General features: G+C 73.5%; 46 protein-coding genes and 1 pseudogene (2 of these 47 running past the window's edge). 27 read left to right on the plus strand and 20 right to left on the minus strand.

Annotation, left to right across the window (positions count from 1 at the left end):
- Window positions 1-216 carry the 5' portion of a helix-turn-helix domain-containing protein gene (locus tag ACIQGZ_RS11460; protein WP_402601005.1) on the minus strand. 894 nt of this gene lie to the left of the window's left edge, so 216 of the gene's 1,110 nt are visible here — the first part of the coding sequence; its start codon is at window positions 214-216; the stop codon falls past the left edge of the window.
- Window positions 217-484: 268 nt separating this feature from the next.
- On the opposite strand from ACIQGZ_RS11460, the gene ACIQGZ_RS11465 reads away from it, so the two are divergent.
- Window positions 485-952 carry an NUDIX domain-containing protein gene (locus tag ACIQGZ_RS11465; RefSeq protein ID WP_402601006.1) on the plus strand — a complete coding sequence of 156 codons (468 nt, stop codon included), beginning with the start codon at window positions 485-487 and terminating at the stop codon, window positions 950-952.
- Window positions 949-1,917 carry a hydroxymethylbilane synthase gene (hemC, locus tag ACIQGZ_RS11470; RefSeq protein WP_402601008.1) on the plus strand — a complete coding sequence of 323 codons (969 nt, stop codon included), beginning with the start codon at window positions 949-951 and terminating at the stop codon, window positions 1,915-1,917. Before ACIQGZ_RS11465 ends, hemC begins: the two co-directional genes overlap by 4 nt.
- 317 nt (window positions 1,918-2,234) lie before the next feature.
- Here hemC and ACIQGZ_RS11475 read toward each other — a convergent pair whose 3' ends face one another.
- The 4 genes from ACIQGZ_RS11475 to ACIQGZ_RS11490 form a co-directional block, all read right to left on the minus strand.
- Entirely contained in the window at window positions 2,235-4,709 is a 2,475-nt protein-coding gene (locus ACIQGZ_RS11475) for a glycoside hydrolase family 3 C-terminal domain-containing protein (RefSeq protein WP_402601010.1), read from the minus strand.
- Window positions 4,710-4,711: 2 nt separating this feature from the next.
- Window positions 4,712-5,593 (minus strand): carbohydrate ABC transporter permease, encoded by an 882-nt coding sequence (locus ACIQGZ_RS11480; RefSeq protein WP_402601011.1) that lies wholly within the window; start codon window positions 5,591-5,593, stop codon window positions 4,712-4,714.
- Window positions 5,590-6,585: a carbohydrate ABC transporter permease gene (locus ACIQGZ_RS11485; RefSeq protein WP_402601013.1), complete on the minus strand. Its 996-nt coding sequence runs from the start codon at window positions 6,583-6,585 to the stop codon at window positions 5,590-5,592. The genes ACIQGZ_RS11480 and ACIQGZ_RS11485 overlap by 4 nt, the downstream gene beginning before the upstream one ends.
- A gap of 91 nt (window positions 6,586-6,676) precedes the next feature.
- Window positions 6,677-7,975 carry an ABC transporter substrate-binding protein gene (locus tag ACIQGZ_RS11490; RefSeq protein WP_402601014.1) on the minus strand — a complete coding sequence of 433 codons (1,299 nt, stop codon included), beginning with the start codon at window positions 7,973-7,975 and terminating at the stop codon, window positions 6,677-6,679.
- Between the two features lie 502 nt (window positions 7,976-8,477).
- Between ACIQGZ_RS11490 and ACIQGZ_RS11495 the strand changes: the two are divergent.
- The 3 genes and pseudogenes from ACIQGZ_RS11495 to ACIQGZ_RS11505 form a co-directional block, all read left to right on the plus strand.
- A pseudogene (locus ACIQGZ_RS11495) lies at window positions 8,478-8,858 on the plus strand (discoidin domain-containing protein); the annotation flags it as partial.
- A 912-nt stretch (window positions 8,859-9,770) separates the two neighbouring features.
- Entirely contained in the window at window positions 9,771-11,468 is a 1,698-nt protein-coding gene (locus ACIQGZ_RS11500; RefSeq protein WP_402601448.1) for a discoidin domain-containing protein, read from the plus strand.
- A 115-nt stretch (window positions 11,469-11,583) separates the two neighbouring features.
- Window positions 11,584-12,636, plus strand: coding sequence for a LacI family DNA-binding transcriptional regulator (locus ACIQGZ_RS11505; RefSeq protein WP_402601016.1), 1,053 nt, complete (start codon window positions 11,584-11,586; stop codon window positions 12,634-12,636).
- A 173-nt stretch (window positions 12,637-12,809) separates the two neighbouring features.
- Here ACIQGZ_RS11505 and ACIQGZ_RS11510 read toward each other — a convergent pair whose 3' ends face one another.
- From ACIQGZ_RS11510 to ACIQGZ_RS11555, 10 genes are all read right to left on the minus strand, one after another.
- Complete coding sequence (locus ACIQGZ_RS11510) at window positions 12,810-13,751, minus strand: urease accessory protein UreD (protein ID WP_402601018.1); 942 nt, start codon at window positions 13,749-13,751, stop codon at window positions 12,810-12,812.
- 1 nt (window position 13,752) lies between these two features.
- A complete protein-coding gene (gene ureG, locus ACIQGZ_RS11515; protein WP_402601020.1) occupies window positions 13,753-14,379 on the minus strand; it encodes an urease accessory protein UreG in 627 nt (208 codons plus the stop codon).
- 42 nt (window positions 14,380-14,421) lie between these two features.
- Window positions 14,422-15,168 carry an urease accessory protein UreF gene (locus ACIQGZ_RS11520; protein ID WP_402601022.1) on the minus strand — a complete coding sequence of 249 codons (747 nt, stop codon included), beginning with the start codon at window positions 15,166-15,168 and terminating at the stop codon, window positions 14,422-14,424.
- Window positions 15,169-15,173: 5 nt separating this feature from the next.
- Window positions 15,174-16,898, minus strand: coding sequence for an urease subunit alpha (ureC, locus tag ACIQGZ_RS11525; RefSeq protein WP_402601023.1), 1,725 nt, complete (start codon window positions 16,896-16,898; stop codon window positions 15,174-15,176).
- 1 nt (window position 16,899) lies between these two features.
- Entirely contained in the window at window positions 16,900-17,340 is a 441-nt protein-coding gene (locus ACIQGZ_RS11530; RefSeq protein WP_402601024.1) for an urease subunit beta, read from the minus strand.
- On the minus strand, window positions 17,337-18,215 hold the full coding sequence (locus ACIQGZ_RS11535; RefSeq protein ID WP_402601025.1) for a cobalamin biosynthesis protein CbiX: 879 nt from the start codon (window positions 18,213-18,215) through the stop codon (window positions 17,337-17,339). Before ACIQGZ_RS11535 ends, ACIQGZ_RS11530 begins: the two co-directional genes overlap by 4 nt.
- Before the next feature lie 19 nt (window positions 18,216-18,234).
- Window positions 18,235-18,540 carry an urease subunit gamma gene (locus ACIQGZ_RS11540; protein ID WP_402601026.1) on the minus strand — a complete coding sequence of 102 codons (306 nt, stop codon included), beginning with the start codon at window positions 18,538-18,540 and terminating at the stop codon, window positions 18,235-18,237.
- 73 nt (window positions 18,541-18,613) lie between these two features.
- The gene (locus ACIQGZ_RS11545; RefSeq protein WP_402601027.1) at window positions 18,614-19,588 is read right to left on the minus strand and encodes an urea transporter; all 975 of its coding nucleotides are present in this window, start codon (window positions 19,586-19,588) and stop codon (window positions 18,614-18,616) included.
- A gap of 327 nt (window positions 19,589-19,915) precedes the next feature.
- On the minus strand, window positions 19,916-21,415 hold the full coding sequence (locus tag ACIQGZ_RS11550; RefSeq protein WP_402601028.1) for a phytoene desaturase family protein: 1,500 nt from the start codon (window positions 21,413-21,415) through the stop codon (window positions 19,916-19,918).
- Between the two features lie 76 nt (window positions 21,416-21,491).
- Window positions 21,492-22,124 (minus strand): DUF4126 domain-containing protein, encoded by a 633-nt coding sequence (locus ACIQGZ_RS11555; protein WP_402601030.1) that lies wholly within the window; start codon window positions 22,122-22,124, stop codon window positions 21,492-21,494.
- Between the two features lie 871 nt (window positions 22,125-22,995).
- Here ACIQGZ_RS11555 and ACIQGZ_RS11560 point away from each other — a divergent pair.
- The 6 genes from ACIQGZ_RS11560 (at window position 22,996) to ACIQGZ_RS11585 (ending at window position 30,748) form a co-directional block, all read left to right on the plus strand.
- Window positions 22,996-23,337, plus strand: a complete 342-nt coding sequence (locus tag ACIQGZ_RS11560) for a DUF6504 family protein (protein WP_402601031.1) — start codon at window positions 22,996-22,998, stop codon at window positions 23,335-23,337.
- A 15-nt stretch (window positions 23,338-23,352) separates the two neighbouring features.
- Window positions 23,353-24,015, plus strand: coding sequence for an SAV_6107 family HEPN domain-containing protein (locus tag ACIQGZ_RS11565; protein ID WP_402601033.1), 663 nt, complete (start codon window positions 23,353-23,355; stop codon window positions 24,013-24,015).
- A gap of 33 nt (window positions 24,016-24,048) precedes the next feature.
- Window positions 24,049-27,717 carry a DNA polymerase III subunit alpha gene (locus ACIQGZ_RS11570; protein WP_402601036.1) on the plus strand — a complete coding sequence of 1,223 codons (3,669 nt, stop codon included), beginning with the start codon at window positions 24,049-24,051 and terminating at the stop codon, window positions 27,715-27,717.
- A gap of 253 nt (window positions 27,718-27,970) precedes the next feature.
- Window positions 27,971-28,723, plus strand: a complete 753-nt coding sequence (locus tag ACIQGZ_RS11575; RefSeq protein WP_402601038.1) for a methyltransferase domain-containing protein — start codon at window positions 27,971-27,973, stop codon at window positions 28,721-28,723.
- Between the two features lie 102 nt (window positions 28,724-28,825).
- Window positions 28,826-30,139 carry a DNA polymerase IV gene (gene dinB, locus ACIQGZ_RS11580; RefSeq protein WP_402601040.1) on the plus strand — a complete coding sequence of 438 codons (1,314 nt, stop codon included), beginning with the start codon at window positions 28,826-28,828 and terminating at the stop codon, window positions 30,137-30,139.
- A 222-nt stretch (window positions 30,140-30,361) separates the two neighbouring features.
- Window positions 30,362-30,748, plus strand: coding sequence for a DUF3040 domain-containing protein (locus ACIQGZ_RS11585; protein WP_402601042.1), 387 nt, complete (start codon window positions 30,362-30,364; stop codon window positions 30,746-30,748).
- A 175-nt stretch (window positions 30,749-30,923) separates the two neighbouring features.
- On the opposite strand, the gene ACIQGZ_RS11590 is transcribed toward ACIQGZ_RS11585, so the two are convergent.
- The 4 genes from ACIQGZ_RS11590 to ACIQGZ_RS11605 form a co-directional block, all read right to left on the minus strand.
- Window positions 30,924-33,317, minus strand: a complete 2,394-nt coding sequence (locus ACIQGZ_RS11590) for a transglutaminaseTgpA domain-containing protein (protein WP_402601044.1) — start codon at window positions 33,315-33,317, stop codon at window positions 30,924-30,926.
- The gene (locus ACIQGZ_RS11595) at window positions 33,314-34,732 is read right to left on the minus strand and encodes a DUF58 domain-containing protein (protein WP_402601045.1); all 1,419 of its coding nucleotides are present in this window, start codon (window positions 34,730-34,732) and stop codon (window positions 33,314-33,316) included. Before ACIQGZ_RS11595 ends, ACIQGZ_RS11590 begins: the two co-directional genes overlap by 4 nt.
- Window position 34,733: 1 nt before the next feature.
- The gene (locus tag ACIQGZ_RS11600) at window positions 34,734-35,687 is read right to left on the minus strand and encodes an AAA family ATPase (RefSeq protein ID WP_402601450.1); all 954 of its coding nucleotides are present in this window, start codon (window positions 35,685-35,687) and stop codon (window positions 34,734-34,736) included.
- A 401-nt stretch (window positions 35,688-36,088) separates the two neighbouring features.
- Window positions 36,089-36,583, minus strand: a complete 495-nt coding sequence (locus ACIQGZ_RS11605) for a CAP domain-containing protein (protein WP_402601046.1) — start codon at window positions 36,581-36,583, stop codon at window positions 36,089-36,091.
- Window positions 36,584-37,898: 1,315 nt separating this feature from the next.
- On the opposite strand from ACIQGZ_RS11605, the gene rsmH reads away from it, so the two are divergent.
- The 16 genes from rsmH (at window position 37,899) to ACIQGZ_RS11685 (ending at window position 56,103) form a co-directional block, all read left to right on the plus strand.
- On the plus strand, window positions 37,899-38,867 hold the full coding sequence (gene rsmH, locus ACIQGZ_RS11610) for a 16S rRNA (cytosine(1402)-N(4))-methyltransferase RsmH (RefSeq protein WP_402601047.1): 969 nt from the start codon (window positions 37,899-37,901) through the stop codon (window positions 38,865-38,867).
- Window positions 38,868-38,923: 56 nt separating this feature from the next.
- Complete coding sequence (locus ACIQGZ_RS11615; RefSeq protein WP_402601451.1) at window positions 38,924-39,445, plus strand: cell division protein FtsL; 522 nt, start codon at window positions 38,924-38,926, stop codon at window positions 39,443-39,445.
- Window positions 39,442-41,475, plus strand: a complete 2,034-nt coding sequence (locus ACIQGZ_RS11620; protein WP_402601049.1) for a penicillin-binding transpeptidase domain-containing protein — start codon at window positions 39,442-39,444, stop codon at window positions 41,473-41,475. Before ACIQGZ_RS11615 ends, ACIQGZ_RS11620 begins: the two co-directional genes overlap by 4 nt.
- 20 nt (window positions 41,476-41,495) lie before the next feature.
- On the plus strand, window positions 41,496-43,208 hold the full coding sequence (locus tag ACIQGZ_RS11625) for a UDP-N-acetylmuramoyl-L-alanyl-D-glutamate--2,6-diaminopimelate ligase (protein WP_402601051.1): 1,713 nt from the start codon (window positions 41,496-41,498) through the stop codon (window positions 43,206-43,208).
- A gap of 6 nt (window positions 43,209-43,214) precedes the next feature.
- The gene (murF, locus tag ACIQGZ_RS11630; RefSeq protein WP_402601053.1) at window positions 43,215-44,642 is read left to right on the plus strand and encodes a UDP-N-acetylmuramoyl-tripeptide--D-alanyl-D-alanine ligase; all 1,428 of its coding nucleotides are present in this window, start codon (window positions 43,215-43,217) and stop codon (window positions 44,640-44,642) included.
- Window positions 44,639-45,706 carry a phospho-N-acetylmuramoyl-pentapeptide-transferase gene (gene mraY, locus ACIQGZ_RS11635; protein ID WP_402601055.1) on the plus strand — a complete coding sequence of 356 codons (1,068 nt, stop codon included), beginning with the start codon at window positions 44,639-44,641 and terminating at the stop codon, window positions 45,704-45,706. The genes murF and mraY overlap by 4 nt, the downstream gene beginning before the upstream one ends.
- Window positions 45,703-47,142 carry a UDP-N-acetylmuramoyl-L-alanine--D-glutamate ligase gene (gene murD, locus ACIQGZ_RS11640; RefSeq protein ID WP_402601057.1) on the plus strand — a complete coding sequence of 480 codons (1,440 nt, stop codon included), beginning with the start codon at window positions 45,703-45,705 and terminating at the stop codon, window positions 47,140-47,142. Before mraY ends, murD begins: the two co-directional genes overlap by 4 nt.
- A gap of 46 nt (window positions 47,143-47,188) precedes the next feature.
- Entirely contained in the window at window positions 47,189-48,559 is a 1,371-nt protein-coding gene (ftsW, locus tag ACIQGZ_RS11645) for a putative lipid II flippase FtsW (RefSeq protein ID WP_402601058.1), read from the plus strand.
- 6 nt (window positions 48,560-48,565) lie between these two features.
- Window positions 48,566-49,675, plus strand: coding sequence for an undecaprenyldiphospho-muramoylpentapeptide beta-N-acetylglucosaminyltransferase (murG, locus tag ACIQGZ_RS11650; protein WP_402601059.1), 1,110 nt, complete (start codon window positions 48,566-48,568; stop codon window positions 49,673-49,675).
- Window positions 49,668-50,441 carry a cell division protein FtsQ/DivIB gene (locus ACIQGZ_RS11655; RefSeq protein ID WP_402601061.1) on the plus strand — a complete coding sequence of 258 codons (774 nt, stop codon included), beginning with the start codon at window positions 49,668-49,670 and terminating at the stop codon, window positions 50,439-50,441. The genes murG and ACIQGZ_RS11655 overlap by 8 nt, the downstream gene beginning before the upstream one ends.
- A gap of 344 nt (window positions 50,442-50,785) precedes the next feature.
- Window positions 50,786-51,982: a cell division protein FtsZ gene (gene ftsZ / locus ACIQGZ_RS11660; protein ID WP_402601063.1), complete on the plus strand. Its 1,197-nt coding sequence runs from the start codon at window positions 50,786-50,788 to the stop codon at window positions 51,980-51,982.
- A gap of 88 nt (window positions 51,983-52,070) precedes the next feature.
- On the plus strand, window positions 52,071-52,844 hold the full coding sequence (gene pgeF, locus ACIQGZ_RS11665; RefSeq protein ID WP_402601065.1) for a peptidoglycan editing factor PgeF: 774 nt from the start codon (window positions 52,071-52,073) through the stop codon (window positions 52,842-52,844).
- Window positions 52,845-52,907: 63 nt separating this feature from the next.
- Complete coding sequence (locus ACIQGZ_RS11670) at window positions 52,908-53,642, plus strand: YggS family pyridoxal phosphate-dependent enzyme (protein ID WP_402601453.1); 735 nt, start codon at window positions 52,908-52,910, stop codon at window positions 53,640-53,642.
- 218 nt (window positions 53,643-53,860) lie between these two features.
- Window positions 53,861-54,451, plus strand: coding sequence for a cell division protein SepF (locus ACIQGZ_RS11675; protein WP_402601454.1), 591 nt, complete (start codon window positions 53,861-53,863; stop codon window positions 54,449-54,451).
- A gap of 92 nt (window positions 54,452-54,543) precedes the next feature.
- On the plus strand, window positions 54,544-54,834 hold the full coding sequence (locus ACIQGZ_RS11680) for a YggT family protein (RefSeq protein ID WP_402601067.1): 291 nt from the start codon (window positions 54,544-54,546) through the stop codon (window positions 54,832-54,834).
- Window positions 54,835-54,882: 48 nt separating this feature from the next.
- Window positions 54,883-56,103, plus strand: coding sequence for a DivIVA domain-containing protein (locus ACIQGZ_RS11685; protein WP_402601069.1), 1,221 nt, complete (start codon window positions 54,883-54,885; stop codon window positions 56,101-56,103).
- A 195-nt stretch (window positions 56,104-56,298) separates the two neighbouring features.
- Here ACIQGZ_RS11685 and ileS read toward each other — a convergent pair whose 3' ends face one another.
- Window positions 56,299-57,671: the 3' portion of an isoleucine--tRNA ligase gene (ileS, locus tag ACIQGZ_RS11690; protein ID WP_402601071.1), read on the minus strand. The gene runs 1,795 nt beyond the window's last position; the window shows 1,373 of its 3,168 coding nt (coding positions 1,796-3,168); its start codon lies off the right edge, out of view; the stop codon is at window positions 56,299-56,301.

The raw sequence follows: 57,671 nt of genomic DNA on the forward strand, positions 1-57,671 counted from the left end.
CACTTCGTTCTCCAGGAGCGCAAGGGGTACCTCCAGAACTGCGGCGAGATGCCGAAGCCAGAAAGGGCCTGGCTGGACCTTGTTGCATTCCCAGCGAGAAACGTACTCCCGCGTCATGGTGTACCCCGGGGCCGACTTCGACAGCTCGGCAGCCAGCCGAGACTGGGACCAACTGTGCGCCGTGCGAAGCTCCTTGACCAACCGCCCGAGAGTCATGACCCCATGATGCCCCTAGACATGCCACTGGTGAGGGGACTCACCCGCAAGTGATCCTCGGAGGGTCCACCCCCAACTGTGGAGGCCCCACCATGGCGACCACTGGCGTCCCCCACTTCGATGACTTGCATCAGAGCAAGGAGGTCAAGGACAACCAGGCGCAGGGAGCCGCCCTGACCGACGTCACCTCTCATCCCGTCCCGGGCTTTGGGCGAGGTCGTTCCGCCCGGGACGGGGCACCGAATCCGATCGGCCCGAGGGGGCACCTGTGGGCGCAGCACCAGGCCATCCCGTCACGACGTACGTCCTGTGCACCGACCCGGTTTTCCGGCTGCTGATCGTTCAAGCGGCGGGGCTTGGGACCTGGCACCTTCCGGGCGGGGTGGTCGAGGCCGGCGAGTCACCGCTGGCTGCGGCCCGCCGAGAGTTCCGCGAGGAACTGGGCCTCAGCGTGGACCTGCAAGGGGACGACCTGTTGTCGGTGGAGTGGGCCGGAGCGCGCCGCCCTGGTGCGCGTGACCGGCTTGTCCTTCTCTGGGCGGGACCGATGCTCAGCACCGCCGACACGGACCGGATCTCCCTGCAACGACGGGAACTGTCGTCGTGGCAGTGGGCGACCCGCGAAGAAGCCAGGACGATCCTGCACCCCGGCGTTGCCGCTCGGATCAGGGCGCCTTTCCAGCCCCCCGGGCGCGTTGTTTACCAAGAGACACGTCACGAAAGGACGGACACATGACTGCTGACTTCCCCGCGCGGGTGCTTCGAATCGGCACTCGTAGTTCTCCGCTCGCCCTTGCCCAGACGGACATGGTGATCGCCGCTCTGAAGGAGCACGAACCGGAGCTTCGGACGGAAGTGGCCCCGGTCACCACCGAGGCCGACCTGTGGCAGGGCGACCTTGCCCAGCTCGGCGGCAAGGGGCTTTACACGAAGCAGATCGACACCCTGCTCCAACGCGGTGACGTGGATATGGCCGTGCACTGCGTCAAGGACGTGCCCGGGGATGTGCCCCTGCCTCGCGGGTTGGTGTTCGCCTCCTACATGGAGCGGCCGGACGTACGGGATGTGCTGCTGTTCCCCGAGGGGTCCGAGCACACGTCGCTCGCTGACCTCCCTCCCGGCGCGGTTATCCTCTCGTCTGCGGTCCGCCGGAAAGCTCAGGTGCTCCGCGCCCGGCCCGATCTCAAGGTCGTCCGGGTGCGCGGGGCTGTCGGCAGCAGGCTGGAGAAGCTGGACGGTGCGAGGAAGATCGACGTGAAGGCGGACGGCATGATCCTTGCCGTGGCCGGTCTCGCCCGACTCGGGATCGAGCGCCCCGGGTACGTGCTCAGCATGGACGAGATGCTCCCTGCGGTGGGGGCGGGGGTGCTCGGCCTTGAGTGTCGGCAGGACGACCACGCGGTAGCCGCGCTGCTGGAGAAGGTGAACCATCCCCGGACCATGCGGGAGGTGACCGCCGAGCGCGTCATGTTGCACAGTCTGCGCGGGCACTGCAACAGCCCGATCGCCGGGCACTGCACGACGGAAGGCGACGGGCAACTGTGCCTTCGCGGCATGGTGTTCGACCGCGAAGGCTCGAAGTTCGCCAATGCGATGACGTGGGACGAGCATCAGGGAGACCCGGCAGTCCTGGGCGCCCGCGTCGCCGCCGAACTGCTCCGGCAGGATGCCCGGAAGATCATCGAAGGCATCCCGCACTAAGGTCCGTTCGGTAGCGTGCGGGCCGTCTGCCTACTCAGACGATCCATTGCCCGACCAGCGGCGCACCTGCTTGTCCGCACGGTGCCGTGCCGCGCCGAGGGCATCCGGCCTGTGCGCCCGTGCGTGGAGGCTTGGGAGCGGGCCCAAGAGCGGGAACGGCAGCGCGAGCGGCGCACCGCAGCGGCTCTTGCCGCTCTGGGCATTGACGGCCTGCCCCCGGGGGCTCGGGGTGTGCCGGAGGGCCGGGTCTGTACCGCCGTACTGACCCGGCCCTCGGCTGGGGCGCGGTCCCCATGTCACCGCGCCCCCCGCCGCCGTCAGCCCACCGCTGACGACGCCGACAACAGCAGCCGGCCGGCCGAGGAACCGGCGTGCAGCGTGTACCGGCCGGGCCGGTACACGAACGCGCCCGCCTGCGGCGACCACTGCTGGAAACTTCGCGGCCCCGGCCGGAGCACCGCCTCGGCCCGCTCCCCGGCCCCGGCCGTGACGGCGGCGTACCCGGCCAGCCGCAGCCCGTCCCCGGCGTCGAGGTAGAGCTGGACGACCTCGCGGCCTGGGCGGTCGCCGGTGTTGCGCAGCCGTACCCGGATCTCGGCCCCGGCCGCCGGGTCGATCTCCCCGGGGGCGGTCAGCTCCTCGTACTCCCAGCTGGTGTAGCCCAGGCCGTGGCCGAACCAGTAGGCGGGCTCGGCGCCGGACCGCAGCCAGGCGCGGTAGCCGAAGTCGGCGCCCTCGTCGTAGCGCAGCACGCCGTCGTCGGGGAGCACGCCGGGCAGCGGGGCGCCGTCGGCCGCGGCGGCCCAGGTGGTGGGGAGCCGGCCGCCCGGCTCGGCGTGCCCGAACAGCACGTCGGCCAGGCCGTGCCCGGCCTCCTGGCCGGGGAACCAGCCCAGCAGTACGGCCGGGACCTGCTCCCGCCAGGGGAGTTCCACCGGGCCGCCGGAGTTGACCAGCACCACGGTGCGCGGGTTGGCCGCGACCACGGCCCGGACCAGGTCGTCCTGGCGGCCGGGCAGTGCCAGCGAGCCCCGGTCGAAGCCCTCGCTCTCGATCTCGTCGTTGGTACCGACCACCACCACCGCCGCGTCGGCGCCGCGCGCCGCCTCGGCGGCCAGCGCGATGGCCTCGTCGGCGGCCGGTCGCGGCGGGTCGGCGGCCAGCGCCACCACCTGGCCGGTGCCGGGTTCGAACCGGCGCCGGGCGACCAGCCGCAGCGGCCGGCCCTCGGTCACCGCCAGCCGGACGCTGCTGAAGGAGGGCGACACATGCAGATAGGTGGGGTCGTCCGACCGGGGGGTGACATAGGTGTCCAGCAGGGTGTGGCCGTCGACCTCCAGGGAGACGGCGCCCAGGCCGACCACCGAGAGGTCCCAGTCGCCGCTGGAGTCGGGCCGCAGCAGGGCGCTGAGCTCGACGCCGGTGGCGGCCCCGAGCGCGGCCGGTCCTGCGGCGGGCTCCAGGACCCGGCCGCTGAGCCGGTGCTCGCGGTGCAGCTCGCGGCCGTCCGCGTCGAGGTAGCGGACCAGGACGCCGGGCTCGCCGGTCTCCGGGTTGCGGGCGTTGCCCGCGTGCAGCGGGGTGGGGCGTACCGAGAGCAGCGGCCCGGCGGCGTGCACCACCTCGGCGCGGCCGTCGAGGGCGGCCCGGATGCCGTCCAGCGGGGAGACCACGGTGGCGGGGAAGACGCCCGCGCTGCCGCCGCCCTGGATGCGGGCCTGGGCGGCGCCCTGGCCGAGCACCGCGACCCGCCGCAGCCGGCCGGGGTCCAGCGGCAGCAGGCCGCCCTCGTTGCGCAGCAGGACGCTGCCGGCCGCGACGGCCCGCCGCAGCAGGCCCGCCGGGTCGGCGGGCGCGGGCGGCGCGGCGGGGCCGGGGACGCTCTCCAGCGCGCCGACCCGGGCGGCCAGCAGCAGGATGCGCCGTACCTTCGCGTCGACCGCCGCCTCCGGCACCCGGCCCTCGCGGACGGCGGCCACCAGTGGTTCGCCCCACAGCGGGTGCGGGCCGGGCATGGCGAGGTCCTGCTCGGCGTTGGCGGCGGCGTCGGTGGAGCGCACCGCGCCCCAGTCGGAGACCACCACGCCGTCGAAGCCCCAGGAGCCCTTGAGGGGTTCGGCCAGCAGCGGGCTCTCCGACATGGTGGTGCCGTTGACCTGGTTGTAGGCGGACATCACCAGCCAGGCCCCGGCACGTACCGCCTCCTCGAAGGGGGCGAGGTAGACCTCGTGCAGGGTGCGCTCGTCGACCCGGGCGTCCAGGGTGAGCCGCTCGGTCTCGGACTCGTTGGCGACGTAGTGCTTGGCGGTGGCGGCGACACCGCCGGCCTGGACGCCCCGGATGTAGGCGGCGCCGGTGCGGGCGGTGAGCAGCGGGTCCTCGGAGAAGCACTCGAAGTGGCGGCCGGCGAACGGTGAGCGGTGCAGGTTGAGGGTGGGGGCGAGCAGGACGTCGATCTGCTTGCGGCGGGCCTCGGCGGCGAGCAGGCCGCCGAGTTCGGTCACCAGCTGCTCGTCCCAGGAGGCGGCCAGCGCGGTGGGGGAGGGCAGCGCCAGGGCGGTGTCGCGCTCGTCCCAGCGTTCGCCGCGCACTCCGGCGGGGCCGTCGGAGACGCTGATCGCCCGCAGGCCGACGGCCGGTTCGGCCGGGGTGCGGAAGGCGCCGGAGCCGGAGAGCAGCGCGACCTTGGCGGGCAGGTCGAGGCGGGCCAGCAGGTCGTCCAGGTGGGCGGTGAGGTCCGGCGCGGTGCTGACGGGCACTGCGGTGAGGGTGTCGGAGTCGCGGGTCGTCATGGTCATCCCTTCACGGCCCCGTTCATGATGCCGTCGAGGATCTGACGGCCCATCAGCAGGAAGACGATAATGATCGGCAGGCTGGAGACCAGGGCGCCGGTCAGCACCAGCGAGTAGTCCTGGATGTAGCCGCTGGCCAGCTCGGAGAGCGACAGCTGCACGGTGGGGTTCTGCTGGGTCATCACGACCTTGGGCCAGTAGAAGTCGTTCCAGCTGGCCATGAAGGTGAGCATCCCCAGGACCGCCATCGCGGGGCGGGCGGCGGGCAGGGCGACGTGCCAGTACAGGCCACGGGTGGTGCAGCCGTCCATCCGCCCGGCGTCCAGCAGTTCGTCGGGGACGGCGGTGACCAGGTACTGCCGCATGAAGAACACCCCGAAGGCGTTGGCGGCGGCCGGCACGATCAGCGCCTGGAGGTGGTCGGCCCAGTGCAGCCAGTTGGCCATCATGATGTAGAGCGGGATGACGCCGAGCTGGGTGGGCACCATCATGGTCGCCACCACCGAGCCGAGCAGCGGCCCCCGGCCGGGGAAGCGCAGCTTGGCGAAGGCGAAGCCGGCCAGGGTGGAGGTCAGCACCACCGAGACGGTGACGGTGGACGCCACGATCAGCGAGTTGAGCAGTGCGAGGCCCATGTCGGCCTGGCCGAAGGCGCGGCCGATGTTGCCGAGCAGCCGGGTGCCGGGCAGCAGCGCCGGCGGTACCTGGCTGAGCGCCGCCTGGTCGCGGGAGGCGGCCACCAGGGTCCAGTACAGCGGGAAGACGGAGGCGATCACCACCACGGCGAGGACGAGGTACACCCCCCAGCCGGCCGACAGCTGGCGGTCCCGCCGGGAGCGGACGGTGCGGCGCGCGGGGCGCTGGGCGAGGGTCGGGGCGCTCATGAGGCGTCGACTCCCTTCATCCGGCGGGCGAGCAGGAAGTTGAGCACCACGATCACCACGATGACCAGGAAGGTCGCCCAGGAGATCGCCGCCCCGTAGCCGTACTTGAACTTCCCCCAGAACTGGTCGTACGAGTACAGCGCCAGGGTCTGGAACTGGTGCTGGGAGCCGCCCGCCATCGGGGTCTGGCTGGCGCCGAACAGCAGCGGCTCGCCGAACATCTGGAGTGCCCCGATGGTCGAGGTGATGACGGTGAACAGGATGGTCGGGCGGAGCATCGGCACGGTGATCGACCAGAACTGCCGCACCCGGCCGGCCCCGTCGATGGCGGCGGCCTCGTACAGCTCGAACGGCACGGCCTGCATCGCCGCCAGGTACAGCAGTGCGTTGTAGCCGGTCCAGCGCCAGGCGACGATCACCGAGATGGCCGCCCAGGAGGACAGGGTGCCGGCCTGCCAGTCGGTGTGGTCCACGCCGAACAGCCCCAGCACCCAGTTGACCAGGCCGAAGTCCCGGCCGAAGAGCTGGACGAAGATGATGGTGACGGCGGCGACCGAGGTCACATTGGGCAGCAGCACGCCCATCCGGATCAGGGTGCGCCCGCGCAGCCGGTAGTTGAGCAGATGGGCCAGGGTCAGCGCGAGCAGCAGCTGCGGGACGGTGGCCAGCACCCCGATGCCGAGGGTGTTCTTCAGGGCGTTCCAGAAGAACTGGTCGTGCAGCAGGGTGCGGTAGTTGTCGAACCCGACGAAGGTGCCCTCGCTGCCGTCGGTGTCCGCCCGCCAGCCGGTCAGTGACACATAGGCGGTGTACAGCAGCGGGAAGAGCCCGAAGACTCCGAAGACCGCGAAGAACGGGGCGATGTAGAGGTAGGGGGACGCGCGGCGCTCGGCGCGCTGCCACCGCACGCTGCGGCGGGCGGGCGCCCTGGGCGGTGGGGCTCCGGGCACCGCGGGCCGGCTGACGGCGGGCGGGGTGTCGGTGGCGGCCATGGGGTGTGCTCCTGGAGGAGTGGCCGACGGGGTGCGGAGCGGGGATGGGACGCACCCCGCCGACACGATCTGGGCGGGTCCTGCGGCGGCGCTACTGGCTGATGTTGGCGATCTCGGCCAGGGAGTTGGCCCACGCCTTGTCACCGGTCGCCTTGCCCTGCTCGACGGAGAGCAGGCCGTTGGCGAAGACGTTGCCGATGTCGGCGCCGTGCGGGCCGATCGGCTGCGGGCTGAGGTTCTTCGCCGAGTCGGAGAAGGTCTTGCCGGTGGGGGCGTTGTTGAACAGCGGGTCCTTCAGGTCGGCGATGTCCGGCGAGGTCCACAGCGCCTGGTCGGACGGGAAGAAGCCCTTGTTCTTGAACAGCCACGCCTCCTGCTCGGGGGCGGTCAGCCACTTGGCGAGGTCCACCGCGGCCTGGATGTGCTTGCCCTGGGCGGGGACGGTCAGGTACGAGCCGCCCCAGTTGCCGCCGCCGCCGGGGATGGCGGCCATGTCCCAGGTGCCGCCGTCGGCCGGCGGGTTGGCCTTGAACTCGTAGCTCATCCAGGCGGGGCAGGTGACGGTGGCGAACTGGCTCTTGCGGAAGCCGGTGTCCCAGGCGGGCGTGAAGGCGGCGATGCCGGCGGACTCGCCGTCCTTGATCGCTCCGGCGACGGTGTCGAAGGTCTGCTTGACCGCCGGGTTGGAGGCGGCGACGACCTTGCCCTCGGCGTCGTAGAAGCCCTGCGGCGCCTGGGCGACCATCGCGGAGAAGACATTGCTGCCCGCGTCGAACCACTTGACCTTCTTGTCGGGGCTCTTGGCCAGGAACTGCTTGCCGGTGGCGAAGTAGGAGTCCCAGCTGGAGAGCAGCGAGGAGACCGCGGCCCGGTCGGTGGGCAGCCCGGCGGCCTTGAACAGGTCGCTGCGGTAGCAGAGCGCCAGGCCGCCCATGTCGGTGCCCAGGCCGAACAGCTTCCCGCCGTCGGGGCTGGAGGCGGGGGCCGTCTTGGAGGGCACCCACTGGTTCTTGTCGACGCCCTGGTCCAGGAAGTTGACGAACTTGCCCGCCTGGCCCTGGAAGCCGGCCACCTGCCCGATCTCGATCGCCTCGATGTCGGCGGTGCCGCTGCCGGCGATCAGGTGGGCGTGCAGGTTCTGGTGGTGGGCCCCCATGTCGGCCCGGTTCTCCTTGATGGTGACGTTGGGGTGCAGCTTCTGGTATTGGGCGTAGAGCTCCTTGTACCCGAAGTCGGAGTACAGGTTGACCGTCAGGGTGACCTTGGCGTCGGGGTCGGCGGCGGCGGCCGGACTGCTGTCGCTGCCGCAGCCGGTGAGGAGCAGTGCGCCGGCGACTGCGGCCCCGGTCCCGGCGAGCCACGATCTCCGTCTGGTTGCTGCGTCGCGCATGGGGGTTCCTCGGTGCCGGTCGAGTGGTGACTCGATGGGTGAATGTGCGCAGGGAGGTTCGCCCGGCGGAGAGCAGTCCTGTCCACTGGGCGGGGAAGGGGGGAACGCCGATTGGAACGCTAACTGGAGAGCGCTCTCCCGTGTCCGTACACTCACGTGCCTCGGCTGAACTGTCAAGACCTCCCGGGTGATCCGGGAAGAGTGGTCGGAGGGTATGCCCGCCGGTGTCCCTGGTTGTCAGACTTTGCGGGGGCGGGATCTCAGCGTGGCCCTGTCACATCCCTTGACACCCCGGAAATGCGCCAGCAACCATCAGGCCCGGGAGAGAGCGCTCTCCAAGCCTGCGCCTCCCCGCCCTCTCCGCCCTCCTTCCCCCCAACTCCCCACCCAGGAGCCGTCCATGAGTACCACCCCGCAACCGGTGCGCCCGCGCACCCTGGCGCCACCGGTCCGCAGTGCCGTCGCCCTGTTCATCACGGTGGGTCTGGCGCTGTACGCCCTGATGGTGCCGACCGTCCGCGCGCACGCCGCCGAGACGCTGCTCTCCCAGGGCAAGCCGGCCACCGCCTCCTCCACCGAGGGCGACGCCTGGCCGGCGAGCGCCGCCGTCGACGGCAACACCACCACCCGCTGGGCCAGCGCCTGGAGCGACCCGCAGTGGCTCCAGGTGGACCTGGGCGCCACCGCGACGCTCAGCAAAGCCGTACTGACCTGGGAGAACTACGCCACCGCGTATCGCATCCAGGTCTCGGACGACGCCTCCCACTGGACCGACGCCTACAGCACCACCGCCGGCGCGGGCGGCACCCAGACCGTCGCCCTGAACGGCAGCGGCCGCTATGTGCGGTTCTACGGCACCGCCCGCTCCAACGGCTACGGCTACTCGCTGTGGGAGTTCCAGGTCTACGGCACGCCGGGCACCGGCGGCGGCACCGGCGGCGGTGACGGCGGCACGGGCGGCGGGAACGGCGGCGGCACCGGTGGCGGCACGGGCGGCGGCGACGGCGGCACCGGCGGGACCCTGCCGGGCAACTGGAGCACCGTCTGGAGCGACGACTTCTCCGGCGCGGCCGGCGCCGCCCCCGACGGCGGCAGCTGGATCACCGACACCGGCACCTCCTACCCCGGCGCGGCCGACCACTGGGGCACCGGCGAGGTGGAGACCTCCACCGCCAACGCCGCCAATGTGAGCCTGGACGGCAGCGGTCACCTCAACCTCACCGCCGTCAAGAACGGCTCCGCCTGGACCTCGGGCCGGGTGGAGACCAAGCGCACCGACTTCGAGGCCCCGGCCGGCGGCCAGCTGCAGATCTCCGCGACGATCAAGCAGCCCAACCCCGCCAACGGCGCGGGCTACTGGCCGTCCTTCCGCGCGATGGGCGCCGCCTACCGGGGCAACACCTCGACCTGGCCGGGCGTCGGCGAGCTGGACGTCCTGGAGAACGTCAACGGCCGCAGCCAGCTGTCGTCCACCCTGCACTGCGGCACCGCCCCCGGCGGCAACTGCAATGAGTACAACGGCCTGACCAGCGGCCTGGCCAGCTGCACCGGCTGCCAGACCGGCTACCACACCTACGCCACCGTCATCGACCGCACCCGGTCCGACGAGCAGGTCCGCTGGTACCTGGACGGCAAGCAGGTCTGGCAGGTCAACGAGAGCCAGGTCGGCACCACCGCCTGGAACAACGCCATCCACCACGGCTTCTTCCTGGTGTTCAACCTGGGCATCGGCGGCTCCTACCCGGACGCGGTCTGCGGCTGCACCACGCCGTCCGCCGACACCTCCTCCGGCGGCGTGCTCAGCCTGGACTCGGTCACCGTCTCCCGTACCACCGGCACCGCGCCGGCCCCGCTCACCGACCCGGCCGTGCCCACCGGCGGCAGCACCGTCAAGGTCACCGGCTCGCAGGGCAACTGGCAGCTGACCGTCGACGGCAAGCCGTACCAGGTCAAGGGCCTGACCTGGGGGCCGTCCAATGACACCGCCGACTCCCGGATGCGCGACCTGAAGTCGATGGGCGTCAACACCCTGCGCACCTGGGGCACCGACGCGGGCAGCAAGCCGCTGCTGGACAGCGCCGCCGCCTACGGGCTGAAGGTGGTCAACGGCTTCTGGCTCAACCAGGGCGCCGACTACGTCAATGACACGGCGTACAAGAACAGCACCCTGGACGACATCAAGAAGTGGGTGACCACCTACAAGAACCACCCCGGCGTGCTGATGTGGGACGTCGGCAACGAGGTGCTGCTGACCACGCAGGACCACTACTCCGGCGCCCAGATCGAGCAGCAGCGGATCGCGTACGCCAAGTACGTGGAGCAGGTGGCGCAGGCGATCCACGCGATCGACCCCAACCACCCGGTGACCTCCACCGACGCCTGGACCGGCTCCTGGCCGTACTACAAGCAGTACACCCCCAGCCTGGACCTGTACGCGGTCAACTCCTATGGCTCGGTCTGCAACGTCAAGCAGGACTGGATCAACGGCGGCTACACCAAGCCGTACATCATCACCGAGACCGGCGAGGCGGGTGAGTGGGAGGTACCGGGCGACGTCAACGGCGTGCCCACCGAGCCCACCGACATCGCCAAGCGGGACGCCTACGTCCAGGCGTGGAACTGCATCACCGGCCACACCGGGGTGGGGCTGGGCGCCACGATGTTCCACTACGGCAACGAGAACGACTTCGGCGGTGTGTGGTTCAACGTCATCCCCAGCGGCTGGAAGCGGCTGGCGTACTACTCGGTTGTCAAGGACTACAACGGCACCGCGCCGACCAACACCCCGCCGGTGATCAGCAGCATGTCGGTCGCCAACAGCACCGCCGTCCCGGCCGGCGGCACCTTCACCGTCTCCAGCACGGCGAGCGACCCGGACGGCGACGCGATCCGCTACCAGCTGATGTACTCCACCAAGTACGTCGACGGCGGCACCGGATTCCGGCAGGTGACCTTCACCCAGACCGGCGACGGGCAGTTCTCGGTCACCGCGCCCAAGCAGCTCGGGGTGTGGAAGGTGTACGTCTACGCCTTCGACGGCCACGGCAACGTGGGCATCGAGACCAAGTCCTTCCGGGTGGTGGCCCCCACCGCCAACGGCACCAATGCGGCGCTGGGCAAGCCGACCACCGCCTCCAGCTACCAGGCCACCGGCGACGGCGCGCCCTTCCCGCCGTCGAACACCACCGACGGCAACTGGAACACCCGCTGGGCCAGCGAGTGGAGCGACGCCCAGTGGGTCCAGGTGGACCTGGGCAAGACCACCGCCGTCAAGCACGTCCAGCTCGGCTGGGAGGCCGCCTACGGCAAGAGCTACCAGATCCAGCTCTCCGACGACGGCAGCAACTGGCGGACGGTCTACACCACGACCACCGGGAGCGGCGGCGTCGACGACTTCGACGTCTCCGGCTCCGGCCGCTACGTCCGGCTGAACCTGACGCAGCGCGGGACGGCCTACGGCTACTCGCTGTACGAATTCGGCGTGTACGCCTGAGGCGCACGCCATGGGAACGGGGCGGGCACGGCGGACGGCGGCAGCCGACCGCCGTGCCCGCCCCCACGTGTGGGATCGCCCTGGAGAGCGCTTTCCCACGTGGTATAACAGCAGCATGAGCAGCAGCCGTCCGGCGGGGCCACGCCTGCCCACCCTCGAGGACGTCGCACGGTCCGCCGGAGTCTCCCGGGCGACCGTCTCCCGGGTCGTCAACGGGACCCGCAACGTGGACCCGGAGATCCGCAAGACCGTCCTGGCGGCGGTGGCCGCCACCGGCTATGTGCCCAACCGGGCGGCCCGGTCGCTGGTCACCCGGCGTACCGACACCGTGGCCCTGGTCTTCTCGGTGCCCGACCGCCACGCCGAGCAGGACCCCTTCCTGGGGCAGGTCTTCAGCGACCCCTTCTTCGGCCGGATCGTCGGCGGGCTGCTCACCGTCTTCCGTCCGCGCGGGGTGCACCCGGTGCTGATGCTCGCGGACTCGGCGGCCAGCCGCACCGCGCTGCTGGTCGAGCTCCAGCAGCAGCGCATCGACGGCGTGGTGCTGGTCTCGGTCGCCCCGGAGGACCCGCTGCTCCGGCTGCTCACCGAGACCGAGGTGCCGGCCGTGCTCTTCGCCCGGCCGACGGTGCCGGTGCCGATCAACTACGTGGACGTGGCCCACCACGCCGGGGCCCGGATGGCCACCGAACTGCTGCTCGCCCGGGGCTGCCGCCGCCTCGCCACCATCTCCGGCCCGCTGGACGCACCGGCCGGCCAGGACCGGCTGGCCGGCTTCCGCGAGGCCATGGCCGAGAACGGGCACGCCTTCGCCCCCAGCGTCGAGGGCAGCTTCACCCAGGACGGCGGGGAGCGGGCCATGGCCCGGCTGCTGGCCGAGTACCCGCAGACCGACGGCGTCTTCGTCGCCAACGACCTGATGGCGCAGGGCGCGCTGCTGACCCTGCGCGACCAGGGCCGGCGGGTCCCGGAGGACGTGGCGGTGGTCGGCTTCGACGACAGCAGCGCCGCCCGCGCCGCCCGGCCGCAGCTGACCACGGTCCGCCAGCCGGTGGAGGACATGGCGGCCGAGATGGCCCGGCTGCTGCTGGAGCGGATCGAGCGGCCGGACCAGCGGGTCACCTCGGTGATCTTCAAGCCGGAGCTGGTACGGCGGCAGTCGGCCTGAGGGCGGGCCGGCCGCCGCCGTACGCGGTGCCGCCGGCCGCACCCGGCGGCAGGCCCGGGACGGAGCGCCCCCGCCCCGGGCCCGGGTGCCGTCCCGTCAGGCCGCGCCGGAGCGGGAGATCGGCAGGTCCTCGATGGCCACCTGGACGATGCCGGCCCGGCACGCGGCCGCTCCTAGGGTTTGCGCAGGTCGGGGGCCGGGTGGCCGGTGAGCAGGAGGCGCACGGCGTTCCACGCGGCGCGGACGGCGCCCGCGACGCGGGGCTGCTCGTCCCCCAGGACCCGGACCCAGGCCCCGCAGTCGCCGGGCAGCACGCTCGCCCCGTAGGGCAGGCTCTGCCCGGCGAGTGCCAGGTGCAGCGTGTCGGCGACCTCGGCCGGGGGGCGGCGGTCGGTGACGACGTACAGCGAGGCGACGTGGTCGTGGCCGTGGAAGACGCCGGGGCCGGCGACCCCGCCGGGGCCGTCCGGCCGCAGCCGTACGGTGTCCAGGGCCAGCAGGGTCCCGTCGGGGCGGCGGAGCTCCAGGTCGGCGGTGAGGAGGGTGTAGGCGTGCCGTTCGCCACGGGCGAGCCTGCCCGCGGCGATGGTCTCCCCGTAGACGACCGTGGCGGTCGGGGCGACGGTCAGCACCGCGCTCTGGTGCAGGCGCGCGCCCCGGAAGGGGATCAGCGGGTCCGGCAGGTATTCGACGTACGCGTGGTCCCCGGCGGAGAGCTGGAGCCGCTGCGTCGCGTAGTCGTGCTCCATCCGGTAGACCTTGGTGGCCGCCTGCGTGGTGAAGTGCGCCTCGGTGCCGGGGCCGCAGCGCAGGTCCTGGCGGTAGCGGTCGGCCTGGGCGATGCCGCCGCCCGTGGACATCGCGTAGGTGAAGGCCATGCCCGGCAGGGCCGGGTCGATGTAGAGCGGCCGCATGATCTGTAGCGGTGCCTTCTGGTACCGCTCGACCAGTTCGGTGCGCTCCCCCACCCGGGCGTAGCCGAGGTCGAGGATGCCCACTTTCGCCGGCGAGCCGGGGCCGAGGGTGTCGGGCACCGAAGAGAACGCCGCGATCTCCGGCGGCAGCCGGAGGGGCTCGTAGTACGCGGGAGTGAGCCGGTCCCGGGTGGCCGGCATGTCACATCAGCACCTTGCGGCGTGACTCGACGAAGGACGCGACAAGGTCGACGCCCTTCCCGGTGAGGCAGTCGGTCAGCACCACGGGCCCCTCGCCGCGCACCCGGTGGGCGTCGGACTCCATGACACCGATGTCGGTCCGGACGTACCGGGCAATGTCGATCTTGTTGATGACCAGCAGGTCGGAGTCGGTGATACCCGGCCCCCGCTTGCGCGGCATCTTCTCGCCCTCCGCCGTGTCCAGGACGAAGACGAACAGGTCGACCAGCGCCGGGCTGAAGGTGAGGGTCAGATTGTCGCCGCCGCTCTCGTAGAGGAGGGTGTCGACGTCGGGGAACCGGTCGAGCATCTCGGCGCCCGCGGCCAGGTTCATCGTCGGGTCGTCGCGCACGGCCGTGTGCGGGCAGGCGCCCGTCTCGACGCCCACGATCCGCTCGGCGTCGAGCACGCCGTCCAGGGTGCGGCGGATGTGCTGTGCGTCCTCCTGGGTGTAGATGTCGTTGGTGATCACCGCCGGGCGGTGGCCGCTCCTGGTCAGGAGGGGGACCAGCGCCTCGATCAGGGCGGTCTTGCCCGAGCCGACAGGTCCGCCGATGCCCACGCGCAGGACGTTGTCTCTGTCTCGCATCTTCTTCCTCTCCCGGGGACGGTCGCCGGGGACGGCGGCCGGTCAGCTTGCGAACAGGCGTGCCTCGGCACGCTCGTGCCGGGCGGACATGATGTCCGCGGCGAAGGTGGTCGCCCCGATGTCGGCGAGCTCGCGGGCCAGTGCCGCCTCCGTCGTCTCCTCGATCACCGGCGCGGTCTGCCGGAGCATCCGCTGGGCCCGGCGGTGGTCGGTGAGCCCGAGCCGCAGCGCCGCACCGGCGAAACTGGCGCAGAACGCGAAGAGATCGGCGGCGACGGCCTGCCCGACCGGTACCCGCGTCAGCGCGTAGACCACGGCCGCCGCCACGGCCTGGGTGCCCGGCGCCTCCCGGCGGACGACCCTCTGGTGGTACGCCGCGATGCCGGGTGCGCCGAAGACTTCCTGGGCGAGGTCGAGCAGTTGGCGTCCGGTGCGTACGGACGTCAACCGCATCTCCCGGTTCAGCTTGGTCGCGTACAGCCGCCGGTCGGTGGTGGCCACCGCCTCCCAGTCGTCCGCCGTGGCGGCCCGGTGCGCCAGCGCCAACGCGGTGGCGTCCGACGGGCCGACGCCGTGCCGCAGCAGGTCCTGGAGCAGCACCGGGAGGGAGCGGTCGTCCACCGCCCGCTCCTGGGCGAACCCCTCAAGGCTGTGGGAGAGGGTGTAGAAGCCGCTGGGGAACGCCGAATCGGTCAACTGGAGGCTGACCAGCAGTGCTCCCAGATCCGTCCGGGCCGGGCCGCACCGGTCGGCGGACGCCTCCGCCCCGGCCGTCCCCTTGCGGTACATGCCGTTCAGGCCAGGAAGAACAGCTGGTTCAACGGAAGCCGGTCGGCCGGTTCGATGGTCGCGACCTCTCCGTCCAGGGTCACCTTGTACGTCTCGGGATCGACCTCGACGCGCGGCAGGGCGTCGTTGCGGACCATGCTGTGCTTGCCGATGGTGCGGGTCTTGCGCACGGGCAGCACCCGGCGCCGCAGGCCGAGCCTCTCCGGGACGCCCGCCGCGATGCCCGCCTGCGACATGAAGGTGACATGGGTCGACTGCATGGCGCGTCCGTACTGGCCGAACATCGGGCGGTAGTAGACGGGCTGCGGAGTGATCAGCGACGCGTTGGGGTCGCCCATCTGAGCCCAGGAGACGATGCCGGCCTTGATGACCATCTTCGGCTTGGCGCCGAAGGAGTGCATGGGCCACAGGACGATGTCGGCGAGCTTGCCGGCCTCCAGGGAGCCCACGTAGTCGGAGACCCCGCTCGCGATCGCCGGGTTGATGGTCACCTTGGCCAGGTAGCGCAGCACGCGCTGGTTGTCGTTGCGCTCGGTGTCCTCGGCCAGGACGCCCAGCTTCTCCTTGCACAGGTGCGCGATCTGGAAGGCGCGGGTGACGGACTCCCCGATACGGCCCATGGCCTGGGAGTCCGAGGAGATCATGCTGATGACTCCCCGGTCGTGCAGGACCGTCTCGGCGGCGATGGTCTCGGCCCGCACCCGGCTGTCCGCGAAGGCGACGTCCTCCGGGATGTCAGGACTGAGGTGGTGGCAGACCATCACCATGTCCAGCAGCTCGTCCACGGAGTTCCTGGTGTACGGCAGCGTGGGGTTGGTGGAGGACGGCAGCACGTTCGGCTCGCCGGTGACCCTCAGGATGTCCGGTGCGTGGCCGCCGCCGGCTCCCTCGCTGTGGAAGGTGTGGATCGTGCGGCCGTCGATCGCGGAGCGGGTGTCCTCGAAGAAGCCGCTCTCGTTGAGGGTGTCGGTGTGGATGGCGATCTGGATGTCGTGCCGGTCCGCGACCGCCAGTGCGTTGTCGATGACCGCAGGGGTGGAGCCCCAGTCCTCGTGGATCTTCAGGGCCGCGGCGCCCGCCTCGATCTGCTCGTCCAGGGAATCCGGCAGGCTTCCGCTCCCCTTGCCCATGATTCCGATGTTGACCGGCAGACCCTCGGCGGCCTCCAGAAGCCGCGCGATGTTGAACGGTCCGGGTGTGCAGGTGGTGCCGTTGGTGCCGTCCGTCGGTCCCGTACCGCCGGCGAACAGGGTGGTGATCCCGTTGCTGAGCGCCTCCTCGCACTGCTGGGGGGAGATCAGGTGGACATGCGCGTCCAGGGCCCCGGCGGTGGCGATCAGATGCTCGCCGGCGATGACTTCGGTACTGGTACCGATGACCAGTCGCGGATCGACGGCGTTCTGCGTCTGCGGGTTGCCGGCCTTCCCGATGCCCGCGATGAAGCCGTCCTTGACGCCGATGTCGCACTTGACGATGCCGAGGATCGGGTCCAGTACGACGGCGTTGGTGATCACCAGGTCGAGAGCGCCCTGGGCGGACGTGGCCTGCGGGTTGGAGGCCATGCCGTCCCGGATGGTCTTGCCCCCGCCGTACACCACCTCGTCCCCGTACATTCCCTCGCGGAAGTCCTTCTCGATCTCGATGACGAGATTGGTGTCGGCGAGGTGGACCCGGTCGCCCACCGTGGGGCCGAACAGTTCCGCGTACTGCTTGCGGGAGAGCGTGGGCATCTCAGTTGCTTCCCTTCTTCTTCTCGGAAGGTGTGGGGTCGGTTCTCCCGGACGTACCGTCGCCCTGCTCACCCGCCCCGCGGAAGCCACGGGTCAGCGCCCTGCTGACGGCCTCCACACGAGCCGGATGGGATTTGACGCTCCCGTTGAGCAGCCCGCTGAAGCCGGTGAGGCGTCCGGTACCCGCGTAGGGGCACAACTCGACCTCGTGGGTGCCGCCGGGCTCGAAGCGGACCGATGTGCCGGCCGCGATGTTGAGGTGCATGCCGAGCGTGGCGTCACGGTCGAATTCGAGCGCGGAGTTCGTCTCGAAGAAGTGGTAGTGCGAACCGACCTGGACGGCGCGGTCCCCGGTGTTGCGGACCGTGATCTTCAGGGTGGGGCGGCCGACATTGAGCTCGATCGGGCCGTCACCGTACAGGTACCGTTCGAAAGCGGTCATGGGATGCTCCTGCTGACAAGGGCGGGGCGTGCGTCCGCACGGTGGTGCGAAGCCGCTTGGATCCGGCCGGGCGGGAAGTGCGGTGCGTGCTCGCGCGGTGGAGGGTCGCCGTACCGCGCGTGGTCGGCCTCGGACGGCGGGTCACCGTGCGCGTGGCTGTGGCTGTGGCTGTGGCTGTGGCTGTGGCTGTGGTCGTGACCGTGTGCCGCTGCCAGGGCCGGGGCCAGGCCGTCGGCCCCCCGCTCGTCGAGCATTCGCCAGGCTTGGCGTACCCGCGCGTCGAGCACGCCCATGACGGCGGCCGGCGAGAGCAGCGCTTGCCCGAGTTCGCTGTGCTCCGGGTCGGGCACCTCCGGCGTCACCCAGGACGCGGGCAGCAGGACCACCCGTTCCGCGCCGAGTGCCAGGCAGCGCCGCACACCGTCGGCCGGAGCCGGGTCGCCGCCGATCAGCGCGACTTCCACGGTGCGGTGCCGCCCGTACTGCCTTGCGAGGCGCGCGATCCGGTAGAGCTCCGCGTCGTCGAAGGGGTCGCCCGACGGGGCGGTGACGAGGAGCGCCGCCTCGGCGGGTGCCTTCGCGGCGGCGGCGCGCAGCCAGCCGACCAGATGGCCGGCGGTGCCGAAGGGTTCGGCCAGCACGGTCCCCGACCGTTCGTCGGGCGAGAGCCCGAGCAGGGTACGGGCGGTGTCGGCGACAAGCTCCGCGTCCCGGCCCAGGGTCATGGGCACCACGCACACGCGCTCGCCCCGACCGCGCGCCTCGCGCACCCACCGGAGCAGCCCGCGCCCGCCGGTCACGGTGTGGACCTGCGGGTCCAGCAGGCCGCGCAGGGCCTGGCCGCCGTCGCTCTCATGGCCTCCGACGGCGACCACCCTTCCGGCAGGCACGGGATCAGCCGCCGATCGGGTCGTGGCAGGAGACGAGCTTGTTGCCGTCCACGAACACCGCTTCCACCTGGAGCAGCGGGAGCATCTCGCGGACGCCGGGCATGGCTTGGTCGCTGCTGACCACATGCCGGCCCAGCTCCATGCAGTCGGCGACGCTCCTGCCGTCGCGGGCGGCTTCGAGGATGGCCTCGCTGATGAGCGCCACCGACTCGCTGTAGTTGAGCTTCAGGCCGCGGTCACGGCGTTTGCGGGCCAGGTCGGCCACGACGTACACCAGTAGCTTGTCGATCTCCCTGGGGGCCAGGTTCATGGCCGAATCGCCTTCCTTGGATACGGTGACGCGTACTTCGCGTACGAGAGGTGTCCGACCGGCGGCCCGAGCATCAGGACTCGTCGGAGAGCTTGGTGATCCGCGGCAGCAGCGGCACGGCTGCCAGGAGCGCCCAGGTGGTGAGGTTGAACGGCCAGGTGAAGGTATGGCTGCCGAGGGTCTTGAAGAGTGCCGCGAGCGAGGCCGTCAGACCGGTGCTGGCGGCGGCGGCCAGCACGGTGTAGCCGACGTTCCACGGGGTGAAGCGCAGCAGGACCACACCGAACGCCAGGCTGGTGAGGACGGCGTTGTAGCCGTAGACGCCCTCGCGGATGAGAGCGGCCGGCGCGCCGAGTGCCCAGGCGGTGAGCAGGCCGACGATGCTGCCCAGCGCCGCGAAGAGGCCCACCTTCCAACCGGCCAGCGCGAGACCGACGAGCATGATGAGGCCGACCTCCCACTTCCCGACCAGGAAGACCTGGGAGACGTTCGAGAAGAATCCGTGCCACACGTCGGACCAGACGACCTCGGGGCTGGTCGGGGTGGCGGGGGTGAGCGCCGACTTCGGCGTGCCGTGCCAGACCCGGCCGAACGAGGGCGCCCCCAGCATCATCGCGGCCGACACGAGGCAGAACGGTCCGGTGAAGGCCCCGAGCCCGACCGGGTTGAGCAGGTGGTTGAGCGTGGCGGTGACCAGCGCGCACATGATGCCGGCGGCGACGGCCAGCACATAGCTGGAGACGTGGTTGCCCAGGTAGACCACGGTGGCGATGCCCCCGAGCACGCCGCAGTAGGTCATCAGTCCCTGGACCAGGGTGTCGTGCTGCACCGCGAGGAGACGGGCTGTCAGCGTCGATGACACCGCACCGATGGTGGCGAAGAGTCCGATCTGCCATCCGGCCACCCACAGGGAGACCAGGATGACCGCCGAGGTCCACACGCTCGGTTGGAGGTCCACCTGCCCGAATCCACGCAGCGTGCCCAGGGCGAGGCTGCCGGAGGAGTCGGGCCGGGGCCTGGGGTCAGCCGCCGGCAGCCGAGGGGTCACGTGTGCTCCTAGCGGGACTGCCCGCCACCACGGGGGCCTGCCGAAGCGGTGCCCCGGACCAGGTCAGGCGCGGGCCGGTGCCTCGGTGTGGCGTAGGAAGCCGGATCTGGCCCGTCTCATGGTGTGATCATATGCATACGTTCTGTGATCCATCCAGCTCTGGGCATCCGGATCACGCGCCTGGTCCAAAGCGCGCGGTGGCGGTCGGCGGAGCGGCGGGGGCGGGATCTCTCGGGCCCGTAGGTGGGTGGCCCTGCCAGGGGGCGGGGGACTGCGCGCCCAGCGACCCCGGAGCCCGTACTGCCCCGCCCGCAGCCGGAAGCCCCCTCAGGGCGTCCCGATCAGCGCCGCCGTCACCGCCGCCGACATCCCCGCCCGCGCCAGCCCCCCGCCGGGGTGGGCCGAGCCGCCGGCCAGGTGGAGACCGGGCAGCGGCGAACGGTTGGCGGCGGCCAGGTACGCGCCGCCTGCCCCGGCCAGCGCCGGGCCGGGCACGGACCCCCCGGGCGCCCCGGTCTCCCGCTCGGTGTCGGCCGGGGTCCGCACCCGCCGCCACAGCACCCGGTCCCGCAGGCCCAGCCCGGCCGCGTCCACGTGGGCCAGCACCCGGTCCGCGTACTCCGCCGCCCGCTCCGGCACGCTCCAGTCGACCGACCCGTGGCGCGGCACCGTCACCGTCAGCGAGACGGCCTCGTGTCCGCCGTCGGGCCGCAGCGCCGGGTCGTCGGGCCGCAGCACCTGCACCGTCGGCCGTTCGCACAGCCGGGGCCCGGGGCCGAACAGGGCGTCCAGCTCGTCCGCCGGGTCGGCCGCGTGGACGACCGTACGGTGCGCGGTGTCCGCCGGGCGGCCGCCGCGCAGCGCCAGCAGCACGGTGAACCGGCCGGGCTGCGGCGCGGGCGGCTGCCACCCCGGCGGCCGGGCCTCGTCACCGACCAGCCGCTGCCCGTACAGCGCCCGTACGTCCAGCGCGGAGACCACCAGGTCGGCGTCGATCCGGCTGCCGTCGGACAGCTCCACCCCGGCGGCGCGGCCGTCCCGCACCGTCACCTCGGAGACCGCCGCATGGAACAGGAACTCCACCCGCCGCCGCAGGCAGCGCTCGTACACCGCGTCGGCCAGCGCCCACATCCCGCCGGCCACGTACCAGACGCCGAAGGTCTGCTCCATGTACGGCAGCACGGTCAGGCTCGCCGGTGCCCGGCGCGGGTCGTGGCCGAAGCGCAGCGCGTACTCGGTCAGCAGGGCGGTCGGCCCGGCCGCCCCGCCCAGTTCGCGGCGGGCCACCTCGGCCAGGGTCGGGGCGGCGGCGCGGCGCAGCCAGGCCGGGCCCCGGCGCGGTGCGGCCGGGTAGGGGTCGGTGTGCAGCGGGCTGGGGTCGCCGGTGAGCGGCTCCTCCAGCAGCGGGCGGCGGGTGGCCTCCCAGACCTGCCGGGCCCGGTCCAGTACGGCCGTCCAGCGCTCGCCGGAGCCCGCGCCGAACGCGCCGTCCAGCGCCCGCACCACCCCGGCCCGGGAGGCGTTGGGCAGTGCCAGGCCGGTGCCGTCCGGCAGCAGGTGCCGGCTCTCCGGGTCGACGGGGGAGAGGCCGACCAGGTCCTCCAGCGGCTCCTTGCCGGTCTTCAGCGCCAGGTCGCGGTAGACGGCCGGGAGGGTGAGCAGCGTCGGTCCGGTGTCGAAGGCGAAGCCGTCGCGCTCGTACCGGCCGACCATCCCGCCGTGGGTGCCGGACGCCTCGCACACCAGCACCCGGTGGCCGACCGTGGCCAGCCGCGCCGCCGCCGCCAGTCCGCCGATACCCGCACCGATGACCACGATCCTTGCCATGGTGAAGGAGCTTAAGGGGTCGGCGGCGGCGCCCCTCGGGCGGGGAATCCGGTCGGCCGGAGTCCGGGATGTCGGGTCAGCCCGGAATCCGGTCCCCGGCGGTCACGGCCGCCCCCGCGCCGGTCCGCCGCTGCGCCCGCCGCTCGCGGCGGCGCTGGAGGAAGCGGCGGACCCGGGAGACCGCGAGCCACACCAGCAGCAGCCCGGCCAGCAGCAGCACCCCGGCGACCGAGGCGGCCGCCAGCGGGTGGAAGACCGCCAGCGTGATCACGGCGGCGACGGCGATGTCCTCCAGCAGGCTGAGCACGATGTTGCTGGCGGGCTCGGGGGAGGTGTTGACCGCCATCCGCAGCGACGCCTTGGTGAGATGGCTGACCAGCGCGGTGGTGCCGCCCATCGCCCCGGCCGCGACGGCGCCGAGCGAGCCGTGGGCGTGCCCGGCCAGCAGGGCGCCGACGGTGGCACCGGTGACCGGCCGGACCACGGTGTGGACGGCGTCCCAGACGGTGTCCAGGTACGGGATCTTGTCGGCCACCGCCTCGCAGAGGAAGAGCACGGCGGCGACGACCAGCACATCGGTGCGTTCCAGGCCGGGCGGCACCGCCCCCGCGTCGCCGAAGCGGCCGAAGAGTCCCAGCAGCAGCACCACCGCGTAGGCGTTGATGCCGCTCGCCCATCCACTGGTGAAGATCATCGGGACGATCGACACGTCCGCCTCCCCTGCTCCCCGTGTGCGCGGCCGGTCCCGGGCGTCGGGCCGCGGCCTCAGCGTAAGTGAGGAAAGGACGCCGCCGGGAGGTGATCGGTTCCGCGTCGCGGACGATCCGGGGGAGCGGCGTGGGTGGCTGAGTACGGGTACTCAGAAGTACCGGGTGCGGCTTTGAGTACCCCGGCGGATACGCCGTGACCTGCGGAGACGGCAGAGTGAGGGCACCGGGACAACGGGGCTGCGAAGCACCGGGGACCGGAAGTGCGGCGGACGCCGCCCGTCGGGACGGGTGCCACGGGGGAATCGGGGCGCCACGGGGGCCGGCGGGCGGAACCGCCGCACCGGGACCGGCCGCGGGTTCCGCACCGCCGACACGGGGCGGCGGAGCGGAACCCGACGGGTGGCCGCTCCCTCCTCGCGCGCACCCGGGCCCGCTCGCCGCTACCGGCCGCCCGGTCCGCCGCCCTCTCCCGTACCGTCTTCTCCCGCACCGCCCTCTCCCGCGCCGCCGCTGGCCGCCTGCGCTGCTGCCTGCCGGGCCCGGTGCCGCTTTGGAATCCCGCCCATTCGTTCGAGTCCGTTCGAGCCGTTCGCGTGTGAGCTGCCTTACTCACCTGCGCTCCGACCGCGCTCCGGCCGCGTTGTCAGTGGTGCCGTCCACCATGGGGATGTACGGGCCGTCCGGGCTCGTACGGGCAGGCCGAGGGGAAGGAATGGCGTTGACGCGAGGTCCGCGCAGGGGGTTACCCTGAAATCGTTCGAACGAGAGTTCGAACAGCGGTTGCGGGTCGGGTACGGCACCGCCCCCCACCCGCGCGGATGTCGCGTCGGCCATTCGAACCGTCGGCACGAGGAACAGCTAGGAGGCACGATGACCAGGCGTCATGCGGACCCGGTCGAGGTCCGGGGCACCGGCGACAGGCCCACGCACTTCCTCTGGCGCGACCGGATCTACGCGGTGCGGGAGGTGCTCGGCCACTGGAAGGAGAGCGGCCCGTGGTGGGAGGAGGCCCGGCGCACCACCGGTCGGCCGCTCGCCGCGGCACCGGTGGCCGACACGCGGCCCGTCCCGCCGCTCAGCCGGTGCGTCCGCACCGAGCGGGAGGTCTGGCGCGTCGAGGCGAGCCCCGGCCGGGCCTTCGCCCCCGGTGTGTACGACCTCAGCCTCGACCCGGCGGCCGACCGGTGGACGCTCACCCGGACCACGGACTGAGGGGGGCGGTCCACGATGATCACCGGAGACGCCCGCATCATCCAGCTGGCCACCGGCCCGTTCCAGGACCCGCTGCCCACCCAGCCGACCGGCGGCGGGCCGGTCGGCGGCCACGGCATCCCCCACGGCGGCATCCCCCACGGCGGCATCCCCCACGGCGGCATCCCCCGTCGGGCACCCGGCGACGTCCACCCCGTGCTGCGCCGGGCCGCCGCCCCGCCCGCCGCCCTGGACCTGCTCGCCCACGCCCACCGCACCCTGGACGGCGCCCGCACCCTGGCCGACCCCCTGGAGCGCTACGCCGCCGCCCACCTCGCGGCGCTGCGCACCTCGGCCGCCGTACTGGCCGTGCGCGGCCGCCCCGAGCAGGGCCCACGCCGGCGGAAGGCCATCCGCAGCGCCTGGGAGGTGCTGCCCGAGGTCGCCCCCGAGCTGGCCGAATGGGCGCTGTACTTCGCGGCGGGCGCCCGCAAGCGCGCCGCCGCCGAGGCGGGCATCCAGAGCGCCGCCAGCCCGCGCGACGCCGACGACCTGGTCCGCAACACCGCGCTCTTCCTGCGGATCGTCGAGCGGCTGCTCTCACTGCGGCCCGCCCTCCCCGCCCCCGCGCTGCCGTTCGACGACCCCCGCGACGGGGAGGACGGAGGCGCGGCGCCCCCCATGCCCAGGACGGGCTGACCCAGATCCGTAACTCTCGTCACAGGAGTCCCCTTGAGCACCACCGACTCCGACCCCTTCCCGCCCGTACCGAGCGGTTCCTTCGCCCATCTGCACGTGGCCTCCGGCCATTCGCTGCGGTACGGGACCTCAGCGCCCGAGGTGCTGGTCGAGCGCGCCGCCGAGCTGGGCATGCCGCTGCTCGCCCTCACCGACCGCGACGGGCTCTACGGTGCGGTGCGCTTCGCCAGGGCCTGCGTCCGGGCCGGTATCGGCCCCGTCCTGGGCGCGGACCTCGCGGTGCGGCCGGACGGTCCGCCACCGCCCCCCGCCACCACCCCCGCCCGTGGCGGCCGGACCGTCGACCCCGGGCTGCCCCGGGTCACCGTGCTGGCCCGTGGCGGCCGGACCGGCTGGGGCGCCCTGTGCCGGCTGGTCAGCGCCGCCCACGGCGCCGACCTGCCCGCCGACCCCACCAGCCCCACCAGCCCCACCAGCCCCGCCAGCCCCGCCGACCCCGCAGCTTCCGCCGACCCGGCGGCCGAGCGCCGCAGGCCCGCCATCACCCCGGAGGCGATCCCCCGTCAACTGGCCGCCGCCGGAGCCCTGGACGGCGATCTGCTGGTGCTGCTCGGCCCCGGCTCCGATGTCGGCCGCGCCGTCCTCGCGGGCCGCCCCGACCTGGCCCGCGAGCGGCTGCGCCGCTGGCGCGAGCGGGCGAGCGGCGCCGGCCTCGCCATCGAGGTCGTCCACCAGCTCGCCCCGCCCGGCCACCGCCACTCGCTGCCCGTCGCCGCCCGGATGCTCGGCCTCGCCCGCGAGGCCGGACTGCCCGCCGTCCTCACCAACGCCGTCCGCCACGCCCGCCCCGAGGACGCCCCCGTCGCGGACGTGCTGGACGCGGCCCGCCGCCTCGTCCCGCTGGACCGCCGCCACCTCGACCGGGCCAACGCCGAGGGGTACCTCAAGTCCGCCGCCGAGATGGCCCCGATCGCCCAGGAGGTCGCCCGCGCCGCCGGCCACGGCCCGCCCGCCGCCCGCCGGCTGCTGTCCGACACCGCCGAGCTGGCCGCCGGGCTCGCCCTCGACCCCTGGGCCCACCTGGGCTTCGGCTCGGTCCGGATGCCCGAGCCCGCCGTGCTCGGGGTCGCCCCGACCCGCGCCGCCGCCGAGCTGCGCGCCCGCTGCGAGGCCGGTCTGATCCGCCGCTACGGCAGCGCCGCCGGCGGCCCGGCCGCCGCCGCGCGGCTGGACGACGAGCTGGCCCTGATCCACGGCCTCGGCTACGAGGCGTACTTCCTCACCGTCGCCGAGGTCGTCGACATGGTCCGGGGCATGGGCATCCGCTGCGCCGCCCGGGGCTCCGGCGCCGGCAGCCTGGTCAACCACCTGCTCGGCGTCTCCGGTGTCGACCCGCTGCGCCACGGCCTGCTGATGGAGCGGTTCCTCTCCGAGCGGCGCACCGCGCTGCCCGACATCGACCTCGACGTGGAGTCCGCCCGCCGCACCGAGGTCTACCGGCGGCTGCTGGAGCGCTTCGGGCCCGCCCGTACGCTCTGCGTCTCCATGCAGGAGACCTACCGCGTCCGGCACGCCGTGCGCGACGTCGGCGCCGCCCTCGGCCTGCCGCCCGAGGAGATCGACGCCGTCGCCAAGGCGTTCCCGCACATCCGCGCCCGCGATGTCCGCGCCGCACTGCGCGACCTGCCGGAGCTGCGCTCCTCCCGGTTCGACCAGGGCCTGTTCACGGTGCTGTTCGACCTGGTGGAGCGGCTGGACGGGCTGCCCCGCCAGATCGCCCTGCACCCCAGCGGCATCCTGCTGTCCGACCAGCGGCTGCGCGACCTCACCCCCGCCGAGCCGAGCGCCCAGGGCTTCTGGATGAGCCAGTTCGACAAGGACGACGTGGAGGAGATCGGCCTGCTCAAGCTGGACGTCCTCGGCGTACGGATGCAGTCCGCCATGGCGTACGCCCTCACCGAGATCGCCCGCACCGAGCGGACCGCGATCGACCTGGACGCCGTCCCGCACGACGACCCCGCCACCTTCGAGCTGATCCGCTCCACCCGCACCCTGGGCTGCTTCCAGATCGAGTCGCCCGGACAGCGGGAGCTGATCGGCAAGTTCGGCCCGCAGACCTTCGAGGACCTGATCACCGACATCTCCCTCTTCCGCCCCGGCCCGGTCAAGAGTGACATGGTCACCCCCTTCCTCAACGCCCGCCAGGGCTGGACCGCCGCCCGGTACCCGCACCCCGACCTGGAGCCGGTGCTCGCCGAGACCGAGGGCGTGGTCGTCTTCCACGAGCAGGTCATCAAGGTCATCGCCGTGCTGACCGGCTGCTCCCACGCCCGCGCCGACCAGGCCCGCCGGGCGCTGGGCAGCCTCGGCGGCCAGAGCGCGGTGGGGGACTGGTTCACCACCGCCGCCGACCGCCGGGGCTACCCCCGCCCGGTGGTGGAGCGGGTCTGGGAGGTGCTGCGGGCGTTCGCCTCCTTCGGCTTCTGCAAGGCGCACGCCGCCGCCTTCGCGCTGCCCACCTACCAGTCCGCCTGGCTGAAGGCCCACCACCCGGCGGCCTTCCTGGCCGGCGTCCTCACCCACGACCCTGGGATGTACCCCAAGCGGCTGATCCTCGACGACGCCCGGCAGCTGGGCATCCCCATCCTCGGCCCCGACGTCAACGCCTCCGCCGCCGACTACCGGGTCGAGCCCGCCGCCGACGCGGACCGGGGGGCGGGCACCCTCGGCATCCGGATCGGCCTCGCGGACGTCAAGGGCATCAGCGCCGCCGAGCTCACCCGCATCACCACCGCCCGGCAGGGCGCCCCCTACACCTCGCTGGCCGACTTCCGCGACCGGGCCCGGCCGACCGGCCCCACCCTGGAGCGGCTGGTCCACGTCGGCGCGCTGGACGCCCTGTACGGGATCGGCTCCGACGACAGCCCGGGGCCCGACGGCCGCACCCGCCGCGACCTGCTGCTGGACGCCATGGAGCCGGACCGCCCCCGCGCCCGCACCGGCCGCCGCACCCCCGGCCCCGGCCAGCTCGCCCTCCAAGGCGCACCCACTGGCATCGAGCACCCCGACCGGGCCGGCAGCGGGCACGGCCTGCCCAGGATCGGCGCCGAGGAGCGGGTCCGGGCCGAGATCGAGGTCCTGGGGCTGGACTGGAGCAGCCACATCATCGCCCTGTACGAGCCCTTCCTCGCCGAACTCGGCGTCACCCGCGCCCGCGACCTGCTGCGCACCCGCAACCGGGCCGAGATCCTGGTCGCCGGGGTGAAGGTCGCCACCCAGACCCCGCCGGTGCGCACCGGCACCCGGGTCGTCTTCGCCACCCTCGACGACGCCACCGGCCCGGTCGACCTGGCCTTCTTCGAGCGGGCCCAGCAGTCCTCCGCCGCCACCGTCTTCCACTCCTGGCTGCTGCTGGCCCGGGGCACCGTCCGCCGCACCGGCCCGCGCGGCGTCTCCCTCACCGCCTCCGCCGCCTGGGACCTGGCCGCCCTGCACCGGCTCCGCGAGGAGCAGGGCAGCGCCGTCGTCCGCGACCTGCTCGCCACCCCCCGGCCGGCCGCCCCCGCCCCGGCCGGCCACCGGGTGCTGCTCCACCCCAGCGGCTTCCGCCAGTCCCCGTACGCGGATCTGCGGCCCCCGGGCACCCCGGTCGCGTCCGCCCCGCGCAAACTCTGGCACTCCAGCCCGGGGAGCCCCGGATGACCCGCCCGGCCCGCCGGTGCGAACCGGAGCGTCTCGGGCGTGTCCGGGCATTCCGCCCCGGGGCGAGCCGCCCCGCCCGCCCGTGCGCGCCCGGAGGGCCCGGGGGCCGGGCCCGGGGTGTCGCGGCGCCGCGCCCGCGCTCTGCGCCGCCCGGCCATCGGCGCAGCCCAGCGGCTGTCCACCGTCCGCGCCCCCTGCCGCCGGACCCTCTAAGGTGGAGCCGTCCCGCCCCGCCGTGCCGAGGAGTCCTTCCGTGTACCCGACGCGTCCCCGCAGCTCCCTGCGTACCGCCGTGGTCTGGGAGGTGCTGCGCGAAGCCCTCGCCCGCCGGGGCGAGGAGTCGGCCGGGCCGGTGCTCGACGTACTGGACACCGGCGGCGGCACCGGCAACTTCGCGGTGCCCGTCGCCCGGCTGGGCCACCGCGTCACCGTGGTCGACCCCAGCCCTGACGCCCTGTTCGCCCTGGAGCGCCGCGCCGCCGAGGCCGGGGTCACCGACCTGGTCCGCGGCGTGCAGGGCGACACCCAGACCCTGGCCGACCTGGTCGAGCCCGGCAGCTTCGACGCGGTCCTGTGCCACGGCGTCCTGGAGGTCGTGGACGACCCGGCGGAGGCGCTGGGCAGCCTCACCGCGGTGCTGCGCAAGGGCGGCCTGGTCAGCCTGCTCGCGGCCAACCGCGACGGCGCCGTCCTCGCCCGCGCCCTGGCCGGACACTTCGCCGAGGCCCGCAACGCCCTGGAGGACACCTCCGGCCGCTGGGGCGCCGGCGACCCGATGCCGCGCCGCTTCACCCTCGACGAGCTCACCCGGCTCACCGGCGACGCCGGCCTGCGGGTGGTCTCGGTCCACGGCATCCGGGTCTTCGCGGACCTGGTCCCCGGCGTGCTGGTCGACACCGAGCCCGGCGCGGTGGAGGCACTGCTCAAGCTGGAGGAGGCCGCTGCCCAGCAGCCCGCCTTCCACTCCGTCGCCACCCAGCTGCACCTGCTCGCCGAGCTCCACTGACCGCAGCACCACCCGCACGGCCCGCACGAACCACACCACCCGCACGGCCCGCACGACCGGCACGGCCCGCACCAGCCGCACCACCCGCACGGCGGTGGCGCCATGACCGCCACCACCGTCCTGCTGGTGGACCTCGACGCGTTCTACGCCTCGGTGGAGCTGCGCCGCCGCCCCGAGCTGCACGGCCGCCCCGTGGTGGTGGCGGGCCCCGGGCCGCGCGGCGTGGTGCTGTCCGCGACGTACGACGCCCGCGCCTGCGGCGTGCACGCCGGACAGCCCACCGGCAGGGCCCGCCGGCTCTGCCCGCAGGCCGTACTGCTGCCGCCCGACCACGACGAGTACGCCCTCGCCTCCGCCGGGGTGATGGAGCTGCTGCACTCCCTCGCCCGCCGGGTGGAGCCGGTCTCGCTGGACGAGGCGTACCTCGACCTGGCCGGCGTCCCCGGCGACCCGCTGGACCTCGCCCGGAAGATCCGCGCCGGCATCGCCGCCGAGCAGGGCCTCACCGCCTCGGTCGGCGTCGGCCCCAGCAAGCTGGTCGCCAAGCTGGCCGCCACCGCCGCCAAGCCGGACGGCCAGCGCGCGGTGCACCCGGCCCAGGTCGCGGAGTTCCTGCGCCCGCTGCCCGCCACCGGCCTGCCCGGCGTCGGTGAGCGCACCGCCGAGCTGCTGCACCGCTTCGGCCTGACCACGGTGGCCGACCTGGCCGACACCCCGCGCGCCACCCTGCGCCGGATGCTCGGCGCCGCCGCCGGCGACCAGCTGCACCGCCTCGCCCAGGGCGTCGACGAGCGGCCGGTGGTCCCGCACCGCGCCGAGCGCAGCCTGGGCGCCGAGCACACCTACCCCGCCGACACCGACGACCCGGAGACGGTCGAGCGCACCCTGCTGGCGTTGGCCGCCGCCACCGCCGCCCGGCTGCGGGCCGGCCGCCTGGCGGCCCGTACGGTCACCCTCAAGGTCCGCTTCGGCGCCACCGGCACCAGGGCGGACAGCAGCACGATCACCCGCTCCCGGACGCTGCCCGAGCCGGTCGACCTGGCCCGCGACCTGTACGCGGCGGCCACCGCGCTCCACCGCGGCCTGCACCTCCAGCGGGCCCGGGTCCGCCTGGTGGGGGTGCGGGCGGAGGGCCTGGTGGCCGCCGCCGGGCGGGCCGTGCAGCCCGCTCTGGGCGAGCGCGAGCACGGCTGGCGGGAGGTGGAGGCGGCGGTGGACGAGGTCAGCCGCCGGTTCGGTGACGGCGCCGTCCGCCCCGCCAGTCTCATCGGCCGCGCGGGTACCGGGGCGTCCGGCCGCCCGGCCGGGCACTCGGGCCGGGGGCCGACCGTTGGAAGGACGGCAGGAGACCCCACGGGGGAGTGGTCCAACGCACCTGCCGTTGACTTCTCCACAAGAGGTCGGCGGACCGTATGATCTGGGTAAAGCAACGAAGCATGACAGCCAGGTGCATGGGGCATATGGACCACATCGGGGCCCGGATGGCATGGCGGAGTGGCAACCGTCGGGAACCGCGCTGTGGCTGTGGGCAATGGGGTGGGTTCCGCGGAGGCTGCTCCCTGCCTATCCTGAAGGGGCTCGCCGCCCCACCAGGGGTGGCGCCGGTCGCCCCCCGCGACCGATGAGTAGGAGGACTCCGTGCCGCTCTCGGAGCACGAGCAGCGACTGCTTGAGCAGATGGAGCGAGCGCTGTACGCCGAAGATCCCAAGTTCGCGACAGCGCTTGAGGGAACCGGCCTGCGCACCTACACCCGTCGGCGCGTCTATCAGGCCGTCGCGGGGTTCGTGGTGGGCGTCGGCCTCCTGATGGGGGGCATGGTCGCCCAGCTCATCTGGGTGAGCGTGGTCGGCTTCCTGGTCATGTTGGGCTGCGCGCTGCTCGCCGTCACCGGCTGGAGGCGCGCACCGCGCGGCGGAGGCAGCGGCACCGCCCGATCCGCCTCCGTCCCACCCCGGCGCGCCGGGGTGATGGACCGTATCGAGCAGCGCTGGCAGCGCCGCAGGGACGAGCAGCAGGGTTCCTGACGGCGGCGGCCGCCGACCGGGTCGACCGTGACGCGGCGCAGAGCGTGGTGAAGGCGGTGGGCGGACAGATACTCTCTGTCCGCCCACCGCCTTCACATGTCCTGCACAGTCATCTGTCCTGCACCGTCATCTGTCCCGCACAGTCACCCGCCGGGTCAGCCCCGCACCCGCCGGGTCAGCCCCGGCCGCGCCCCCGCCGCAGCCGCCCGGCCCCGGCGACGACCCGCCGCCGCACCGCCCACAGCGCGCCGCGCACCGCCGTGCGACCGGCCTCCAGCCCGTCGGCCAGCCGCCAGGCCAGCCGGACCGACGAGGGGGGCAGCAGCACCGCCCGCACCCTGACCCACCGGCCGACCGACGCCCGCAGGCCCTCGCTGGCGGTGCGCACATCACTGCCGAGCCGCGCGGACGCCCCCGAGGTACGGGCGTACAGCATCCGCTCGGTGGCCAGCGCCACCCGCCCGGCCGCCTCCAGCGGCTCGCCGTCCAGCCCGGCCACCGTCGTGATCCGGGAGACCGTACGGCGCGGGGTCTCCGCCTCGTCCGGCGCGATGCCCAGATCCCACGCCGAGTCCACCAGCTCCTGCCAGGCGGCCAGCACCTGCGCGTCCGTCAGCTCCACCGGCCCGGACCCGCCGCCCGCCGCCGGGCGCAGCCGGACCCGGCGCTGCCTGGCCCGCCAGAGCATCGGTATCAGCAGCAGCACCACCAGCAGCACACCGGCGCCGATCCCCACCAGCACCCCGACCGCCGGCCATGACGACTTCCGCTCCACGGCCACCTGCACCGTGGTCTGCGGGCTGTCGCAGCCGTCCGCCGCACAGGACGTGTCGGGGCTGGGTGCGGCCGTCGGCCGCACCGTCGGCTCGGGGGTCGGCTGCTGCTCGGTGCCGTCCGGCCCGGTCTTCTGCTCCTGCTCGGTGTACGCGGGGGCGGTGCCCCGGGCCGGAGTGGGCTCGAAGCGCAGCCAGCCCGCCCCCTCGAAGTACAGCTCGGGCCAGGCGTGGGCGTCCTTGGTGCCCACCGCCCAGCTGCCGTCGAACTGCTGGGTGCCCGAGGTGAAGCCGACCGCGACCCGCGCCGGGATGCCCAGCACCCGGGCCATCGCCGCCATGGTGGCGGAGAAGTGCACGCAGAAGCCCTGCTTGTCCTGGAGGAACTGGACGATGGCGTTGGAGCCGGTACCGGCCCGCACCTCGGTGTTGTAGCTGAACTCACCCGACGTCGCGAACCAGTTCTGCAACGCCACCGCCTTGTCGTACGGGGTGGCGGCGTCCCGGGTCACCGCCAGCGCGGTGCTGCGCACCACGGCCGGGAGGTCGGCGGGCAGCCTGAGGTAGCGCGCCCGGATGTCCTCCGGCGCCACGGGCGCGGCCCGCAACTGCTCAGCGGTGGGCTCCACGTCCAGGCTCCGCACGGTGTACGTCAGGCCGAGCGTCTTCTGCCCCTTGTCACCGACCAGGGTGCGGCTGCCGGGCTCGAACCGCCAGTCGCCGGGGACGTCCACCGCAGAGGCCGGATACGGCATGGGCAGCCAGTCCTGGCTCAGATGGCCGCCGATGACGATCCGGGTCGACACATCCGCGCGGGGGGTGGCCGTGGACAGCCCGGCGGGCTGCGGCAGCACGGACGGGACGTCCTCGACCTTCTGCTGGGAGGGCTTCCAGTCGACGCCGTTGAAGTCGTCCGACACCCCGATCCGGAGGTACATGTCCCCGGCGTGCTTGGAGGTGGTGGTGTACCGCAGCTGCTCGATGTTGTCCGGGCGGTTCAGGTCCGACTGGAGCGAGACCACCGGGTTGACGGCGGTGATCGTCCCGCCGCCGCCCCCGTGGTGGCCCAGCTCCCTGCCGAGGATGCCGTCGCCCAGCTTGGGCAGCAGCAGCGGCACCAGCAGCGCGACCGCCAGCGCCAGCACCCCGATCCGGTGGCCGCCCCTGGTGAGCGGCGCCGACCCGCCGCCGAAGCGCCCGGCGCCCTGGAAGACCCGCCCCCAGCGGGAGAGCCGGTCCTGGCCCTCCGCGTACAGCACCGTCAGATAGCCGCCCGCCGCCAGCAGGAACCACAGCCACGCCAGGTCGCCGTCGCCCAGCCCGGTGCCCACCGAGTACAGCGCCAGCAGCGGCAGCCCCGCCAGCGCCGCCCGCCGGTAGGTGACCGCCAGGGTGTCCACGATCAGCGCCACCAGCGCCACCGAGCCGACCAGGATCAGCCGCAGCCCGGGGGTGTCGGGGGCCGGGGTGCCATAGCTGTTGATGTCGTCGAGGCCGCTGCGCAGCAGCCGGACCAGCTGATCGAGCGTCGCCGGGCCCGGGATCACCCCGGCGAGCTGCGCGCCGCGGACGAAGTCCAGCAGCAGCAGGTAGGCCAGCACCAGCAGTTGGACCACCGGCGCCAGCGAGCGGGGCAGCGGCAGCCGCCGCACCAGCGCTCCGGCCCCCGCCGTGGCCACCACCAGGACGGCCGCGTGCAGCAGCCAGCCCGCCGAGCTGAGCAGCGGCACCAGGCAGAACGCCACCAGCATCACGGCCGCCGCCGAGCACAGCGTCAGCCGGGTACGGCCTGTCATACCGGACCCCCCTCTCCGTCCGTCCGCCGCTCTCTGCCCGTACGTGGTTCTCCGCCCGTACGGGGCGCCGAGCCGCCGGCGAAGCTCGGTATGGACCCGCCCGGGGCCGGGCCCGGCCGGGCGTTCCGGTCGGCCTGCCGCCACAGCGCCGCCGCCGAGTCCCCGGCGTGGGCCCGCAGCACGGTCCAGCCGGACTCGCGCAGCAGCCGCTCCTGGGCGGAGCTCTGCGCCGGATCGACGCCCGGCAGCAGCTGCCGCAGGCCCGACCAGCTCTCGGTGTCCAGCAGGAAGGCCACCGCGGCGCCGGTCCGGCGGCGCAGCCGGCCCAGCCGGGCCGCCTGCTCCTCGTCCAGCGAGCCCAGGACGGCGACCACCAGGCCCTCACCGCCGAGCCGCAGCACCTCCTCGGCCCGCGACAGCCCGTCGCCGTCGGACAGCTGCGTCACCGCGAGGGTGTCCAGCACCAGCCCGGCCACCTCCGACGCCGGGCCGCCGCTCTCCCCGGCACCCGCAGCGGGCACCGAGGCGCCGGTGTCGGTGAGCAGCCGCACCGCGTAGCCGCGCTCCAGCAGATGGACCGCCACCGAGGCGGCCGTGGTGATCGCCCACTCGAAGGAGGAGGCCGGGCCGACGCCCAGGTGGCCGCCCGCCCGGGTGTCCAGCAGCACGGTGGCCCGGGAGCGCAGCGGCTGCTCCTCGCGGCGCACCATCAGCTCGCCGTACCGGGCGGTGGACTTCCAGTGCACCCGCCGCAGGTCGTCGCCGTGCCGGTAGCCGCGCGGGATCACATCGTCCTCGCCGGCCACCGCCACCACCCGGGAGTGGTTGTCGCCGTAGCCGGTCCACTCGCCGGCCAGCCTGATCGGCGGCAGCGGCTGCACCTTGGGCACCACGGTGAGCATGTCGGAGGAGGTGAAGGCCCGGGTCAGCTCGCACATCCCGAACGGGTCGGACAGCCGCAGCTGGAGCGGCCCCAGCGGATAGCGGCCGCGCAGGTCCGAGCGGACCCGGTAGGAGACCTCCCGGTGGCCGTGCGGCTCCACCCGGTCCAGGACGAAGCGCGGGCGCGGCCCGAGCACGTACGGCACCCGGTCCTCCAGCATCAGCAGCCCGGTGGGCACCCGCGAGACGTTGTCCACCCGCAGCTGCACCCGCGCCTCCTGCCCGGCCGGCACCCGGTGCGGGGTGAGCCGGCGGCCGCTGGCCACCCGGTAGCGGGTGCGCAGCAGCAGGACGGCGGCGGCCGGCGGCAGCAGGGCCAGCAGGATGCCGACCCGCAACAGCGCGTCCTGGCCGAGGAAGTAGGCGCACAGTACGGCGGTCAGCCCCGCGGCCAGGAAGGAGCGGCCCCGGGTGGTCAGCCCGCGCAGGCCGGTACGCAGCCCCGACGGGCCCTCCGCCCCCTTCCGCGTCACCTCAGCCCCTCCGGGCGCCGGCGCCCTGGTCCGCGAACGGGCGCGGGATCGGCAGCCGCTGCACCAGGTCCCGGACCACCTGCTCGCTGCTGCGGCGGCTCAGCTGGGTCTCGGCGCTGGGCAGCAGCCGGTGCGCCAGCACCGGCACCGCGAGGGCCTGCACATCGTCCGGCAGTACGTAGTCGCGGCCCTCCAGGGCGGCGGCCGCGCGGGCCGCGCGCAGCAGGTGCAGGGTGGCCCGCGGCGAGGCGCCGAGCCGCAGTTCGGGGGAGGTGCGGGTGGCGCCCACCAGGTCCACCGCGTAGCGGCGCACCGTGTCGGCGACGTGCACGGAGCGCACCGCCTCGATCAGGCCCAGGATGTCATGGGAGTGCGCCACCGGCCGCAGGCCGTCCAGCGGGGAGGCGCCGCCGTGGGTGTCCAGCATCGCCAGCTCGGCTTCGGGGCCGGGGTAGCCGATGGAGATCCGGGCCATGAAGCGGTCGCGCTGCGCCTCGGGCAGCGGGTAGGTGCCCTCCATCTCCACCGGGTTCTGGGTGGCGATCACCATGAACGGGGACGGCAGCTCATAGCTGGTGCCGTCGATGGTGACCTGCCGCTCCTCCATCGACTCCAGCAGCGCCGACTGGGTCTTGGGCGAGGCGCGGTTGATCTCGTCGCCGACCACGATCTGGGCGAAGATGGCGCCGGGGCGGAACTCGAAGTCGCGGCGGTTCTGGTCGAAGATGTTGGTGCCGGTGACGTCCGACGGCAGCAGGTCCGGCGTGAACTGGATGCGGCGCACGGTGCAGTCCACCGACCTGGCCAGCGTCTTGGCCAGCATGGTCTTGCCGACGCCCGGTACGTCCTCGATCAGCAGATGGCCCTCGGCCAGCATCACCGTCAGCGCGATCCGCACCGCCTCCGGCTTGCCCTCGATGACGCTCTCGACGGACGCCCGGACCCGCTCCACCACGCTGCCGAGCTCGTCGAGACCGGCCGGCCCCCGCCGGAAGTCAGGCGTCGCCGCCCCCGCCCCGGCCCCTGGATAGGCGGCGCCGGACGGCCCCTGCCCGTCGAGACCGGCACGTTCGTTGAAGGTCGTCACCCGCTGCTCCTCGGCCCATCCTGTCGGCCGCCCCACACCCCGAAGCGGCCCCTCCACCCCGAATTACGCGCCCCCCGCCGGATCGGTTCCTTAGGGACCGCCAGCTCGGCTGCGGTACGCGGACAGACCGCCCCAGGTGGTGCGGGGCCCAGGTCTGCTCCACGCATTCTTCCTGGATCGGTGCCACAAGTCACTTGGCCGGGCGACACGCGCTGTTTGCCCCGGTTGGGGGCCGGGAGGGGGGAGGGGGAAGGGAGGAGTGGGCGGGCTCAGCGGGCGGCGCCGAAGTCCTGCGTCCAGTAGTCGCCGGGCTCGGCCAGGCCGATGCCGGTCTGCGCGTATCCGCAGTCCAGGATGTTCTCCCGGTGGCCGGGGCTGGTCATCCACGCGTCCACCACGCCCCGGGCGGTGCGGAAGCCCTGGGCGACGTTCTCGCCCCACGCCAGGGCGCGGTAGCCGGTGTCCCTGATCCGGTCCACCGGCTGCGAACCGTCCGAGCCCAGGTGCGACATCCAGTGGCGGTACGCCATGTCCCGGCTGTGCTGCCGGGCGGACTCGCTCAGCCGCCGGTCCAGGGTCAGCGGGCGGCAACCGGCCTCCCGCCGCTCACCGTTGACCAGGGCCAGCACCCGGGCCGTCGCGTCCTTGGCACCCCCGCCACGCCCCCGGGCCGACGCCGGCCCGGCCGACCCGGCCAGGACCAGCAGGCAGGCGGCCGCAGCGGCGGCGCTCCGGCGGTGGACGATGCTGCGCTGCTTCCCCACGGCTGACCTCACTCGCTGTACGGAACGACCACTCTCACCCGCTCCCGATCTCCCGTCCCACCACCCCCAACCCACCCCACCCCCCGCCATCACCCATCAAGCCGACGCATTCCCCCCACCTGGAGCCCCCACCACCCCCGAGCCGCGCGCCTGCGGCCCCCCGTCAGTGCCGCGAGAAACCCCACCCCCACGTAGCCCACCGATCCGACCGTTCCGACCTCCTGGGGTGGTGGCTGTGGGTGGCTGAGCGGCCGAGGGGTCCCCCGGTCAGGGGCGCGAGGAACCCATCACTCAGGTAGCGCGCTGATCCGACCGTTCCGACCTCTAGGGGTGGTGGTTGCGGTGGTCAGCGGCCGAGGGGTCCCCCGGTCAGGGGCGCGAGGAACTGCGCGAGGAACCCACCACTCAGGTAGCGCGCCGGTCCGACCGTTGTTGCTCTCTGGGTGGTGGGTGGTTGGCCGCGCAGTTCCTCGCGCCCCTGGGGGCTGTGGGTGGCTGAGCGGCCGAGGGGTCCCCCGGTCAGGGGCGCGAGGAACTGCGCGAGGAACCCATCACTCAGGTAGCGCGCCGATCCGACCGTTCCGACCTCCTGGGGTGGTGGTTGCGGTGGTCAGCGGCCGAGGGTCCCCCGGTCAGGGGCGCGAGGAACTGCGCGAGGAACCCACCACTCACGTAGCGCGCCGGTCCGACCGTTGTTGCTCTTTGGGTGGTGGGTGGTTGGCCGCGCAGTTCCTCGCGCCCCTGGGGGGCCGTGCGTGGCTGAGCGGCCAGGGGCACGCCCGTGGGCCGTACGGGTGGTCCCCGCCGCCGCCGGAGCCCCGCCGTACGGCCGCCGATTCCCGCCCGCCCGCGCTGAGCTGGCCTTTCGCGGGCCCGCCCGCCGTCGCCCCGGGGAAATCGCGGGCGATTGACCGGGCCGGGCCGTGGAGTAGAGTGACGCCGGAGTGCCACGGGCCGTCATACGTCGCTCGCCACCCGCCGGTTGCCGCCCGCCGCAAGCCGCCGGGCCGGAAGCGTACGGCGCCGCCCGACCCCGCCCCACCCGCCGGACGCCGCGCCCGGCCTCCTCCCGCTCCGCACCCCCTGGCGCACCTTCCCCGGTGCCAGACGGGTCACTTCCCCAGTGAGCGGGCGGGGACCAGGCGGTGCGTCCGGTTCCCCGGGCGGACCCCAGGCGCCCCGGACGGGCGGCCGTCCCCCACCATGGGTGGTGACACGGCTCCCCGCCCCGGGGCGTCCGCGCATCGAGAAGGGCTCCACCGCGACATGAGCACCACCACCCCCGTACGCACCGCCGCCGCGAGGGGGAACCGCCATGAGTGAGGGGCCCAAGCACGTACCGGTGATGCTCCAGCGCTGCCTGGACGTCCTCGCTCCCGCCCTGGCCGCACCCGGCGCCGTGGTGGTCGACGCGACCCTCGGCCTCGGCGGGCACAGCGAGGCGCTGCTGCGCGCCTTCCCCGAGGCCCGGCTGGTCGCGGTGGACCGGGACCCGGCCGCGCTGGAGTTGGCCGGGCAGCGGCTCGCCCCGTACGGGGAGCGGGCCACCCTGGTGCACGCCGTCTACGACGAGATCCCGGCGGTGCTGGAGCGGCTGGGCATCCCCCGGGTGCAGGGCGTCCTGTTCGACCTCGGCGTCTCCTCGATGCAGCTGGACGAGGCCGACCGGGGCTTCGCGTACGCCCAGGACGCCCCGCTGGACATGCGGATGGACCAGTCCCGGGGCCTGAGCGCCGCCGAGGTGCTCAACACGTACGAGCACGGCGCGCTGGCCCGCATCCTCAAGGTGTACGGCGAGGAGCGGTTCGCGAAGAAGATCGCCACCGTGATCGTCCGGGAGCGGGAGAAGGAACCGTTCACCACCAGCGCGCGTCTGGTCGAGCTGGTGCGCAACGCCATCCCCGCCGCCACCCGCCGCACCGGCGGCAACCCGGCCAAGCGCACCTTCCAGGCGCTGCGGATCGAGGTCAACGGCGAGCTGGCCGTGCTGGACCGGGCGATCCCCGGCGCGCTGGAGGCGCTGGCGGTCGGCGGCCGGATCGCCGTGCTCTCGTACCACTCGCTGGAGGACCGGCTGGTCAAGCAGTACTTCGCCGCCGGTGCCACCAGCACCGCCCCGCCCGGCCTGCCCGTCGTCCCCGAGGAGTACCAGCCCCGGCTGAAGCTGCTCACCCGGGGCGCCGAGCTGCCGACCGAGGCGGAGATCGAGGAGAACCGGCGCGCCGCCCCGGCCAGGCTGCGCGCTGCGGAGAGGATCAGGGAACGGACGGCGGCCAGGGGGTAGCGCCCCGCCGGGGCCCGCGCCCCGGGCCGGGGGAGGGAAGGAGCGAGGAGTTGAGCGTGCCCGCAGCGGGGACGGCTGGGCCGCGCCGGCTGCCCGGCCAGGCCGGAGCCCGGTCGCGCCCGGCCGTCCGCAGGACCGCCGCCGGCCGCCGCCAGGGGCCCGGCCGGATGCCGTTCGCGGTCCTGGTCGTGGTGCTGCTGGCCGTCGGCCTGATCGGCCTGCTGATGCTCAACACCGCCCTCAACCAGGGCTCCTTCGAACTCTCCCGGCTACAGCGGGAGACCACCAGGCTCACCGACGAGCAGCAGAGCCTGGAGCAGCAGATCGACCAGTGGTCCGCCCCCGGTGCCCTGGAGCGCCGGGCCGCCCGGCTGGGCATGGTGCCCGGCGGCAACCCGGCTTTCCTGCGCGACGACGGCAAGATCCTCGGCAGCCCCGCCCCCGCCACCGGGGCGCCCACCCCGACCGCCTCCGCCACCGCGCGCGGGACGGTGCCCGCACCCACCCCGCAGTCCTCCGCCGTCGACATCACCGTGCGGCCCGCCCCCGGCGGCACGGCGGGAGGTGACACCCGATGAGCACCCCCCGGCAGCCCCCCCGGGGCCCGGCCCCCGGCCGCCGCCCCGCCGCCGGCGGCCCGCCCTCCGGCGCCGCCCCCCGCCCGCCCCGGCCGCGCACCGCGGCCGCCGGCCGGGCCGGCCGCCCGCCGCGCCGCCCCGCCGCCGGGGTGGTCCGGCTGGGCGACCCGCGCCGCCGGCTGCGGGTGGCCACCGTGGCGCTGGCCGTGATCTTCTCGCTGTTCGCCGGCCGGCTGATCCAGCTCCAGCTGGTGGACGCCTCGGCGCTGGCCTCCGAGGCCACCGTCAACCGCTATGTCGACGATGTGCTGCCGGCCGATCGCGGTGCCATAACGGACGCCTCCGGCGTCGTACTGGCCACCACGGTCGACGCCTATGACATCACCGCCGACCCGACGATGTTCACCCCCGAGCAGACCCATGTCCGCGACGCGCCGGAGCAGGCCGCCGCGCTGCTGGCACCGATCCTCGGCGTCAGCCGGGCGAAGCTGGCCGCCGCCCTGCACGCGCCCGGCAGCCGCTACGCGCTGCTCGCCGGCCGGCAGAGCCCGCAGACCTGGACCCAGATCAAGGACCTGAAGACCGCCTTCGCCGCGCAGGCGGGCAGCTACGCCTGCCAGGCCCAGGCGGCGAAGGTCGGCAAGCCCGCCGCGCAGGGCGGCCGCACCGCCGTGGACGCCGGCTGCGCCAACGTCCTGGCCGGCGTCTTCTCCCGGGAGACCAGCAAGCGGGTCTACCCCGCGGGCGACCTGGCCTCCAACGTGGTGGGCTTCGTCAACGCCGACGGCCTGGGCGCGGGCGGCCTGGAGCAGCAGTACCAGACCCTGCTGGCCGGCCGCGACGGCCGGATCACCTACGCCCAGTCCGGCGGCCGGCTGGTGCCCACCGCCGGGTTCCAGGAGCACGCCGCCGTCCCCGGCACCGATCTGCGGCTCACCCTGGACCGCGACATCCAGTGGGCGGCCCAGCACGCCATCTCCGAGGAGGTGAAGGCCGCCGGGGCGGAGAAGGGCTATGTCGTCGTCCAGGACGTGCAGACCGGCCAGGTGCTCGCCATGGCCACCTCGCCGGGCTTCGACGCGGGCGACCTGGCCGGCGCGAACCCCGACGCGCTGGGCAACCCCGCCCTCCAGGACGTGTACGAGCCCGGCAGCACCGCCAAGCTGATGACCATGGCCGCCATCCTGGACACCGGCGCCGCCACCTGGGACACCCATGTCACGGTGCCGGGCACCCTGCACCGGGCCGACCGGATCTTCCACGACGACATCGACCACGGCACCTGGCACCTCACCCTCAACGGCGTGCTGGCCAAGTCGTCCAACATCGGCACCATCGAGGCCGCCGAGCAGCTGGGCAAGACCCAGCCGGAGGCCAACCAGGTGCTGTACGAGTACCTGCGCAAGTTCGGCATCGGCCGCCCCACCGGCCTCGACTTCCCCGGCGAGACCCAGGGCCTGCTGGCCAAGGGCTCCGACTGGAAGGGCTCGCAGCAGTACACCATCCCGTTCGGCCAGGGCCTCTCGCTCAACGCGCTCCAGGCCGCCTCGGTGTACTCCACCATCGCCAACGGCGGGGTACGGATCGAGCCGACCCTGGTACGGGGCACCACCGGGCCGGACGGCCGGTACATCCCCGCGCCGGCCCCCGAACAGAGCCGGGTGGTCAGCCCGCAGACCGCGCAGACCCTCGCCCGGATGCTGGAGTCGGTGGTCACCGACGAGCAGGGCACCGGCAACTCCGCGCAGATCCCCGGCTACCGGGTGGCGGGAAAGACCGGCACCGCCAACCGGGTGGACCCCAAGGCGGGCGGGTACGCGGGCTACACGGCCTCCTTCATCGGCTTCGCGCCCGCCGACAAGCCCCGGATCACCGTCGCCTGCACCCTCCAGGACCCGGTCAACGGGCACTTCGGCGGCCAGCTGTGCGGGCCGGTCTTCAAGCAGGTGATGGAGTTCGCCCTCAAGACCCTGCAGGTCCCGCCGAGCGGAACCGACGCGCCGCACCTGCCGGTCGAGTGGAAGCCATGAGCAGCGACAGGAGAGTCCGAGTGATGTCGATCACGCCCCAGGAGCCCACGGGGTGCACCCCCGACCTCTCACTTGGCCCCGGCGCCACGGCTGCGGATACCCTGCCTGCCGTGCCGAAACCTGATCAGCCCCCGAACCACTCCGGCCCGCAGCACCCCGGTCCGCCGCGCCCCGCCGCAGTCCGCCCGACCCCGCTCCGCGCCGTCGCCGAGCTGCTGGACCTCGCCCCCGAGCAGGACCCGGCGGGGGCGGATGTCACCGGCATCACCCACGACTCCCGCGCGGTGCGCCCCGGTGACCTCTACGCCGCCCTGCCCGGCGCCCACCACCACGGCGCCGCCTTCGCCGCCCAGGCGGTCGCCGGTGGCGCGGTGGCGCTGCTCACCGACCCGGCGGGCGCCGCGCTCGCGGCCGACTGCGGCGTGCCGCTGCTGGTGGTGGACGACCCGCGTGCCCGGGTCGGCGCGCTGGCCGCCGCCGTCTACGGGCGCCCCGCCGAACAGCTGCTGATGATCGGCGTCACCGGCACCAGCGGCAAGACCACCACCTCGTACCTGATCGAGGGCGGTCTGCGCGGCGCCGACCGCGCCACCGGGCTGGTCGGCACCGTGGAGATGCGGGTCGGCCGGGAGCGGATCAAGAGCGAGCGCACCACCCCGGAGGCCACCGACCTGCACGCCGTCCTGGCGCTGATGCGCGAGCGGGGCGCCGACGCGGTCGCCATGGAGGTCTCCAGCCACGCGCTGGTGTTCGGCCGGGTCGACGGGGTCGTCTACGACATCGCGGTCTTCCTCAACCTGACGCCGGAGCACCTGGACTTCCACCCCGACATGGAGGACTACTACCGGGCCAAGGCGCAGCTGTTCACCGAGCGCCGCGCCCGGCTGGGCGTGGTCAACCTGGACGACGCGTACGGCCGCAGGCTGGCCGCCGAGGCGGGCATCCCGGTGGTCACCTTCTCCGCGACCGGCGACCCGGCGGCCGACTGGCGCGCCGAGTCGGTCCAGCTGGGGCCGTCCGGCTCCCTCTTCCGGGTGGTCGGTCCGGACGGCGCCTCGGCGGACGCCTCGGTGTCGCTGCCCGGCCCCTTCAACGTCGCCAACGCGCTCGCCGCCGTGGCCGCCCTGGCCAGTGCCGGGCTGCCGCTGGCCGACGCGGTGGCGGGGGTCGCCGCCGTCCCCGGTGTGCCGGGGCGGATGGAGCGGGTGGACATCGGCCAGCCGTATCTGGCGGTGGTCGACTACGCCCACAAGCCGGATGCGCTGCGGGCCGTGCTGGAGTCGCTGCGGGAGGTCACCAAGGGCCGGGTGCACGTGGTGGTCGGCTGCGGCGGCGATCGGGACCCGCACAAGCGCGGCGCGATGGGTGCCATTGCCGCCTCGCTGGCCGACACCGCCGTCCTCACCAGCGACAACCCCCGCTCGGAGGACCCGCTGGCCATCCTGGCCGCCATGCTCGGCGGCGCGGTGGAGGTCCCCCGGGCGGAGCGCGGCGCGGTGCTGGTCGTCCCCGACCGCCTGGAGGCCGTCGGTACGGCCGTCGCCCATGCCCGGCCGGGCGACAGCGTGCTGGTGGCGGGCAAGGGCCATGAGCTGGGCCAGTACCTGCGCGACGAGGTCAGGCCCTTCGACGACCGGGAGGTGCTGCGCGAGTCGATCGCCGCGGCCCGGCCCGGGACCGCGGATCAGGTGCCGCCAGCGGCGGGCACCGACGCGGCGGACTTCAAGGAGTAATCCCCAGTGATCGCACTGACCCTCGCCGAGGTCGCCACGGCCGTCGGGGGGACGCTGCACGACGTCCCCGACCCGCAGGTCCGGATCACCGGCCCGGTGGTGGTGGACTCCCGCCAGGTGCGGCCGGGCGGTCTGTTCGCCGCCGTGGCCGGTGAGCGGGCGGACGGGCACGACTTCGCCGCCGGGGCCGTCAAGGACGGCGCCGCCGCCGTGCTGGCGTCCCGTCCGGTCGGCGTGCCCGCCGTGGTGGTGGACGACGTGGTCGCGGCGCTGGGCCTGCTCGCCCGTACGGTCGTGGACCGGCTGCGGGACGGCACGGCGGTGGTCGGGCTCACCGGCTCGTCCGGCAAGACCAGCACCAAGGACCTGATCGGCCAGCTGCTGGAGCGGCTCGGCCCGACGGTCTGCCCGGCCGGCAACCTCAACAACGAGATCGGCATGCCGCTCACCGCGCTGCGCGCCGACGAGGAGACCCGCCACCTGGTGCTGGAGATGGGCGCCCGGGGCAAGGGCCACATCGCCTACCTGACCGGCATCACCCCGCCCCGGGTCGGTGTGGTGCTCAACGTCGGCACCGCGCACCTCGGTGAGTTCGGCAGCCGGGCGGGCATCGCGGAGGCCAAGGGCGAGCTGGTGGAGGCGCTGCCGGCCGACGGGGTGGCCGTGCTCAACGCCGACGACCCGCTGGTCCGTGCGATGGCGGCCCGGACCAAGGCCCGGGTGGTGTTCTTCGGCGAGGCGTCAGAGGCCCACATCAGGGCGGCGGACGTCCGGTTGGACGCGCTCGGCCGCGCGTCCTTCACACTGATCACCCCGGCCGGTTCCGCCCCGGTGGTCCTGCGCCTGTACGGTGAGCACCACGTCTCGAACGCCCTCGCCGCCGCAGCGGTGGCGGTGGAGTTCGGGATGTCCGCCGACGACACCGCCGCCGCCCTGGGCGAGGCGGGTGCGCTCTCCCGCTGGCGCATGGAGGTCGTCGAACGGGCCGACGGTGTCACCGTCGTCAACGACGCCTACAACGCGAATCCGGACTCCGTCCGGGCCGCGCTGCGAGCGCTCGCGGCGATGGCCGGCACCGAACAGCAGCGCCGGCGTACCTGGGCGGTGCTCGGCGAGATGCGGGAGCTCGGCGAGGACTCCCTCGCGGAGCACGATGCCATCGGACGCCTGGCGGTCCGACTGAACATCACCAAGGTGGTGGCGGTCGGCGGCCGCGAGGCGGCGTGGCTCGACATGGGTGCCAAGAACGAGGGTTCGTGGGGTGAGGAGTCGGTGCTGGTGTCCGACGCTGACGCGGCGATCGATCTGCTGCGCGATCAGGTACGGCCGGGGGATGTGGTGCTGGTGAAGGCTTCCCGGGCGGCCGGTCTGGAGCGGGTCGCCGAGGCCCTGCTGGCCGGCGGCGCCGACGGGACGAACGGGGTGGCCCGGTGAGGCAGATCCTCTTCGCGGGAGTGATCGGCCTGGTCCTCACGCTGATCGGGACCCCGCTGCTGATCAGGCTGCTGGCCAGGCACGGCTACGGCCAGATGATCCGCGACGACGGCCCGGCCGCGCACCACAGCAAGCGCGGCACGCCGACCATGGGTGGCATCGCCTTCATCCTGGCGACGCTGATCGCCTACGCGGCGACCCATGCCATCGTGCCGGACAAGCCGCCGACCGCCTCCGGGCTGCTGGTGCTGTTCCTGATGGCCGGTCTGGGCCTGGTCGGCTTCCTGGACGACTACATCAAGGTCATCAAGCAGCGCTCGCTGGGCCTGCGGGCCAAGGCCAAGCTGGTCGGCCAGTCCGCCGTCGGCCTGGCGTTCGCGGTGCTGTCGCTCCAGTTCCAGGACAGCCGGGGCCTCACCCCGGCGTCCACCAAGCTGTCGTTCGTGCAGGACTTCGGCTGGTCGATAGGGCCCGTGCTGTTCGTCATCTGGGCGTATTTCATGATCGCCGCGATGTCGAACGGCGTGAACCTCACCGACGGCCTGGACGGCCTGGCCACCGGCGCCTCGGTGATGGTCTTCGGCGCGTACGTCTTCATCGGCGTCTGGCAGCACGGCCAGAACTGCGCCTTCACCCTCACCGCCACCGCCAACTGCTACGACGTCCGCGATCCGCTGGACCTCGCGGTGGTCGCCTCGGCGCTGATGGGCTCCTGCTTCGGCTTCCTGTGGTGGAACACCTCGCCCGCCAAGATCTTCATGGGCGACACCGGCTCCCTCGCCCTCGGCGGCGCGCTCGCCGGTCTGGCGATCTGCTCCCGCACCGAGATGCTGCTCGCCCTGCTCGGCGGCCTCTTCGTCCTGATCACCCTGTCGGTGATCATCCAGGTCGGCTCCTTCCGGCTGACCGGCAAACGCGTCTTCAAGATGGCACCGCTCCAGCACCACTTCGAACTCAAGGGGTGGAGCGAGGTCCTGATCGTGGTCCGGTTCTGGATCATCCAGGGACTCTGCGTCGCCGTCGGCCTCGGACTCTTCTACACGGGCTGGGTGAGCGACCGATGACCCCTCCCGGTGACACCCCGGACTGGGACGGCCGCGCCGTCGCCGTCGCCGGGCTCGGCATCTCCGGGATCAGCGCCGCCCGGGTGCTGCACGGCCTCGGCGCCGCCGTCACCGCGGTGGACGGCGGCGACTCCCCGGCGCTGCGCGAGCGCGCCGCCGGGCTGGAGGCGGCGGGCGTCACCGTCCGGCTGGGCGACGCCGACACCCTGCCGCCCGGCACCGAACTGATCGTCACCTCGCCCGGCTGGCCGCCGTCCAGCCCGCTGTTCGCCGCCGCCGACGCGGCGGGCGTACCGGTCTGGGGCGATGTCGAGCTGGCCTGGCGGCTGCGCCCCCCGCACCCCGCCACCGGCGAACCGGCCCCCTGGCTGGCCGTCACCGGCACCAACGGCAAGACCACCACCGTGCAGATGCTCGCCTCCATCCTCGGCGCCGCCGGGCGGCGCACCGCCGCCGTCGGCAACGTCGGCGTCCCGGTGCTGGACGCCGTGCTGGCCGAGGAGCCGTACGACGTGCTCGCGGTCGAGCTGTCCAGCTACCAGCTGCACTGGGCGCCCTCGCTGCGCCCGCACTCCGCCGCGGTGCTCAACCTGGCACCGGACCACCTGGACTGGCACGGCTCCATGGCGGCGTACGCGGCCGACAAGGGCCGCGCCTACCAGGGCAACACCGTCGCCTGCGTCTACAACACCGCCGACCCGGCCACCGAGGAGCTGGTCCGCGCGGCCGACGTCGAGGAGGGCTGCCGCGCCGTCGGCTTCACCCTCGGCGCCCCCGGGCTCTCCGAACTCGGCGTGGTGGACGGCCTGCTGGTCGACCGCGCGTTCGTCGCCGACCGGCAGCGCAGCGCCGCCGAGCTGGCCTCCGTCCAGGACGTCCAGCCGCCGGCCCCGCACAACATCGCGAACGCGCTGGCCGCCGCGGCCCTGGCCCGCGCCTACGGCGTGGAGCCGCGCGCCGTCCGGGACGGCCTGCGGGCCTTCCGGCCCGACGCGCACCGGATCGCGGAGGTCGCCGTGGTGGACGGCGTCACGTACATCGACGACTCCAAGGCCACCAATACCCACGCCGCCGCCGCCTCGCTGGCCGCCTACCGGCCGGTCGTCTGGATCGCCGGCGGCCTCGCCAAGGGCGCCGCCTTCGACGAGCTGGTGCGCACCGCCGCCGACCGGCTGCGCGGCGCGGTGCTGATCGGCGCCGACCGCGCCGTGATCCGCGAAGCACTGGCGCGACACGCCCCGGATGTGCCGGTGATCGAACCGGTATCGGGTCAGACTGGCGCCGAGGCCATGGAGCTGATCGTACGGGCCGCCGCCGGCCTCGCCCGGCCCGGCGACACCGTGCTGCTGGCCCCGGCCTGCGCCTCGATGGACATGTTCACCAACTACGGCGAGCGCGGGGACCTCTTCGCCGCCGCCGTACGCCGACCGGGGTGACCCCGTCGCGGGGGCGCTGAGGAGACCGACCGGGAAGGGGCGAGCGGTGGCAGGACAGGGACGCGGGCGGCCCGCCGCGCCGCCGACCGAGCGCCCCGCCGCCCGGCCCCCGGTCATCTCGGCGACCACCACCACCTTCCGCGCCTCCGGCTGGCCCGCCGGGCCCCGGGCGCTGGCCGCCCGCTTCCAGCGCGCCCTGGACCGGCCGCTGACGGCCTACTACCTGATCCTCGGCTCCAGCCTGCTGATCCTGGTGCTGGGCCTGGTGATGGTCTTCTCCGCCTCCCAGATCACCGCGCTCAGCCAGGGCCGGCCGGTGCTGTTCTACTTCGGCAAGCAGCTGCTCGCGGTGGTGCTGGGCTGCGGCCTGATGCTGGTCGCGGCCCGGCTGCCGATCGCGGTGCACCGGACGCTGGCCTACCCGCTGCTGCTGGGCTCCGTCTTCCTGATGGTGCTGGTCACCATCCCCGGTATCGGCGTCGAGGTCGGCGGCAACCGCAACTGGATCAACGTCGGGCTGTTCCAGCTCCAGCCCTCGGAGTTCGGCAAGCTGGCCCTGGTGCTCTGGGGCGCCGACCTGCTCGCCCGCAAGCAGAAGACCCGGATGCTCGACCAGTGGAAGCACCTGCTGGTGCCGCTGGTGCCCGGCGCGGTCTTCCTGCTGATGCTGATCATGGCCGGTGGCGACATGGGCACCGCCATGATCCTGGTCGCGGTCCTCTTCGGCCTGCTCTGGATGGCCGGAGCGCCGCTGCGGCTCTTCGCCGGGGCCGCGGCCCTCGCCGCCGTGATGTCCAGCGTGCTGATCCTGCTGGCCCCGCACCGGCTCGCCCGGATCAACTGCGTCGGCGTCACCCGTACCGGCCCCGACGAGCCCTGCTGGCAGGCCGTACACGGCCTCTACGCGCTGGCCTCCGGCGGCATCTTCGGCTCCGGGCTCGGCGCCGGCGTGGAGAAGTGGGGCCAGTTGCCCGCCTCGCACACCGACTTCATCTTCGCCGTCACCGGCGAGGAGCTGGGTCTGGCAGGGACGCTGTCGGTGCTCGCCCTCTTCGCGGCACTAGGGTATGCGGGTATCCGCGTGGCCGGACGCACGAAGGACCCCTTCGTCAGGTACGCCGCGGGAGGCGCCACCACCTGGATCATGGCCCAGTCCGTGATCAACATGGGTGCGGTGCTGGGACTGCTGCCCATCGCAGGAGTCCCGCTCCCGCTGTTCTCCTACGGAGGGTCCGCACTGCTGCCGACCCTGTTCGCCATCGGCATGCTGCTGTGCTTCGCACGCAGCGAGCCGGGGGCCAGGGCGGCACTGGCCGCGCGGGGCTCCACCTCCCGGACCAGGGCGCTCCTGGCCCGGGTGCTGCCACGACGAACCACAGCGCGGCCCGCGAAGCAGCCGCCGCGCAGGGAGCGGTGAATTTCGGTGCATGTCGTACTCGCCGGCGGGGGGACCGCCGGTCACATCGAGCCCGCGCTCGCCCTCGCCGACGCACTCCGCCGGCACGACCCGACGGTGGGCATCACGGCGCTCGGCACGGAGCGGGGCCTGGAGACCAGGTTGGTCCCCGAGCGCGGCTACCACCTGGAGCTGATCCCGGCGGTGCCGCTGCCCCGCAAGCCCACCCCGGAGCTGATCACCGTGCCGGGCCGGCTGCGGGCCACGGTGAAGGCCACCCAGGACATCATCGAACGCACCAAGGCCGATGTGGTGGTCGGCTTCGGCGGCTATGTCGCCATGCCGGCCTACCTGGCCGCCAAGCGGGCCGGTGTCCCGATCGTCGTCCACGAGGCCAACGCCCGCCCCGGGCTGGCCAACAAGGTCGGCTCCCGCTACACCGACTTCGTCGCGGTCTCCACCCCGGACAGCAAGCTGCGCGGCGCCCGCTACGTCGGCATCCCGCTGCGCCGCACCATTGCCACCCTGGACCGCAACGCGGTCCGCCCCGAGGCCAGGCACTACTTCGGCCTCGACCAGCGGCTGCCCACCCTGCTGGTCAGCGGCGGCTCGCAGGGCGCCCGCCGACTGAACGAGACGGTGCAGGCCATCGCCCCCCGCCTCCAGCAGTACGGGGTGCAGATCCTGCACGCCGTCGGCCCGAAGAACGAGCTGCCCCGGGTGGACGACATCCCCGGCATGCCGCCCTACCGCCCGGTGCCCTACCTGGACCGGATGGACCTCGCCTACGCCGCCGCCGACATGATGCTCTGCCGGGCCGGCGCGATGACGGTGGCCGAGCTGGCCGCCGTGGGCCTGCCCGCCGCCTTCGTACCGCTGCCGATCGGCAACGGCGAGCAGCGGCTGAACGCCCAGCCGATGATCAAGGCCGGCGGCGGACTGCTGGTGGACGACGCCGAGCTGAGCCCGGAGTGGGTGCTCGCCAACGTCCTGCCGGTGCTCACCGACCCGCAGCGGCTCTGGGACATGAGCAGGGCGGCCGCCGAGTTCGGCCGCCGCGACGCGGACGACCTGCTGGTCGGCATGGTGTACGAGGCGATCGGCGCGGCTCGGGGGCACGGCCCGCACCGTGGCTGACGCGGCGGTCGCCCCGGAGGAGCGGGCGGAGCGGGCGGCGGCCGACGGGCCGCCGCCCCGGCTGCGGCTGTCCCGGCGGGGCACGGCCGTGGTCGCGGCGCTCGGTGCGCTGCTGCTCGGCTTCGGCCTCTGGCTGGTCTTCCTCTCCTCGGTGCTGGACGTCCGTACGGTCGCGGTCACCGGTACCGAGAAGCTGACCGCCGACCAGGTCGTCGCCGCCGCCCGGGTGCACCCCGGCGGGCCGCTGGCCCGGGTGGACACCGGGGCGGTGCGCGGCCGGGTCGTCAAGGGGCTCCGCCGGGTGGCCAAGGTGGAGGTCTGGCGGGGCTGGCCGCACACCGTACGGATCAAGGTGACCGAGCGTCACCCGGTGGCGGCGGTCAGGGAGTCCGGCGGCTACACCCAGGTCGACGCGGCCGGGGTGCGGTTCGCCACCGAGGCCACCGCCCCGGCGGGCGTGCCCGTGGTGGAGCTGAAGCCCACCCAGGCCGCCCGGGACGCCCTCGCGGTCTTCCCGCAGCGGGAGTTGATCGCGGCGGCGGTGCAGGTGGCGGGGGATCTGCCGCCCACGGTGGCCAAGCGGGTCCGCTTCATCGAGGTGCACTCCTACGACGACATCCAGCTGCGGCTGGACGGCGACCGGACGGTGCTCTGGGGGAGCAGCGAGCGTGGTCCGCGCAAGGCGAAAGTGCTGGCCGCGCTGCTCACCAGGCAGGCCAGGAGCTATGACGTCAGCGCTCCGGAGGCGCCCGCTACGGCGCCTTGACGCCGGGTCGATCTGTTGACGCGGCCCGCCCGGTGGCCGACGCTTGGTGGTCCACCCCGGCTGGGCAGGCCGAGGGATGATCACATAGGCTCAAAAGAAAAGCAGGAGGCTCGGCGTGTTCGTTGAACGCAGCCGCGCATCGACCTAGTGTCCTGTGTCACCAGGACGTTGAGAGAGACAGTGGCACAGCATTAACCCTAAAGGTCAAGGTTAGGGTTCGGGTCGGCGGTCGGCATTTCGGGGCAGGTGCTCCGAAAACGGGCACCCCACCCATCGGCATCCGTCGGAACGGCAGACCCCACGCCGCCGTCCGACCTGGAAAATCGAGGCGAGAGGCCTTCGACGTGGCAGCACCGCAGAACTACCTCGCAGTCATCAAGGTCGTCGGTATCGGCGGCGGTGGTGTCAACGCCATCAACCGGATGATCGAGGTCGGTCTCAAGGGCGTCGAGTTCATCGCGATCAACACCGATGCGCAGGCCCTCCTGATGAGCGACGCCGACGTCAAGCTCGACGTCGGCCGCGAACTCACCCGGGGCCTCGGCGCCGGAGCCAACCCCGACGTCGGCCGCAAGGCCGCGGAGGACCACCGCGAGGAGATCGAGGAGGTCCTCAAGGGGGCCGACATGGTCTTCGTCACCGCGGGCGAGGGCGGCGGCACCGGCACCGGCGGCGCGCCCGTGGTCGCCAACATCGCCCGCTCGCTGGGCGCGCTGACCATCGGCGTGGTCACCCGCCCCTTCACCTTCGAGGGCCGCCGCCGCGCCAACCAGGCCGAGGACGGCATCGCGCAACTGCGCGAAGAGGTCGACACCCTCATCGTGATCCCCAACGACCGGCTGCTGTCCATCTCGGACCGCCAGGTCAGCGTGCTCGACGCCTTCCGCTCCGCCGACCAGGTGCTGCTCTCCGGTGTCCAGGGCATCACCGATCTGATCACCACCCCCGGCCTGATCAACCTGGACTTCGCGGACGTCAAGTCGGTGATGTCGGACGCCGGTTCGGCGCTGATGGGCATCGGCTCCGCCCGTGGGGAGGACCGCGCCAAGGCGGCGGCCGAGATGGCCATCTCCTCGCCGCTGCTGGAGGCGTCCATCGACGGCGCCCGGGGCGTGCTGCTCTCCATCTCCGGCGGTTCCGACCTGGGGCTCTTCGAGATCAACGAGTCGGCCCAGCTGGTCAGCGAGGCCGCCCACCCGGAGGCCAACATCATCTTCGGCGCGGTGATCGACGACGCGCTCGGCGACGAGGTCCGGGTCACCGTGATCGCGGCGGGCTTCGACGGCGGCCAGCCGCCGGCCATCGTCCGCGAGCCGGTGGTCAAGGCCACCCCGCCGGAGCGGGACCGCCCGGCGCCGTCCCGCCCCTCCTACGGCGGTCTCGGCGCGGTCGCCCCGATGGCCGACGAGCCGCCGTCCCGCCGCCCCGAGACGGCCCCGGCCCCGGTCGCCAGCCCGGTGCCGCCGCAGATGCCCTCGATCCAGCGGCACTATGTGGAGACCCCGGCCGAGGAGCTCGACGTGCCGGACTTCCTCAAGTGACCTGCCCGATAGCGATCGGCCCGACGGCAACCGGCCCGACGGCAACCGGCCCGACCGGCCCGAAGACGGCCGGTCCGGGGGACGACCTGTGATCGGGCAGCGCATCGCACGCGACGGGGCTCACTTCGCCTTCACCGACCGGTGGGGCGGCGTGAGCTCCGCGCCGTACCAGGAGCTCAACCTCGGCGGCGCGGTGGGTGACGACCCGGCCGCCGTCCGGCGCAACCGGGCGCTGGCCGCCGAGTCGCTCGGCCTGGACCCGGCCGACGTCGTCTGGATGAACCAGGTGCACGGGCGCGAGGTCGCCGAGGTCACCACCCGGCAGGCCGACGGCGAGGCCCCCCGGGTGGACGCGATCGTCACCACCCGCCCGGGGCTCGCCCTCGCGGTGCTCACCGCCGACTGCACCCCCGTGCTGCTGGCCGACCCCGTCGCCGGGGTCGCCGCCGCCGCCCACGCCGGACGCCCCGGGCTCGCCGCCGGGGTGGTGGCCGCCGCCGTCGAAGCGATGCTGCGGCTCGGCGCCCGGCCCGAGCGGATCACCGCCGTCACCGGGCCCACCGTCTGCGGCCGCTGCTACGAGGTCCCCGACGCGCTGCGGGCCGAGGTCGCCGCAGCCGTACCGGCCGCACACGCCACCACCGGCTGGGGCACCCCCGCGCTGGACGTCCCCGGCGGGGTGCACGCCCAGCTCGCCGGACTCGGAGTCACCGACCGGCGCCGCTCGCCGGTCTGCACCCTGGAGTCGGCGGACCACTTCTCCTACCGCCGCGACCGGCGCACCGGGCGCCTCGCCGGCTACGTCTGGTTGGACCCGTCCGGCAGCCGGAGCCGGGGCGCGGCCGAGCCCGACCAGAGATAAGCGACAGAGATGACGAATGATTCCCACGGCCCGTCGCCCGACGAGCCGCCGCTGCCCGCTGCCATGACCGAGGCTCAGCGGGACCGACGGGCCCAACTCGCGGACAACCTGGCCGCCGTCGAGCGGCGCATCACCGACGCCTGCGCCGCCGCCGGCCGACCGCGCGACGCGGTCCGGCTGATCGTGGTGACCAAGACCTATCCGGCCGCGGACAGCAGGCTGCTGGCGTCACTCGGTGTCACCGAGGTGGCGGAGAACCGGGACCAGGACGCGGCACCCAAGGCCGAGCAGTGCAAGGACCTGCCACTGACCTGGCACTTCGTCGGGCAGTTGCAGACCAACAAGGTCCGGTCGGTGGTCCGTTACGCGAACTATGTCCACTCGGTGGACCGGCTGCGGCTGGTGGACGCGCTCTCCACCGCCGTGCTGCGCGCAGAACGGCCCGAACTCGGCTGCCTGGTGCAGGTCGCACTTGACAAGGAGGCCGGCGAGGGTGCCGGACGAGCCGGTGCCGCTCCGGACGAGGTGGCCGCGCTGGCCGACGCCGTCGCCGCCGCGCCGGGGCTGCGCCTTGACGGTGTGATGACCGTCGCACCGCTGGCGGGCCCGTACGCGGGCGACCCGGCGGCGGCTTTCGCCCGACTGGCGGAAATCGCAACCGCCGTACGGGCGGCCCATCCCGGTGCCACGATGGTCTCGGCGGGGATGAGTGGGGACCTCGAACAGGCCATCGTGGCCGGGGCGACACATGTGCGCGTCGGAACGGCGGTACTCGGCGTCCGGCCACCCCTCCGGTAACGTCACCGGTTAGTAGATCAGACCACAGGACAAAATAGGACAAAGATTAGTCGCTTCCGCGTTGCGGACAGCGAATCGTGGATCGTATGTCCGCGGCCACGTGCGGGGCCTGACGTGCAGTCGGGCCCCGATGCGGACCGCGGTCCCGCGCTCGGCGCCACCGACGCGGGGTCAGGCCGGTGACGGAGCCGATCCACCACAGAGCGGAGGACAGGAGTATGGCCGGCGCTATGCGCAAGATGGCGGTCTACCTCGGCCTCGTGGAGGACGAGACGTACGACGGCCAGGGGTACGACCCCGACGACGACTACGACGCGGACCCCGAGCCGCTGCGTACCGGACGTACCGAGGAGGTGCCACGGCCCGCGGCCGCCCATGCGGCGGCGCACGCCGCCCCGGCGGCGGCCCAGGCGGTCCCGATCCGGCAGGAGCCGGCCCGGATGGCCCCCGTGTCGTCCATCACACCCGAACGCCGCCACGTGGAGAAGAGCCCCCCGGTGATCATGCCCAAGGTCGTCAGTGAGCGAGAGCCGTACCGCATCACCACACTCCATCCGCGAACCTACAACGAGGCCCGCACCATCGGGGAACACTTCCGCGACGGAACGCCCGTGATCATGAATCTCACGGAGATGGACGACACCGATGCCAAGCGCCTCGTAGACTTCGCGGCTGGGCTCGTCTTCGGTCTGCACGGAAGCATCGAGCGGGTGACGCAGAAGGTGTTCCTGCTGTCTCCTGCTAACGTCGACGTCACGGCGGAGGACAAGGCCCGTATCGCCGAGGGTGGGTTCTTCAACCAGAGCTGACCCAGCCACGACACCAGGTACGGATTCGCTGACAGTGAGTGACCCGCAGGCTGTGGCCCGCGGGAGGGACAGGACAGGGAGAGGGAAGCGCGATGGGCATCGTGTCGGCAGTGCTCTACTACGCACTGACCGTCTTCCTGATCATCCTGCTCTTCCGGCTGGTGATGGACTGGGTCTTCCAGTTCGCCCGCTCGTGGCACCCCGGCAAGGTCATGGTTGTGGTCCTGGAGGCCACGTACACTGTCACGGATCCGCCGCTCAAGCTTCTGCGGCGGTTCATTCCGCCGCTACGTCTCGGGGGCGTGGCGCTCGACCTGTCCTTCTTCGTACTGATGATCATTGTGTATGTCCTGATCTCGCTCGTGGTGAGACTGCCGTGGTAAGCGCGCGACAGGACGCCGGTGTGCCGACGATCACGTTGAGGTGAAGAGATGCCGTTGACCCCCGAGGACGTTCGGAACAAGCAGTTCACGACCGTCCGCCTCCGCGAAGGCTATGACGAGGACGAGGTCGATGCCTTCCTCGATGAGGTCGAGTCCGAGCTGACCCGTCTGCTCCGCGAGAACGAGGACCTGCGGGCCAAGCTGGCCGCGGCGACCCGGGCCGCAGCGCAGAACCAGCAGAACATGCGCAAGGAGCAGGAGCAGCAGCAACAGCAGCAGCGTCCCAACGCTCCGGTGCCCGCTGCCATATCAGGACCGCCGGTCCCCGGCCAGCAGCACGGCCAGCAGGGGCACGGCCAGCAGGGCCCCGGCCAGCAGCAGATGCCGCACCAGATGGGCGGCCCCCAGCAGCTCGGCCTGCCTCCGGGCGGCCAGCAGCAGATGGGCGGCCCGCCGCAGCTGCCGCCGGGCCCCGGTGGCCAGCAGCAGATGCAGCAGCAGATGGGTGGTCCGATGGGCGGCCCCATGGGTGGCCCGATGGGCGGTCCCATGGGTGGTCCGATGGGCCACGGCGGTCCGCCGCAGCCGCACCTGCCCCAGCAGCAGCAGGGGCCGGGCGGCGACAGCGCGGCCCGTGTGCTGGCGCTCGCCCAGCAGACCGCCGACCAGGCCATCGCGGAGGCGCGCTCCGAGGCCAACAAGATCGTCGGTGAGGCCCGCAGCCGCGCCGAGGGTCTGGAGCGCGACGCCCGGTCCAAGGCCGACGCGCTGGAGCGGGACGCCCAGGAGAAGCACCGCGTCGCCATGGGCTCCCTGGAGTCGGCCCGCGCCACCCTGGAGCGCAAGGTCGAGGACCTGCGGGCCTTCGAGCGTGAGTACCGCACGCGGCTGAAGTCGTACCTGGAGACCCAGCTGCGCCAGCTGGAGTCGCAGGCCGACGACTCGCTCGCCCCGCCGCGCACCCCGGCCACCGCGTCGCTGCCCCCGGCGGCTTCGATGGCCCCGGCCGGCGCTTCGGCGGGCATGGGCGGTCAGACCTTCGGCGGCCAGCAGTCGTTCGGCGGCGGCAGCGCCCAGCCCTTCGGCGGCGGGCAGCAGTCGTTCGGCGGCGGCAGTGGGCAGCCGGGCTTCGGCGGCCAGGGTGCACCGATGGCCCCGGCGGGGATGACCCAGCCGATGGCGGCGGTGCGGCCGCAGCCGCCGCAGCCGCTGCAGCAGGCTCCGACGCCGATGCGGGGCTTCCTGATCGACGAGGAGAACGACAACTGAGGTCACGGTCTTCTGTGGTCTGAGTCACATCGAGGGCGCCCCCACCGCACTGCGCGGCGGGGGCGCCCTCGTTCTGTTCGATGTCCGGAGCTGCTGCCCAGAGGAACTGCTCGGGGGACGCTCAGGGGCGCGAGGCACCGCGTACGACCACAGGTGGCCGGTCGTGCGGTTCCTCGCGCCCCTGGGGCGTGCGGGTCAGACCTTGCGGAGGCGGAAGGTCAGGCCGAGGGAGTCGTCGGTGAACGGCTCGGCGGCCCAGTCGGCGTCGCCCTCCGCGAAGTCGACGGCCAGTACCTCGTCGGCCACCAGCGCCGAGTGCTCGGCCAGTGCGGCGGCGGTCTCGGCGTCGGTGGCCGTCCAGCGCAGCACGATCCGGTCCGCGACGTCCAACCCGCTGCCCTTGCGGGCCTCCTGGACCTGCCGGATCACATCGCGGGCCACGCCGGTGCGGCGCAGCTCGGGGGTGATGTGCAGGTCGAGCGCGACGGTGGCGCCGGACTCGTTGGCGACCGCCCAGCCCTCGCGCGGGGTCTCGGTGACGACCACCTCCTCCGGGGTGAGCGCCACCCGCTCGCCGTCCACCTCGACCTCGGCGGTGCCGGTGGCGCGCAGCGACGCGGAGAGCGCGGCGGCGTCGGCGGCGGCGATGGCCTTGGCCACGGCCTGGACGCCCTTGCCGAACCGCTTGCCCAGCGCCCGGAAGTTGGCCTTGGCGGTGGAGTCCACCAGGGAGCCGCCGACCTCGGCCAGCGAGGCCAGCTCGGTGACGTTCAGCTCGTCGGTGATCTGGGCGCGCAGCTCGGCGGGCAGCTCCTCCCAGCCGTGCGCCGCGATCAGCGCCCGGGAGAGCGGCTGGCGGGTCTTCACCCCGGAGTCGGCGCGGGTGGCCCGGCCGAGCTCCACCAGCCGCCGGACCAGCGCCATGTGGCGGGAGAGGGCCGGGTCGATCAGCGTCTCGTCCGCGACCGGCCAGGTGGCCAGGTGCACCGAGGCGGGGGCGTCCGGCGCGACCGATACCACCAGGTCCTGCCAGACCCGCTCGGTGATGAACGGCACCAGCGGCGCCATCAGCCGGGTGACGGTGTCCACGACCTCGTGCAGGGTGGCGAGCGCGGCCGGGTCGCCCTGCCAGAAGCGGCGGCGGGAGCGGCGTACGTACCAGTTGGAGAGGTCGTCGACGAAGGCGGAGAGCAGCTTGCCGGCCCGCTGGGTGTCATAGCCGTCGAGGGCGGTGTCCACCTCCCGTACCAGGATGCCCAGTTCGGAGAGGAGCCAGCGGTCCAGCAGCGGCCGCTCGGCCGGTGCCGGGTCGGTCGCGGACGGCGCCCAGCCGGCGGTGCGGGCGTACAGCGCCTGGAAGGCGACGGTGTTCCAGTAGGTGAGGAGGGTCTTGCGGACCACCTCCTGGATGGTGCCGTGCCCCACCCGCCGCGCCGACCAGGGCGAGCCGCTGGCGGCCATGAACCAGCGCACCGCGTCGGCGCCGTGCTGGTCCATCAGCGGGATCGGCTGGAGGATGTTGCCCAGGTGCTTGGACATCTTGCGGCCGTCCTCGGCCAGGATGTGGC

It is taken from the genome of Streptomyces sp. NPDC092296 (assembly GCF_044755465.1).
Classification (GTDB): Bacteria; Actinomycetota; Actinomycetes; order Streptomycetales; family Streptomycetaceae; genus Peterkaempfera.

Bases quoted from the DNA above. Each gene is read 5' to 3' on its own strand.
- hemC (WP_402601008.1), top strand. From the start codon at position 949: ATGACTGCTGACTTCCCCGCGCGGGTGCTTCGAATCGGCACTCGTAGT.
- ACIQGZ_RS11475 (WP_402601010.1), bottom strand. From the start codon at position 4,709: ATGACGACCCGCGACTCCGACACCCTCACCGCAGTGCCCGTCAGCACC.
- ACIQGZ_RS11480 (WP_402601011.1), bottom strand. From the start codon at position 5,593: ATGAGCGCCCCGACCCTCGCCCAGCGCCCCGCGCGCCGCACCGTCCGC.
- ACIQGZ_RS11485 (WP_402601013.1), bottom strand. From the start codon at position 6,585: ATGGCCGCCACCGACACCCCGCCCGCCGTCAGCCGGCCCGCGGTGCCC.
- ACIQGZ_RS11490 (WP_402601014.1), bottom strand. From the start codon at position 7,975: ATGCGCGACGCAGCAACCAGACGGAGATCGTGGCTCGCCGGGACCGGG.
- ACIQGZ_RS11505 (WP_402601016.1), top strand. From the start codon at position 11,584: ATGAGCAGCAGCCGTCCGGCGGGGCCACGCCTGCCCACCCTCGAGGAC.
- ACIQGZ_RS11510 (WP_402601018.1), bottom strand. From the start codon at position 13,751: ATGCCGGCCACCCGGGACCGGCTCACTCCCGCGTACTACGAGCCCCTC.
- ureG (WP_402601020.1), bottom strand. From the start codon at position 14,379: ATGCGAGACAGAGACAACGTCCTGCGCGTGGGCATCGGCGGACCTGTC.
- ACIQGZ_RS11520 (WP_402601022.1), bottom strand. From the start codon at position 15,168: ATGTACCGCAAGGGGACGGCCGGGGCGGAGGCGTCCGCCGACCGGTGC.
- ureC (WP_402601023.1), bottom strand. From the start codon at position 16,898: ATGCCCACGCTCTCCCGCAAGCAGTACGCGGAACTGTTCGGCCCCACG.
- ACIQGZ_RS11530 (WP_402601024.1), bottom strand. From the start codon at position 17,340: ATGACCGCTTTCGAACGGTACCTGTACGGTGACGGCCCGATCGAGCTC.
- ACIQGZ_RS11540 (WP_402601026.1), bottom strand. From the start codon at position 18,540: ATGAACCTGGCCCCCAGGGAGATCGACAAGCTACTGGTGTACGTCGTG.
- ACIQGZ_RS11550 (WP_402601028.1), bottom strand. From the start codon at position 21,415: ATGGCAAGGATCGTGGTCATCGGTGCGGGTATCGGCGGACTGGCGGCG.
- ACIQGZ_RS11560 (WP_402601031.1), top strand. From the start codon at position 22,996: ATGACCAGGCGTCATGCGGACCCGGTCGAGGTCCGGGGCACCGGCGAC.
- ACIQGZ_RS11565 (WP_402601033.1), top strand. From the start codon at position 23,353: ATGATCACCGGAGACGCCCGCATCATCCAGCTGGCCACCGGCCCGTTC.
- dinB (WP_402601040.1), top strand. From the start codon at position 28,826: ATGACCGCCACCACCGTCCTGCTGGTGGACCTCGACGCGTTCTACGCC.
- ACIQGZ_RS11590 (WP_402601044.1), bottom strand. From the start codon at position 33,317: ATGACAGGCCGTACCCGGCTGACGCTGTGCTCGGCGGCGGCCGTGATG.
- rsmH (WP_402601047.1), top strand. From the start codon at position 37,899: ATGAGTGAGGGGCCCAAGCACGTACCGGTGATGCTCCAGCGCTGCCTG.
- ACIQGZ_RS11620 (WP_402601049.1), top strand. From the start codon at position 39,442: ATGAGCACCCCCCGGCAGCCCCCCCGGGGCCCGGCCCCCGGCCGCCGC.
- murD (WP_402601057.1), top strand. From the start codon at position 45,703: ATGACCCCTCCCGGTGACACCCCGGACTGGGACGGCCGCGCCGTCGCC.
- ACIQGZ_RS11670 (WP_402601453.1), top strand. From the start codon at position 52,908: ATGACCGAGGCTCAGCGGGACCGACGGGCCCAACTCGCGGACAACCTG.
- ACIQGZ_RS11675 (WP_402601454.1), top strand. From the start codon at position 53,861: ATGGCCGGCGCTATGCGCAAGATGGCGGTCTACCTCGGCCTCGTGGAG.
- ACIQGZ_RS11680 (WP_402601067.1), top strand. From the start codon at position 54,544: ATGGGCATCGTGTCGGCAGTGCTCTACTACGCACTGACCGTCTTCCTG.
- ACIQGZ_RS11685 (WP_402601069.1), top strand. From the start codon at position 54,883: ATGCCGTTGACCCCCGAGGACGTTCGGAACAAGCAGTTCACGACCGTC.